This is a genomic window from Mesorhizobium sp. M1066 (assembly GCF_040318635.1).
GTDB lineage: Bacteria > Pseudomonadota > Alphaproteobacteria > Rhizobiales > Rhizobiaceae > Mesorhizobium.
Window position 1 is genome coordinate 279,682 of the sequence record NZ_JAMYMR010000003.1, and the last position, 57,671, is coordinate 337,352.

The following is a 57,671-nucleotide window of genomic DNA, read 5'->3' on the forward strand; positions in this document are numbered from 1 at the left end:
CGGTGGCATCAAAGGTGATAGAGAACGATGGGTAAAAAGCCCAAACAGCACACAGAAGCCACGGCGGATCGTGAAAAGGCGATCGAAGCGCTCTACTTTGCGCGCAAGTGCGGCCTCACCAAGGAAGAGGCACTCAAGATGTTCAGGGAAGCCCAAATCAGGATCGATGATGGACCCAAAAGGCGCTCCGGCAAGCGAACTTAGAAGCGTTCGTCGAGCGCTCGTCTCAGCCAGCGGCGGCGCATGATCTTCTTCACCTCCGACACGCATTTCAACGATCCCCGCATTCTGCGGCTCGACCCCCGCCCCTTCAGTTCATTGGCGGCGCATGACCAGGCACTGACTGAACTTTGGAACGAGACTGTTGCTCCAAGCGACGAGGTTTGGCACCTCGGCGACTTTGCCAAGGGATCGGCGGAGACAGTGTCTTCGCTGCTGTCCTGCCTCCATGGCACCAAGCACCTGATCATCGGCAACAACGACGGCGTGGTAACGCTCCGCGCTTCGGCTTGGGCTAGCGTGCAACACTACAAGGAGCTGACGGTCGAGGGCCGTTTCTTGGTTCTTTGCCACTACCCGTTCCGCACTTGGAACCAGATCGGCAAGAAATCGATAAACCTGCACGGCCATTCTCATGGGCGGCTGAAGCCGATGACGCGCCAGCACGACGTCGGCGTAGACGCCTGGGATTTTCGCCCAGTCACTTTTGCTGCCATACAGGCCAGGCGCCGCCGAGGTTAGCGCAGCAGATGGTCGAACGATCGACGTCTTTACGTGGTGATGCTAGCCGCAAACAGGAATCCAGAAATCCTGCCCCTGGGGTATTGCAGCCTTGCTTGGAACGCACCGCGAGTAAACCGGACCGAGGAGCGCCCCACCCGTCTGCACAGCCGTCACAACCTTTGGGACAGGCGCCGACCCCCGTCGTCACCCCGGCGGCGCGCCACTGGCGCCCAATCGTTCATCCACCTCGCTTGAAACGAGCTTCAATCGCCGTCCTTGGCGATCTCAGTGCCACATTCTCTCTCTAAGCCACTTAAGAAACCTGTTCCCTCCAATCGACCGGCGGACTCTAGCGGCAGCCCACTGCCCTCTGAACGTGGTTCCGACATGGCAACTGCAGACGATGTCATGCAACTCACCGTCAGACAGTTCGAAGAAGCGCTTTGCTTCCCCATAGGTGTCATCCTTCAGGCCTAACGCACGCAAGAGCGGGTCCTCGAAGGCCACTGTAATTGGCGAGCCCTCACCGCGTGCTGCGTCGCGGGCTTCCCGCTTCAGATACTCAGTGCCGGTAAGGGCTCTCAGGCGTCGCTCGGGATATTGTTCCAGCAACTCTGCCCAGCGCTCAATGCGCTGTTGCCGGGTCATGATCGGGTATGTCGACAGGGGTTCTACTTCTGCAATTGTCTGCAGTTGGCTTAGAGTTTGGTGTTCCATCGTCGGCTCCTTTTGACCGAAGTCCCTTCCCCACAAAAACTATCGCGCGCCTACGCACTGACAAGAGCCGGTAAGGCGGCCACTTGCCCGACATGGATTGCGAAATGACAAAACAGCGCATTGCTCCGCCGGCGCGGGAAACGATATCTCATCCCAAATCAGACCGAAGCCGTTCAGAACGAACAGCTCGCCACCCGCCCACAACAACAATTTAAATTAGTAACGCCTTATAGAGCTTTGGGTTGGCGTTTCATTTCATCGGCATGGAGGCCATTGTAATGCGGCGCTTATCGGCCGCAACGCAACCGCCGTTCAAGGCGACGCGAGCAAAATCGGACACCTGGACCGACTGCTCCCCCGGGTCAAGGCAGCAAGCGCCGCCTTGACATTCTCGTGGCGTCCGCGGGCGCCGTCGAGATTGAGATGTTTGGCCCAATACCGAGAGCTATTAACGTACGCGGCCTGCTGAACGCCTGCCACAAGGCGTTGCCGCTAATGATGAATGCCGAATCCATCATTATTGGTCAGCTCTATCCCCGAGTTCATGAGCTTCCCGGGCTACACCACCTACAGCGCGACCAAGGCTGCGGTCCGCTCCTTCGCGCGAACCTGGACGGCCGCGCTGAGGGACCGGGGCACGGATATTGCAGCGAACGTCCGCAATAGGACGGACAGTATCGTCGGCAAAAAGAGCGACCGAATAGGGCTTCGGCGGCTCCATCGTGGGAACGAAAAAGAAGAGAAGCAGAACTTTCGTGCGCCATTCTTGCACACGCTCTCCCGTAACTATCTGATATTACCTATCTATCTGTCCCATCCATCATGGGGCTTAAACCTTCGATAATCTTGCATCTTTTCATAGCTTCAATAAGTTGGACACGCGTCGCGTGAACGCTATCACGTGCCCGCCGCAAATCGGCCGGATAATCTGGCCGGCGCGACGGCGTGCGGCGCCGAATACCTCAATCGCAGGGTAGCTTATAGGTCGACCTGGCCGGAATTGCCAACGCGTCATCTGCTTTCGATGCCTGGGCGGGAGGACGGAACCCTCGAGCTTCGTATGACGGTGTCTGCGCCAAAGATGTGGCTAGGAACTGGGAAGGCCAGCCCTCGACAGCATCTCAAGGAACCGGGAATGGTGATGATCCTTCACATAGCGCGGCACAAGGTCCCGCGCCCTGCAGCGCGGGACCTTGTGGGGACCGTCAGGACAACAGCCTATCGCCGCAACGCGTGTACGCTGGCCTTGCTTTCGCCGGGCACCGGCAACGCCATGTCGTCATCGAGAAGACGCGTGATGCGGGCAAAGCCGGTGAACGCTTTCCTTGCTTCCTCGGCCGACATCTGGCCCGACAAGGCGGCCGAGCAACAATTCAGCGCGCACTGAAAAACAGGACCGCGCCGTCCCGTCGGCCATTTCCGCAAGAACATCATGGCTTCGGCAACACTATCGATTTCTTCGACAGGGTGTCCGTGCCCGCGCGAAATCCGCACGGGCGAAAAGAAATGTAACTGATCCATCGTTTCCTCCCGGTCGACCGCAATGCGCTCGATCGAACCCCACCAAACGCGCCAATAGCCGGTTGGTTCCAGGCAAAAATGGAATTTTTTAGATATCTGTCAGGCGAAGGCGATCACCCGTGCGGTGGTGAGTGTCGCCTACATCGTGGGGAAGTGGCAGGCGACTTTGCGACCGGGCCGGTATTCCCGTAACTGCGGCCGCTCCGAACGGCAGCGCTCCGCCGCGATCGGGCATCGGGGATGGAAACGGCAGCCGGTTGGAGGGTTCAGAGGGCTCGGTACGTCGCCGGTGAGGATGATGCGCTTGCGCGTCCCACCGGGCGTCGTCTCCACGACGGGAACCGCCGAGATCAGCGCCTGGCTATAGGGATGGGCTGGTGCTGCAAACACTTCTTCCGCCGGCCCTTCTTCGACGATCGAGCCGAGATACATGACCGCGATGCGGGTTGAAACCTGACGTACCACGGACAGGTCGTGGGCGATGAAGATGTAAGTGAGGTTGAGCTTCTCCTGCAGATCGGCGAGCAGGTTGACGATTTGCGCCTGCACCGACACGTCGAGCGCGGAGACGGGTTCGTCCAGGACCACGAGGTCCGGATTCAATGCAATAGCCCGCGCGATGCCGACGCGCTGGCGTTGTCCGCCGGAAAATTCGTGCGGAAACCGCATGATGTGATCCGGCAGCAAGCCGACAAGGTCGAACAGTTCCGCCACGCGTTTGGTGATCTCGCTCGACGAGAGCCTGCCATGGATGCGCAGCGGCTCGGCCACCAGGTCGCCGACGCGCCGGCGCGGATTGAGCGATGCCGACGGATCCTGGAAAACCATTTGCAGGCGGCGCCGCAGCGGCCTGAGTTCAGACAGCGACTTCGAGGTGATGTCGTTGCCTTCAAACAGAAGCTCGCCGTCCGATATGTCGTAGAGCCTCACCAGGCAACGCGCCAGCGTGGACTTGCCGCATCCGGATTCGCCGACCAGCCCGACCGTCTCGCCGCGCCACACGGTCAGGGAAACATTGTCGACCGCATGAACGGTTCGCTTGCCTTCGGCGGAAAAACGGCTGCCGATGGAAAAGCGCTTGCCCAGCGAACGCGTCTCGAGGATTGGGCGGTTCTTGTCGATCATCGGTCCGCTCATGCCTGTGCCACCCTGAAGCATGCCGCGGCATGGGTGCCGCTCCCGAGATCGGGTTTGCCGGCCTCGCAGGGCTCGTAGTGAATCGGGCACCGCGGACCGAAAGCACAGCCTTGCGGCAATCGCAGCAATGACGGCGGCGAACCGGGAATGGCCGGCAGGCGCCGTGGTTTGTCGCCGGTCAGCGGCGGGATCGAACCCAGCAGCGCGCGCGTATATGGGTGTCGCGGATCGGAAAACAGCTCCGCGCGACTGCCGCGCTCCACCACGCGGCCGGCATACATGACCATGACCCGGTCGGCGAGTTCGGAGACCACGCCCATGTCATGTGTGATGAAGACGACCGCCGACTTGTGCGTCGCGCGCAGTTTGCGCACCAGATCGAGAATGCCGGCCTGTACGGTGACGTCGAGCGCCGTGGTCGGTTCGTCGGCCACCAGAAGCGCCGGATTGCAGGACAAAGCCATTGCGATCACCGCCCGTTGACGCATGCCTCCGGACAGTTGGTGCGGGTAGCGCGACATCGCCTCGTGCGGGTTCGGAAAATTCACCTCGGCCAGCAGTTCCTCGACGCGCTCCATCGCCTTGGACTTGCTGATGTTGCGATGCGCGCGGATCTGTTCGGCGATCTGCCAGCCGATCGTGTAGACAGGCGTCAGCGCGGTCATCGGATCCTGGAAGATCATCGCGATCTCGTTGCCGCGCAGCCGCCTGAGTTCGCGCGCGGGCAGTCCCACGAGTTCGCGGCCCTTGTAGCGGATCGACCCTTCGATGGTGGCGTTGGGATCGGTGATGAGACCCATGACGGCCAGCAGCGACACGGTCTTGCCGGAACCGGACTCACCGACGACGCCGAGGATTTCGCTCTCCTTAAGGTCGAAGGAAACGCCATCGATGGCCCGCACCAGGCCATCATTTGTGCGGAAGGAAACTCTGAGGTCGCGCACCGACAGTATCATGATGTCCTCAGGCGCGGATCGAGAAGGATGTAGACGAAATCGACGACCGCATTGGCGACAACCACGAACATGGACGCATACATCACCGTCGCCATGATCATCGGCAGATCGAGATTCTGCAGAGCGTCATAAGTGAGCTTGCCGATGCCGTGCAGCCCGAACACCACCTCTGTCAGCAAGGCCGAGCCTCCCACCAGCGCGCCGAAATCCAGGCCGAAAAGAGTGACGAAGGCGATGAGTGACGTGCGCAAGGCATGGCGCAGCAGGATGCGGGTCTCCGACAGCCCCTTGGCCCGGGCCGTGCGGATATAGTCTTCCTGCAGGGATTCGATGATTGCCGCGCGCAGCACGCGCCCGTAAATGCCGATATAGAGAATGGACAGTGTGATCCAGGGAATGACCAGGGTCAGAAACCAGCCCTTCGGATCGTCGGAGAAATTCTTGTAGCCGAGCGGTGGCACCCAGGAGAACGCCCAGCTGTCGTGATAGCGGCTCTGGGTGATCAGGTTCATCACTTCGCCCAGCCAATACACCGGCATCGAAATACCGAGCAGCCCCAGCGCCATCAGCAGCTTGTCCAGCCAGCTGCCGCGCGTGGCGGCGGCGGCGATGCCGATGATGATGGAGACGACCACCCACAGGATCGCCGCTCCGAACACCAGCGAGAGTGTAACCGGGATCGAATCCATGACCGCCGGCACCACCTTCCAGCCACGATTGACGAAGGAGGTCAGATCGCCTGTGACGAAGATCTTCTCCATCATCGTCACATATTGCACGTAGAGCGGCCGGTCGAAGCCGAAGCTGTGGCGTACCGCCTCCAGCACTTCGGGCGATGCATTGCGGCCGGCGATGCGCGCCGCCGGGTCGGCGCCCGGCGTTGCGAAGAAAATCAGGAAGACGATGACCGAGATGCCGAACATCACGAACAGCATCTGGCCGAACCGGCGCAGGATTGCGTAGATCATCAGTCGCGCCCCAGCCGAACCTTGGAGCGCGGGTCGAGCGCGTCGCGCAGGCCGTCGCCGAAGACATTGAGCGCCATGACGGAAACCGCGATCGCCAGGCCCGGCACCAGCGCCACCAATGGCCTGGTGTAAAGCAGCGCCTGTCCGTCCTGGATGATGGTGCCCCAGCTCGCGGCGGGTGGCTGCACACCGATCGAAAGGAAGGAAAGCGCTGATTCCGTAAGCATGTTCAGCGCCATCATCAGCGGCACGAAGACGATGAGCGTGGTGGTGACGTTGGGCAGGATGTCGCGCCACAAGATGCGCCATCCCGGCACGCCCAGATTGATCGCGGCCAGCACGAACTCGCTTTTACGCAGTGCCAGAACCTGCCCGCGGATTGGGCGGGCCACATAGGGCACGTAGACGATGCCGATGATGATGACAGGCAGCCACAGACTGCCGGACTCGATCTGGATCGGACCGATCGTGATGCCATGCGCGATGGTGACGATGGAGAGCGAAATCGCCAGCAGATAGATCGGGAACGCCCACAGTATGTCGAGGAAGCGCGACAGCACCGTGTCGGTGACGCCGCCGAAATAGCCGGCGATCAATCCCGCCGCCGTGCCCAGGATCAGGGTGAAGATAGTGGCTGCTCCGGAGATCAGCAGCGAGCTCAGCCCGCCATAGAGCATCCTGGCCATGACATCGCGCCCCTGGCTGTCGGCACCGAGGAAGTAATTGCCCAGCCGCCAGGTGGGACCGAGCGGTGTGTAGCCAAGCCCCAGCCCTTCCGTCGATTGTTCCATCACCGGAACGTCGGCACCGTCGATCTGGATGACGGCGTCGAGCGTCGAGGCGAAGGGATCCACGCCTGCCCATTTCGCATAAAGAGGCGCACTGAGGCAGGCAAGGACGATGAGGAGGAACACGGCCAGCGACGCCATGGCAGCCCTGTCCCTTGCCAGCTTCGCAAACGCGACGGCCCAGGGCCCTCGCGTCTTGCGCGGCGCGGCGACAGCTACGTTCGACACGGACGTGCCCCTCCGCGGTTCGTTACTGCACCCAGGCCATTACTGTACCCAGGATTGGGTGATCATCCAGTTGAACTGACGGTTGAACTTGAAATTGCCAAGACGTTTGCTGACAAAATCAAGCCGCTTCGGCGTGAAGAGGCCAACGGCGGGTGCCTTGTCGGTGACTTGCCTGTCGATTTCAGCCCACATTTTGTCGGCGGCTTTCTGGTCGGTGACGCCGAGGTCCAATGCTTTTTGCATCTTGGCGTCGATTTCCTTGTCGCAGAAGCCGGCGATGTTGATCGAGGCATCCGAGCCTTCACGGAAGGAGGCGCAGCTGAACAGGATGTTCAGGAAGTCCGAAGCCGCAGGATAGTCCTTATACCACTGGGTGACGGACATCTGCACCTTGTTGTTGGTGTTCTGGATGTAGGTGAACTGGATGTTCGACGAGATCGGCTTGACGTCGGCGACATAGCCGATGCTGGTCAGCACGCTCTGCAGATAGACGCCGATGGACCGCGAAATGGCGGTGTCCTCGACGATGATCGTCACCTTCTGGCCCTTGGTGCCGGACTCCTCGACGAGCTGCTTTGCCTTGTCGAGGTCGGGGGCCGACCATTTGGCGCCCGGATTCTTGGTGAAGGGGCAATAGTCTTCATGGCCGGGGAAGTCCGGAGGCAGGACCTGGCAGACCGGCGAAGCCAGTACCTTGCCGCCGAACAGCTTGACCAGCGTGTTGCGATCGATCGCATAGGCAACGGCCTGGCGGGCTTTTTCATTGTCGAAGGGTGCGAGACGGTTGTTCAGCGGCGCGTACCACCAAGCCGAAAGCGGTGAGATGTGCAGCTGGTCCATGGATTTGCTGCCCAGTTCGCCCAGGCGATCGCTGGGCAGAGCGTCGAACATCCAGTCCGCTTCGCCGTTCTGGATCGCGGTGACGGCTGCCTCTTCGGACAAGCCGAAATCATACTGGACGACATCCGGATAGCCGTCCGGCTGGGCTTCTTCGCTCCACTGCTTGAAATTGGGGTTGCGGGAAACCGTCATGCCCTTGTTGGGGTCGAAGGCGGAGATCATGTACGCGCCGGTGCTGGGAATGGGCTTGGAACCCATGTCTTCGCCGGGCGTGTCCGCCGGCAGGACCACGGCATGCGGCAAGGCCAGCTTGTAGAGCAGCTCGGCATCCGGCTTGGTGATGTTGATGGTGATGGTGCCGGCCGCCTCGTCGCCGACAACGCCGCCCTCCAGCGTGCAGCTCTTGGTGTCGGCCAGGCATTTGTCGGCGCCGACGATGCCGGCATAGAACGTGCCGGAGGTGGGTCCGGAAACCTTGAAGATGCGCTGGAAGGAAGCGACGACGTCCTTCACGCCAAGATCCTGGCCGCTGGAGAACTTGATGCCCTTGCGCAGCTTGAAGGTGAAGGTCTTGCCGTCATTGCTGACCTGCGGCAACGCCTCGGCCAGATCGGGAACGATGGTGAAGCCGTCCATGCCCTCGGCCTTGCGGAAGGCCACCAGGCCGTCATAGATCGGCTGGTACATCTGCCAGCCCTGGTCCGTGTAATTGATGTGCGGATCGAGCGTTCCGGCCGCGGAGCGGGCCAGCAGGCGGATGGTGCCGCCCCGGTGCTCCTTGAGATATTCGGCCTGTGCCGGGGCCAGCCATGTGCCGGCCAGCAATGCCGCGGCTGTTGCCGCCAGAAGCAGTTTCTTCATGTCTTGATTCCCCTTTTTTCAGTTATCGTTGTGGTCCAGGAAGTCTCCCACCACCCGCATGCACGCATCTTGCTCTTCGACATGCGGCATGTGGCTGGAATGCTCGAATATCTCCCAGCGAGACCCCTTGATGCCGTCCTTGTAGGGCTGCACGGTCGCGGGCGTGGCCTCGTCGTGACGTCCGGAGATGATCAATGTGGGAACATCGATGGCCGGCAGGCGCTCAACGATGCTCCAGTTCTTCAGCGTTCCGATGACATGAAACTCGTTCGGCCCATTCATCAGATTATAGACGGTCGGATTGCGCACGACCTGGGCGAAACTTTCCGTGACTTCGGGCGGGAAAGGCACGACCCGGCAGACATGCCGCTCGTAGAACACCATCGTGGCCGCCTGGTAAGCCGCATCGTCCGTCGTGCCGGCCTGCTCGTGCCGGGTCAGAGTCTCCTGCACATCGGCAGGCAGATCCGCACGCAAGCGGTTGGCCTCTTCGACCCACAGCTTCATGGACGCCGGTGAGTTGGCAATGGTCAGCGACTTCAGACCCTGCGGCCGCGTCACGGCATATTCGGCGCCCAGCATGCCGCCCCAGCTCTGGCCGAGCACGTGGAAGCCCGCCCGAATGCCGAGGTGGTCGACCAGGTTTTCAAGCTCGTCGATGAACAGCCCAGGTGTCCAGAAATCGGCGCCTTTCTCAGGCAGCAAGGTGGAATTGCCGCAGCCCAACTGGTCGTAGTGAATGACGGCGCGATCCCTGCGCGCAAGAAGCTTGTAGGCATCGACATAATTGTGGGCGACGCCCGGGCCGCCATGCAGGATCACCACCGGCGCCTTTTCGCCACCGAGTTCGCCACTGACCCGATACCAGGTCTCGTGGGCCCCGAAAGCGGCCCGTCCTTCCATGCCGATGATCTCAGATGACATCCCAGTTCCCAGTGCGGTTGAAGGCATCTTGTATTTGTCCGTGACTGCGGGCGCCTAACTCATGTTTCGGCTGACCTGCACCCACTCTTCCAGCATCTGCACGCCAAATGCCGTGGCGCCTTGCCTGCCCAGAGGCCGATCGGTGTCGGTCAGTTCCTTGCTGGCGATGTCGAGATGCACCCAGGGGCGGCCTTCAGTGAAGTGACGCAGGAAGGCCGCGGCATAGGGAGCGTCGCCGTCCTCCATGTCCTTGGCATGATGCCTGAGGTCCGCGAACGGCGATTGCAGACCCTCATCATAGGCCCGGTCGAGCGGCAGCCGCCAGAACCGTTCGCCGACCGTTTCTCCGGCCGCGATCATCTGTGACGCGATGGCATCGTCGGTGCTGAACAGGCCGGCGAATATCGACCCCAGGCCACGCGTCACCGAATAGGTCAGCGTCGCCAGATCGACGATCACCGAAGGGTTGAAGCGCGTGGCTGCATAGTGGAGGCAGTCGGCCAGAAGCAGGCGTCCTTCCGCATCCGTGTCGAACACTTCCACGGTCTGTCCCGAGGCCGTGGTGATGATGTCGCGCGGTTTGAGCGCGGTGCCCGATGGCATGTTCTCGGCGATGCCGAGAACACCGACAACGTGTACCGGGCTGCCTTGCCGGGCGAGCGCGATCAGCAGGCCGACCACAGCGGCCGCTCCGCCCATGTCGGCCTTCATGTCGAACATCTGCGCTCCGCCTTTGATGCAGAGGCCTCCCGAATCGAAGCAGACGCCCTTGCCGACGAAAGCGAGTGGTTGGGCGGGAGCACCCTTGCCCCGGTAGCGCAGGACAGCGACCCGCGGCGGGCGCGCCGAGCCCGATCCAACAGCAAGGAGCGCGTTCATGCCGAGCTCCTTCAGTTGCGCGGCATCGAGCATTTCGATGTCGATGCCGGCTTCACGCAACGGCTCCAGATGGTCATGGAAATTGTCGGGGTGGAGATGGTTCGGCGGCAGGTTGACCAGGGTGCGTGCATATTCCACGCCGTCGGCGATGGCATTGATCCGCGCCAGCGCCGCGGTCAGATCCGGGCCGCCGGCCCCGACCAGTTTCACCCGCAAGGTTCGATCCGCTCCTGCTCCTTGCCGCCGGTTGCGCATGTCGAAACGATAGCGGCGCAGCCGCATGCCAAGCGCGACACGCGCCAGGATTTCGGCTCCGGGCAGGTCAACGCCGGCGATGGGGTCCAAAACCAGGGTGGCCGTGCATTCCCCCTTGCCCTCAAGATGGGCGGCAAGCAGACCGCCGGCGCGCGCCAATGACAGGGTGGTTACGGCTTCAGCTTTGCCCAAGGCCAGGACGACCACACGCTTAATCGATACGGCCTGAGGAGCAATAAGATCGATGCAGGTGCCGGATTCGGCCAAGGCGGCCGGGTCGGAGCAGGCGCGAGAGAGAATCCCGCTCATCTCGGCATCCAGGGCGACTGCCCGCGGGCCAAAGCTCGTGTGGGCAGTTTGCAAAATCACGACGACAGAGGCTTCGGCGGAAATCTCGTCCGCGGTCTCGAAAACCGGCGCTGGCGATTGAGGCATAGGCTGGCGCTCTCTCCAATTGCGGCAATACCAGCCGGTAGCGAGCAACGCTTCGCTCGCCCCGGTGGAGACTGGTCAAGCCGGTCCCCGCCGTTCGTGGTATAATGCCGGTCCCCAAACAGTCGCTTTCTTGAGACGACTTAATTGCTCTTGTCTTCTGGGTATCCCCTAACGGGGCAGGCGATCAAACGCGAATTCTGCCCATGTCGATTGACAAAAACTCAACTGACAATTCATGATCGGCCAATGGCCCTTCCCTCACTCAATGGCATGCGCGCTTTCGAGGCCGCCGCTCGCCTCGGCAGCGTCAAGGACGCGGCGGAAGAACTGCATCTGACACCCTCGGCTGTCAGCCGCCACATCCGCGCGCTTGAACGAAATCTTGGCCAGGACCTGTTCGAACGCGGTTTTCGCCAGATAACGCCAACCATCAGGGGCTCCTACTATGCACGCAGCCTCTCGGAGGCGTTCGAAGCCATCTGGCGCGCCACCGATGACGTCAGCCTCTCCGAGGGGTCGCGCCACGGCAAGATCCAACGTGTCCGGGTCTTGTGCGCGCCCACCGTTCTGAACCTTTGGCTGGCGGACCGGTTGCCGAACTTTCGCCGGTTGCATCCGTCGGTGGATCTGGAGATCTCCACTTCGGGCAAGCGCGCCAACTTCGATTTGGCCATTGTCGACGAGTTCGTCTACAAGGCCGGCCCGGCTTTGACGCTGCTGATCCCGCTGCTTTTGACCCCGGTCTGTGCGCCTTCGCTTTTGGACGGGCCTGTGCCGCTGCGATCGCCGGCCGATCTGGTCAATCATCATCTGATCCATGAATGCGAAACCATGAGATGGAAGCGTTGGCTGGAGCAGGAAGGCGTTCTGGAAACGACGCCAAAATCCAGCACAACACTGGATGATTGCACCTTGATCATGCGCGAAGCGATCAATGGCGCGGGAATAGCGCTCGCGGACACGATGATGGCGCAAGATTTTCTGCAGCAAGGCAAACTGGTCGCCCCGTTCCGTGCCCGCCACACCTATCCGGCCGGCATTTACCTGCATCAGCGTCGCAGCATCGGCAACAAACCAGGCACCGGCCTGTTTCAGGATTGGCTGCTCGCCGAAGTCGCGGACCACAAGCAGGTGATGGCCATCGCTTAGATGGTCCCCTACCGAAGGTGTCGGCAGCCACCGCTTCAGATTGAAATCCCGGTGTCGAACTTCGAATCATCCGTGCCGGGCTCAGCGATGACCCACCATCGCCTTGCATCGATAATCGCAGTTCTCATTGAATATCTTTAAGGCCAAAGCCGGCAAATAGGTTGCTTGTCGGTTCCCCTGCGGCAGGCTTAACCTGCACGCGGTCAACGCGTGAGGGCGCGTGCTGCAAAAGGGGAACATTGCCATGACAATACAGGGTGCTTCACCTGATCTGTACAACGAGGATCTGGCTCCGGCCAAAGTTCGAAACTGGGGACCATTCTCGATCTTCAACGTCTGGACGTCGGACGTCCACAGCCTTTGGGGCTACTATCTTGCCGCCAGTCTGTTCCTGTTCTGCGGCGGCTTCGTCAATTTCATCATCGCCATAGGCATCGGATCGTTGATCATCTACGCGCTGATGAACATGGTCGGCTATGCCGGCGTGAAGACGGGCGTGCCCTACCCCGTGCTTGCCCGCGCCTCTTTCGGCATCTGGGGCGCCAACATACCGGCACTGGTGCGCGCCATCGTCGCCTGCTTCTGGTACGGCGCGCAGACGGCCGCCGCCTCGGGCGCGATCGTGGCGCTGCTGATCCGCACGCAGTGGTTCGCCGATTTCAACGCCAGCACGCATTTCCTCGGCCATACCGGCCTGGAGGTGATCTGCTTCGTGGTTATCTGGGGGCTGCAACTGCTGATCATCCAGAACGGCATGGAAACGGTGCGCCGCTTCCAGGACTGGGCCGGCCCCGCGGTGTGGGTGATGATGCTGATCCTGGCGATCTATCTCTGCGTCAAATCCGGGAGATTCGCCTTCACCAGCGACATCCCGATGGACGTGTTGCTGGACAAGACGAAGGACGCGGGCGTGCCCGGCACGCCCGGCTCGTGGACTTCGCTGTTTGCGGTGGCAGCAATCTGGGTCACCTATTTCTCGGCGCTCTATCTCAACTTCTGCGATTTCGCCCGTTACGCGCCGGACAAGGCATCGCTGCGCAAGGGCAACATCTGGGGCCTGCCGATCAACCTCATCCTGTTCTCGCTGGTCGCCGGCGTCACCACCATTGCCGCCTTTGACGTCTATGGCGAGGTGCTGCTACATCCCGACCAGATCTCGGCGAAATTCGACAGCTGGTTCCTGGCAGCGCTCGCAGCCTTGACCTTTGCCGTGGCGACCCTCGGCATCAACGTGGTGGCAAACTTCGTCTCGCCGGCCTTCGATTTCTCCAACGTCTTTCCCAGGCAGATCGACTTCAAGAAGGGCGGCTATATCGCGGCCGTCATCGCCCTGCTGCTCTATCCCTTCGCGCCATGGGAAGGCAGTGCCGCTTCGTTCGTCAACATCATCGGCGCGACGATGGGACCGATCTTCGGCGTGATGATGGTCGACTACTATCTGATCCGCAAAGGCGAGGTCGACGTCGAGGCGCTTTACCGCGAAGACGGCGAGTTCCGTTTCCAGGGCGGCTGGCACGTCAATGCCTTTATCGCCGCCGGCATCGGCGCCATCTTCTCATCGATCCTGCCCAACTTCACCAACTGGCTGCCGTTCTGGTGGGGCGTCTATGGCTGGTTCTTCGGCGTGGCGATCGCCGGCATCATCTACTACGTGCTGCGCACCGCCGCTTTAGGCGCCGGCGCCAAGACCGCGAAAGCCTGACGGGCGTCATTCGGGGCGGCGCAAAGCCGCCCCGAACTACCCGAGCATCTCGGCCAATCTGCGCACTGTGTTCCAGTTGCGCGACGTGCCCGTGCCCATGCGCTTGTGATTCATTGCCGCGAGCAGCCGCGAGCTTGTCCTCTCGCGTGAAAATACGACCCAGATGTCGCCGCCGACCGAAGTCACTTTTTCATCCTCGCCGGCATAGGCTTGGAGCCCCTTCACGGCCTCCACGGGCGCAGGCTTGCGCATCACCCGTACGGCCACCTGATCGCCTGCTTTAGCCGAATCGGCCGGGAACGGATTGCTGGCGGCAAGCTTCAGCCAGTCCTCGGCACCGCGCACGAGGATATCGACATGGCGGCCGAAGGTTTTTTCAAAGGCTGCCTCCAACCACCGTTCGAGGTCGGCGATATCAGTTGCCGGTGCCTCGAAGACCAGATTGCCCGTCGCCACCAGCGTGCGCGGGTTGTTCAGCCCGAGCTCTTCGGCCATGGCCTTGAGGTCGGCCATGACGACCCGGCGGCCCTCGCCCAGGATGATGCTGTAAAGCAGCGCGACATAGGTCTGCATTGCCGCCCGACCTGATCGCTACACCAACCGGCTCTGCTCCACCGCCGCCTCGATGAAACTGGCGAACAGCGGATGCGGGTCGAGCGGCCGGCTTTTCAGTTCCGGATGATATTGCACGCCGATGAACCAGGGGTGGTCTGGATACTCGACCGTCTCCGGCAGCACGCCGTCGGGCGACATGCCGGCAAACACCAGGCCGCAATCTTCGAGCCGCTCCTTGTAGTCGACATTGACCTCGTAGCGGTGGCGATGGCGCTCGAAAATCTGTGTGTCGCCGTAAATCTCGGCGATCTTGGAGCCCTTGGCGAGTTCGGCCTGATAGGCGCCGAGCCGCATCGTGCCGCCGAGATCGCCGGTTTCGCGGCGCTTCTCCAGCATGTTGCCTTTCAGCCATTCGGTCATCAGGCCGACGACCGGTTCCTCGGTCGGACCAAACTCGGTCGAAGACGCATGCTCGACGCCGGCCAGCGACCGCGCGGCCTCGATGCAAGCCATCTGCATGCCGAAGCAGATGCCGAAATACGGCACCTTGCGCTCGCGCGCGAACTTCGCCGCCAGGATCTTGCCTTCGGCACCGCGCTCGCCAAAGCCGCCGGGAACCAGGATGCCATGCACCTTTTCCAGCCATGGCGTCGGATCCTCCTTTTCGAAGATCTCCGATTCGATCCAGTCGAGCTTGACCTTGACGTGGTTGGCCAGGCCGCCATGCGAGAGCGCCTCGATCAGCGATTTGTAGGCATCCTTGAGGCCGGTATATTTGCCGACCACGGCGATAGTGACCTCGCCTTCCGGATTGTGGATGCGGTTGGACACCGCCTGCCAGGGCTCCATGCGCGGCTTCGGCGCCGGATCGATGCCGAAGGCGGCCAGCACTTCCGAATCGAGCCCTTCCTTGTGGTATGCCATCGGCACATCGTAAATATGCGGCACGTCGAGCGCCTGGATCACAGCGCTCTCGCGGACGTTGCAGAACAGCGACAATTTTCTGCGCTCTTCTTTGGGAATGGCGCGGTCGGCCCGGACCAGCAGGATGTCGGGCGCGATGCCGATGCCGCGCAGCTCCTTGACCGAATGCTGAGTCGGCTTGGTCTTCAGCTCGCCCGCTGTGGGGATGTAGGGCATCAGCGTCAGATGGACGTAAACGGCGTTGTTGCGCGGCAGGTCGTTGCCGAGCTGGCGTATCGCTTCCAGGAACGGCATCGCCTCGATGTCGCCGACCGTGCCGCCGATCTCGCAAAGCACGAAATCATAGTCGTCATTGCCGTTGAGGACGAAATTCTTGATCTCGTCGGTGACGTGCGGAATGACCTGCACGGTTGCGCCGAGATAATCGCCGCGCCGCTCACGCTCGATGATGTTCTTGTAGATGCGGCCGGTGGTGATGTTGTCCTGCTGATTGGCGGAGCGGCCGGTGAAGCGCTCGTAATGGCCAAGATCGAGATCGGTTTCCGCGCCATCATCAGTGACGAAAACCTCGCCATGCTGGTACGGCGACATCGTGCCCGGATCGACATTGAGGTAGGGGTCGAGTTTTTTGATGCGTGCGCGATAGCCTCGCGCCTGCAGGAGAGCCCCAAGGGCCGCTGCGGCAATGCCTTTTCCAAGTGAGGAAACCACGCCGCCTGTGATGAATACATATCGCGCCATGGGAGTCATCGCTTAACGCGGCCGGATTGATTCCGCCAGAGAAAAAACCACCGCGAAGGTTTTTTCCCAAGAAGGCGCTCGGATCGTGAACAGGGCAAAACAAAAGGGCCGGCTGAGCCGGCCCTTTCGGCAGGATGACGAAAACGTCAGATGATAACGACCTTGGTGCCAACCCTGACGCGGCTGTAGAGGTCCATGACGTGCTCGTTGATCATGCGGAAGCAGCCATTAGAGGCGCTGGTTCCGATCGACTGCGGCGCGATGGTGCCGTGGATGCGCAGATGCGTGTCCTTCTTGCCGTCATAGAGATAGATGGCGCGCGCGCCGAGCGGGTTCTGGCCACCGCCGGGCATGCCGTCCTTGTACTGGCCGTAATGCTTCGGCTCACGCTTCTGCATATCCAGCGTCGGGATCCAGCGCGGCCATTCCTGCTTGTCGCCGACCGCAACCGTACCCTTGTACTGCAGACCCTCGCGGCCGACCGCGATGGCGTAGCGGCGCGCGGTGGAGGACGATTCGACGAGGTAGAGGCGCCGCGCGCTGGTGTCGATGACGATGGTGCCCGCATCGTAACCGCTGAATTCCACGTCCTGCGGCACGAATTCCGGCTTCACCTTGAACTGCTTCTTGGCTTCCCTCTTGGCGAGCACCTGGTCGAGAGCCCGTGTCTCAGGGAGATAGCTTATCGAAGACCCGGACGAGGTGCCGCCGAAGAGACCGGCGAACAGACCACCGCTGCTCGGCTGCTTCTGGCCGATGACCTCGCTGCGCAGCTCGCCATTGTTGCCGGTCAAGGCGACGTTCATCGCCTCTGCCGGAAGCGGCTCCGCCGACTGGATCGGCGCGATCGGTTCGATAGGCTCGATGATCTTGGCAACCTGCTTCTTGGCCGGCTTGGCATCGGCCACCTCGGTTGCCGGCGCGCTCTTGCCCTTCTTGGCAAGGAACGCCTGCCGTTCAGCGTCGGCCTTGGCCTTGGCCGCCTCACGCATCGCCAGTTTCCTGGCTTCGAGCGCCTTGGCTTTGGCGGCCTCCTTGTCGGCAACGATCTTGGCCTCGATCTTCTTGATCTGGGCGAGGTCGTCGGGCGTCGGGTTTTTCTTCTTCTTGAGAAGCTTCAATTGCGACGCGTCACTTTTGACGGCGACGTTGATGGCGGAGGTTGTTTCAACCGAAGGCTGTGCGACCATATTGGCTGGAACGCCAGCGAAAGCGGGGGAACTGATGCCGATTGCGGCACAAAGTCCCAGGAAAATGAAGCTGCGAAGCTGCATGGCGAAGATCCGATCGTTCTATGCTTGTTGCCCACGGCGTCGCCCAGCGCCCCCCAAGGGCGCCGGAAGTGCCGCGCGCAATCTATAGTCGAATAAGCGCGGGGGCCTCAAGCGTGAGGTCGTACCTCACCCAGTCGAATCTTTGTGATCTCGCTGCATTTGCCGCGACTGTGTTCAAACGAGCACAGATCGCGGCTTCAGCCGCCGAAGACTACTGGTTTGGAACCTGCGGGGCCGCCGGCGCGGCGGGAGCCGTGCCGTTGGTCGCCGGCGGCGTCGAGCCGGCGGCAGGCGCAGTGGCCGGGGCAGTCGCCGGAGCCGCGGCATCGTTGCCGGAAGGCGGCGTCGGCGTGGTGGTGCCGGCGGGCGCCGGGGTGGTCGTGCCGGGTAACTGGTTGAGCACGCCTTTGCCTGCTGCACCATCCGATGTCGCCGGCACGCGGTCGAGGATATCGATCGGCTTCTCGCCGTAGCGGGCGACGATCGACAGTGTCAGTGACGTGGCGAAGAAGGCAGCCGCCAGGATCGCCGTCGCACGCGTCAGCGCATTGGCAGCACCACGCGCGGTCATGAAGCCGGATCCGCCGCCGATGCCGAGGCCACCGCCTTCGGAACGCTGCAGCAGCACCACGCCGACAAGGGCGAGCACGACCATGAGATGGATGACGATCAGTACGGTTTCCATAGTTTATCCTGGCAAGGCCTTGCCCGGCCGCGGACACGACCGGTGAATTGGAGGCGGCTCAATACAATGCTTTGACGGCATTTCCAAGCCCGTGGCCGGAATATGGGAAGCAACCCGTCCTTTGCAACGATTTCGTGCACCGGAAGCCCTGTCCGGCGGAGCGAATGTCTTCAGGCAATATTGCGATAGGCCTCGGCGATGCCGAGAAAATCCGCCGCTTTCAGGCTGGCGCCGCCGACCAGCGCGCCGTCGACATTCCTAACGCCGAGCAGTTCGACCGCGTTGGAGGGCTTGACCGAGCCGCCATAGAGAATGCGCACCTTCGCCGCGACGCCGCCGAGCTTTTCCGACAGCCTTTCGCGGATATGTGCGTGTGCTTCGGCAACATCGGCCGCGGTCGGCGTCAGGCCGGTGCCGATCGCCCATACCGGCTCATAGGCGATGATGGTGTTGGACGGGGTGGCGCTTGGCGGGACCGAACCATCGACCTGCCGCGACAGCACGTCCAGTGTGGCGCCCGCTTCACGCTGTTCATGCGTTTCGCCGACGCAAATGATGGCAATAAGCCCGGCACGCCATGCGGCGGATGCCTTGGCCTGGACTGTGGCGTCATCCTCGCCGCGCTGCTCGCGGCATTCGGAATGGCCGACGATGACATGGCTCGCACCGGCATCCCTGAGCATTTCCGCCGAGATGCAGCCGGTGTAGGCGCCGCTCTCCTTGGTATGGCAATCCTCACCGCCGGCATGCACCGGCGTGCGTGACAGGATCTCCGCGGCGTGGGCAAGCAGGGTCGCGGGAACGCAAACCAACGCTTCGGTCTCCGCGTCAAGTCCACTCATGAAGCCGTTGCCGATCATCCTGAGCTCGTTGAGCGAGGCGCTGGTGCCGTTCATTTTCCAGTTGCCGGCGACGAGCGGGCGAATTCCTGGTGTCATGGGTTTGCTTCTCCGGGCGATATCGGGCTCTGGCCCTCACTACCAAAATCAGGCCACAAAGCAATCGACAGTGGGCCGGAAGGGCGCTATTGCGCTTGTTTCAGACTCGGCGCATGCGAAAATGCGCATAAATCGGAAGTAAAAATGCTTGGTATATTGAGAAGCGCGGCAGGCACCTGGGTCGCGAAGGGGCTGCTGGTGCTGCTGGTGCTCAGCTTTTTGGTCTGGGGCGTTTCCGGACGGCTGATGGGCGGTTTGGCCGGCCATGATTCGGTCATAACGGCTGGCGGCACCAAAGTGTCGATCAACGAATACCGTCTCGCCTACGATCGCCAGCTCGCTGTCATGTCGCAGCAGTTCGGCCAGCGTCTCAGCCACGAACAGGCAAAGGCGCTCGGCGTCGACAACCAGGTGTTGGCTCAGCTCGTCTCTGGTGCCGTTCTCGACGAACAGGCCCGCAAGCTGGGCCTCGGACTTTCCAAGGACCGACTGGCCGAGCTGACACGCGAAGACCCGGCCTTCAAAGGCCCAGGTGGCCAGTTCGACCGCAGAACGTTCGAATATATGCTGCAGCAGATTGGCATGCGGCCCGAGGACTATCTGAAGAACCGTGCCCAGGTGGCGGTGCGCCAGCAGATCGTCGAGGCTGTCTCGGATGGCCTCAAGGCTCCGGACACTTTCTTCAAGGCTGTTGCGCTCTATCGCGGCGAAGACCGCACCATCGACTATTTGACGCTGCCCAAGGCACTGGTCGAGCCGATCGCGGCACCGTCCGATAGCGTGCTCTCGGCCTATTTCGAGGCCAACAAGAAGACATACGCGGCGCCCGAATACCGTAAATTCTCCTATGTCCGCCTCGAACCCGTCGACATCATGGATACGACCGCCGTCACCGACAGCCAGGTCAGCGACGACTACAACAAGAACAAGGCGCGTTACACCACGCCGGAACTGCGCACCGTCGAGCAGCTCGTGTTCAAGACGCCGGATGCGGCCAAGGCCGCACTCGATTCGCTCAAGGCCGGCGCTACTTTCGACAAGCTGGTCACGGCGGAAGGCAAGACGCCGGCCGACACGCTGCTCGGAACGCTTGCCAAGGACAAGATCGCCGACAAGGCGGTCGCCGACGCGGCCTTTTCGCTCAATGCCAATGAAGTCAGCCAGGTCGTGCAAGGCGCCTTCGGGCCGGTGCTGCTGCGCGTCACCGAGATCAAGCCCGAGGTGGTGAAGCCACTGGCCGAGGTGTCCGATCAGATCCGCAAGGATCTGGCGTTGGGCGAGGCAAGCCGCATCCTTCTGGACGTGCGTGACAATTACGATGACACCCGCGCCGCCGGCAGTTCGCTGGCTGAGGCCGCGGCCAAGCTGAAGCTGAAGGTCGTCACCATCGACGCCATCGATCGCAGTGGGCTGCGGCCAGATGCAAGCATCGTCAAGGACCTGCCGCAATCGCCGGAGCTGATCAAAGCCGTCTTCGACGCGGAACCCAACACCGAAAACGATGCCTTGACCACCGCGGACAACGGCTTCGTTTTCTATGAGGTGGCCTCCATCACGCCAGCTCGTGACCGGACGCTGGGCGAGGTTCGTCAGAAAGTCGTCGCCGACTGGACGGCGGCGGAGACGACCAAGCGGCTTGCGGCCAGGGCTGACGAGCTCGAAAAGCGGCTCAAGGCCGGCGCCACGCTCGACGTCATCGCCAGCGAGCTGAAGCTGGAAAAGCAGACCAAGCGCGGCGTCAAGCGCGAGGCCGACGATGTCGATTTCGGCAAGGAAGGCGCGGCAGCGATGTTCGGCGTCGGCGAAGGCGGTACCGGCCTGATCCCCTCGCCCACCGGCGACGGACAGATCCTGTACAAGGTCGCCGAAGTGTTCGAGCCCGCCGGAGCCGATGCCAGTTCGGTGCCGGACGATGCGCAGAAATCCTTCACCTCCGGCATGTCTGACGACCTGCTCGACCAACTGGTGGCACAGTTGCAGACACAGTACGACGTTCGCATCGACCAGGCCGCCGTCGCCCAAGCCTCGACAAGATGAGCGCGCTGAAAACCTATATCGCCAAGATCGCGACCGGTAGCGCGCTTTCCTTTGAGGAAGCGCGCGAGGCCTTCGACATCATCATGTCGGGTGACGCGACCCCCGGCCAGATCGGCGGTTTCCTGATGGCGCTGCGCGTGCGCGGCGAGACGGTGAGCGAGATTTCCGGCGCCGTCGCAACCATGCGGGCCAAGATGCTGCACGTCGACGCGCCCACCGATGCCGTCGACATCGTCGGCACCGGCGGCGACAATTCCCACAGCGTCAACATTTCGACGGCATCGGCCTTCGTCGTTGCCGGCAGCGGCGTGCGGGTTGCCAAGCACGGCAATCGCGGCCTGTCGTCGCTGACGGGGGCAGCCGACGTGCTGGTTGCGCTCGGCGTCAAGATCGACATCTCGCCCGAATTCATCGGCCGCTGCATCCACGAGGCAGGCGTTGGCTTCATGTTCGCGCCCGCGCATCATCCGGCGATGAAGCATGTCGGCCCGACCCGCGTCGAACTCGGTACCCGCACCATATTCAACCTGCTCGGGCCGCTCTCCAATCCGGCCGGCGTCAAGCGGCAGCTGGTCGGTGTGTTCCTGCCGGAATGGATCCTGCCGGTTGCCGAGACACTGAAGGCGCTGGGTGCCGAGCATGTCTGGGTCGCCCATGGCGACGGCTATGACGAGATCACCACCACCGGCGAGACGCAGGTCGCCGAACTGATCGGCGGCGAAATCCGCAGCTTCACGCTGACCCCTGAAGCGGTTGGGCTGGCGCGTCACAGCAAGGATGAATTGCGCGGCGGTGATGCGGACTACAACGCCAAGGCCTTGCGCGATATGCTGGGCGGCGGCGCCGGCGCCTATCGCGACACCGTGCTGATGAACGCCGGTGCCGGACTGGTTGTGGCCGGCAAGGCGACGACGCTTGGCGACGGCATCGCGGCGGCGGCGCAAGCCATCGATAGCGGCCGTGCCCTGCAAGTGCTCGACAGGCTGGTCGAGATTTCGAACGGATAACGGATAGAGCGTGTCTGACATTCTTCGCAAGATCGAGGCCTACAAGCGCGACGAGATCGCGGCGGCAAAGGTTCGTGTGCCGCTCGCCGAAATCAAGGCGCGGGCAAAAGATGCCGACGCGCCGCGCGGCTTTCTTGCCGCGCTGGAAGCGAAGCGCAAATCCGGCGCCTTCGCGCTGATCGCCGAGATTAAGAAGGCAAGCCCGTCCAAGGGGTTGATCCGCGCCGATTTCGATCCACCGGCGCTGGCGCAGGCCTATGCCAAGGGTGGTGCTGCCTGTCTTTCGGTGCTGACCGACGCGCCGTCTTTCCAGGGCGCGCCGGAGTTTCTCACCAAGGCGCGGGCAGCCGTCGCCCTGCCCGCGCTGCGCAAGGATTTCCTATTCGATCCGTATCAGGTCTACGAAGCCCGCGCCTGGGGCGCGGATGCCATCCTGATCATCATGGCCAGCGTCGATGACGCGCTGGCGAGCGAACTTGAGGTGACGGCGTTCGAACTCGGCATGGATGCACTGGTCGAAGTGCATGACGAGGCCGAGACGCAGCGCGCGCTGAAATTGTCGTCGCGGCTGATCGGCATCAACAACCGCAATCTGCGCACATTCGAGACCAGCCTCGACACTTCAGTGCGGCTGGCGACGATGGTTCCGGCCGACCGCTTGCTGGTCAGCGAGAGCGGTATTTTCTCGCATGACGACTGCCTCAGGCTGCAAAAGAGCGACATCGGCACTTTTCTTGTCGGCGAGAGCCTGATGCGGCAACAGGACGTCACCGCGGCGACGCGCCTGCTTCTGACAGGCAAGGCTTTGGCCGAGGCCATCTGACGATGGTATCAGGCCTTACCCATCTCGGCGTGCAGGGCGAGGCCAACATGGTCGATGTCGGCGACAAGGCGGAGACGACGCGCACGGCGATTGCCGAAGGCTTTGTCGCGATGCAGCCCGAGACGCTGAAGATGATCCTCGCCGGCAACGCCAAGAAGGGCGATGTGCTCGGCACCGCGCGCATCGCCGGTATCATGGCGGCGAAGAAGACGCATGAACTGATCCCGCTCTGCCACCCGCTGCTTTTGACCAAGGTTTCCGTCGACATCGAGCCCGACCATGCTTTGCCGGGCCTGAAGGTCACCGCGCTGGCGCGCGTCACCGGCAAGACGGGTGTCGAGATGGAAGCGCTGACCGCCGCTTCGGTAGCTTGCCTGACCATCTACGACATGGCGAAAGCAGTCGACCGCGCCATGGTCATCACCGGCATCCGCCTGGTCGAAAAGACGGGTGGCAAGTCGGGTGACTACAAGGCGAGCGCCTGATGGCGCTGGTTCCTATCGCGGAGGCGCTTGAACGCCTGCTCGATGGTGCGGCGCCTCTAGCCGCCGAAAGCGTTCCTCTGTTCGAGGCGGTGGATCGTGTTCTGGCGGAACCGGTCGTTGCTCTTCGCACCCAGCCGCCTTTCAATGCTTCCGCCATGGACGGCTATGCAGCGCGCGCCGCCGACGTCACGTCGGTCCCATCCAGGCTGTCGGTGATCGGCATGGCGCCGGCCGGGCGTGGCTTCGACGGCACGGTCGGCAAGCGCCAAGCGGTGCGCATCTTCACCGGCGCCCCGCTGCCCGAAGGCGCCGACACAATCGTCATCCAGGAGAATGTCCTCGATCTCGGCGGCGGCGATATCGAAGTGATCGAGCCCACCGCGGAGTGGCGCAACATCCGCCGCATCGGGCTCGATTTTTCAACAGGCGACATGCTGCTGGAAAAAGGCCGCTTGCTCGACCCGGCGGCACTGTCGCTGGCAGCATCGGCCAACCATCCCCGGGTCAGCGTGGTGAAACGGCCGCTGGTCGCCATCATCGCCACCGGCGACGAATTGCTGCCGCCGGGCAGTGATCTCGGCCCGGACCAGATCATCTCATCGAATGCCTATGGCGTCGCTGCCACCGCACACTCGGTCGGCGCCCGCGCGCTCGATCTCGGCATTGCCCCCGATCGCAAGGAGGCTATCGCTGCCCTGATCAGACAAGCGGTCGCGGCCGGTGCGGATGTCATCGTGACGCTTGGTGGCGCCTCGGTCGGCGATCACGACCTGATCCACGACGTGCTGACCGGCGAAGGCATGACGCTCGGCTTCTGGAAGATCGCCATGCGCCCCGGCAAGCCGCTGATGTTCGGCCGCCTCGGCGACATCAGGTGCATCGGCCTGCCCGGCAATCCGGTGGCAAGCCTGGTCTGCTCGCAGTTGTTCCTGAAGCCGCTGCTGGCGCGGCTCGGCGGCCGCAATCATCGCCAGGACGTTCGCCAAGCGCGATTGGGCGCCGCAATGCCGGCCAATGATTTGCGCCAGGACTATGTCCGAGCCGTGGTCAGGGAAGATGACGGCGTGCCGGTGGCGACGCCGTTCGGTATCCAGGATTCCTCAATGCTGAGAATGCTGGCCGACGCCAACGGGCTGATCGTGCGGGCGCCGTTTGCCCCTGCAGCGGCTGCTGGCGAGGCTTGCAGCGTTTTGATGCTGCGCTGAGGAATCCCAGACAAGCCATTCATAACAGACGAGAAAGTGATCCCGGCTCTAGTTCGAGATCAAGCTCTGCGTCAGCGGATGCGCCGGGTCGGCAAGGCCGTCGACAATGCTGTAATGATGCCGGTCGGGCTCGACCACGACGCTGGTGGTGGCGCCGAGGCCGGTCCAGATGTTGGCAAGCAGCGCATTCTGGCGCAGGAATTCAGCGCGCTCGCCGCCACCGGCCCAGCAGGTGATGCGGGCACCATCCACGGGTCGCAGCAGCGCCGGGCTTTCAGCCAGCGCCTCCTCTTCGTCGATTGCCAGTTCCTTGTTCATGCCGGTGCGCATGATCGGACGCAGGTCATGCAAGCCTGAAATCGAAACGACTTGGCGTATGCGTCGCGCCACATCGGCAGCCAGCGGCGTGGTTGTCGTCACCATCCGGGTGGCGAGATGGCCGCCGGCCGAATGCCCGGTCAGCATCAGCGGTCCGTCGACCATTGCCGCTGCCTCGCCGATCGCCGCCCCAATCTCCCTGACGATGCCGGCGATGCGTATGTCCGGGCACAGCGTGTAAGAGGGCATCGCCACGGCGAAGCCACTGCCGACCGCGCCATTGGCGAGGTGCGACCACAAGCTCTTGTCGGTCTCCAGCCAGTAACCGCCATGGATAATCACTACCAGCCCTTTGGGCGCGGCCCTGGGAAGGAAAAGATCGAGCCGATTGCGCGGTCCGTCGCCATAGGCGATGTCGAGCCGCGCCCGGCCCTGCGCCGACAGCGCATCGCGGAATGCTTGCGCTGGCTCCGCCCACGCAGACGGCCAGCGATCACTGCCCGCGATGTTGGCGCCGTTTGCATAGGCATCATCCCAATTGACGATGTGACGTTCGAACATCTGCGCCCTTCCCCAAGACGGCATCGCTACTTGCTAGCAATGGCCACCGCCATGCCATGCGTCAATGCCCTGAGCAAAAAACATTTTAGGCTTGAAACAAATTTCGACTGGTGCGATCCTGCCCCAACGAACAGCCGACAATGGGAGGTCTGCTGTGCTGCCCGAACCTGCAGATGTTCACCCTTTCTGGGCGCATCCCAGCAGGTGCGATGGTATTACGAAGCTTCCTCAGAGCAGGACCTTAGGATCCACTACATCCGGCCAAGGCGCATCGCGCACTGGCCAGGCAGCAGACGGGAGAGCGGCGACATGCTTGGGCCTTCAGCGCATATCGACACGTTCACGCGCGATCACCTGCCGCCGCCGGAGCAATGGCCTGAAATCCTGCTCGACGGCTTCGACTATCCCGAACGCCTCAACGCCGGTGTCGAACTGACCGACAGGCTGGTCGAAAAAGGTCTCGGCGACCACACCGCCCTCATCGGCAATGGCCGCCGCCGCACCTACAAGGAACTGTCCGACTGGACGAACAGGCTGGCCCACGCGCTGGTCGAGAATTATGGCGTCAAGCCGGGCAACCGGGTGCTGATCCGCTCGGCCAACAACCCCGCCATGGTCGCCTGCTGGCTGGCTGCCACCAAGGTCGGTGCCGTGGTCGTCAACACCATGCCGATGCTGCGCGCCGGCGAACTCGCCAAGATTGTCGACAAGGCGGAAATCACCGTCGCGCTCTGCGACACCAGGCTGATGGACGAGATGACCGTGTGCGCCAAGGACAGCGCATTCCTCAGGCAGGTCATCGGTTTCGACGGCACCGCCAACCATGATGCTGAACTCGATCGCGCCGCGCTCGACAAGCCGGTGACGTTCAGTGCGGTCAACACCGGCCGCGACGATGTCGCCCTGCTCGGCTTCACCTCGGGCACGACAGGCGTGCCGAAGGCGACGATGCATTTCCACCGCGACCTGCTGATCATCGCCGACGCCTACGCCCGCGAAATCCTGGAGGTGACGCCGGACGACATCTTCGTCGGCTCGCCGCCGCTGGCCTTCACCTTCGGCCTTGGCGGGCTCGCCATCTTCCCGCTGCGCTTCGGCGCTGCCGCGACGCTGCTCGAACAGGCGACGCCGCCCAACATGATCCACATCATCGAAACCTACAAAGCGACGATCTCCTTCACCGCGCCGACTGCCTACCGCGCCATGCTGAAGGCCATGGATGAAGGTGCCGATTTGTCATCGCTGCGCGTTGCAGTTTCGGCCGGTGAGACCTTGCCCGCTCCGGTTTTCGAAGAGTGGACGCAAAAGACCGGCAAGCCGATCCTCGACGGCATCGGCGCCACCGAAATGCTGCACATCTTCATCTCCAACCGCTTCGATGACATGAGGCCTGCGTCGACCGGCAAGCCGGTGGGCGGCTATGAGGCGCGCATCGTCGATGACGAGATGCGCGAGGTGCCGCGCGGCACGACCGGCAGGCTGGCGGTGCGCGGCCCGACCGGCTGCCGCTACATGGCCGATGACAGGCAGAAGGAATATGTGCGCGACGGCTGGAACCTCACCGGCGACACCTTCACGCAGGACGAGGACGGCTTCTTCCATTTCGCCGCACGCTCCGACGACATGATCGTCAGCGCCGGCTACAACATCGCCGGTCCCGAGGTCGAGGCGGCGCTGCTGGCGCATCCGGACGTCGCCGAATGCGCGGTGATCGGTGCAGAGGACGCCGAACGCGGCCAGATCGTCGAGGCGCATGTCGTGCTGGTGCAGGGCGTCGCGCCCGACGCCCTCACCACCAAGCGCCTGCAGGACCATGTCAAGGCAACGATCGCGCCCTATAAATATCCGCGATCGGTAAAATTCATCGCCGCTCTGCCCAAGACCCAGACCGGAAAGATCCAGCGCTTCCGGCTGCGCACGGAGAAAATCAATTGAGCCAACCGTACGATCCGGCGTCCGAAGGCGCCCAGATGTCGTTCAAGGAGCGCATGTCCTACAGCGACTACCTGCACCTGGAGAAAGTGCTGGAGGCCCAGACGCCGCTGTCATCGGCGCATGACGAGATGCTGTTCATCATCCAGCATCAGACCTCCGAGCTCTGGATGAAGCTTGCTCTGCACGAGATTGGCGCCGCGATCCGTTCCATCCGCGCAGACCGGCTCGAGCCGAGCTTCAAGATGCTGTCGCGCGTTGCGCGCATCTTCGAGCAGCTGAACAATGCCTGGGACGTGCTGCGGACGATGACGCCCAGCGAATACACCGAGTTCCGCGACGCGCTCGGCCAGTCCTCGGGTTTCCAGTCCTGGCAGTATCGCGCCATCGAGTTCATGGCCGGCAACCGAAACCTGGCAATGCTCGGGCCGCACAAGCATCGGCCCGACCTGAGCGGGAAGCTGGAAGCGATCCTGGCCGAGCCGTCGCTCTATGACGAGGCACTGCTGCTTTTGGCGCGCAACGGATTCGACATCGGTGCCGATGCCAGGCGCACGGACTGGCGTGAGACGCGAACCGAGAATGAAGAGGTGCTGGTCGCCTGGCAGACCATCTACCGCGATCCGCAGCGCTACTGGATGTTCTACGAACTGGCCGAGAAGCTGGTCGACTTCGAGGACTATTTCCGGCGCTGGCGCTTCAATCACGTCACCACGGTGGAGCGCATCATCGGCCTGAAACGCGGCACCGGCGGCACGTCGGGTGCTTCGTATCTGAAGAAAATGCTCGAGGTCGTGCTGTTCCCGGAGCTGTGGACGGTCCGCACCCGGCTCTGACGTCGAAATGAAAACAGGCACACCGAGGGGACGCGCTGTGGCGGAAAACCCTTCGCGAACAACCGGGGACTGACCGACCATGAGTGGAATTCCTGATCTCGCCGCAGTCGAAGCGATGGATGCCACGGATCCGCTGCGGGCCATGCGCGACCGTTTCATTCTGCCGGAGGGGATGATCTATCTCGACGGCAATTCACTGGGGGCAGCGTCTCATGCCGTTTTCAGCGAGCTGCAGCAGGCGGCGACCCAAGAATGGGCCCAGGATCTCATCCGAGCTTGGAACACGGCCGGATGGTTCGAGATGCCAATCGAACTCGGCGACCAGCTCGGACGCCTGATAGGAGCCGCGGCCGGCCAGACCGTTGTCTGCGACACGACATCGACCAACATCTACAAGGTGCTGCACGCGGCGCTGGAGATGCGGCCCGGCCGGTCGGCCATCGTCGCCGAAGGTGACAGTTTTCCCACCGACCTGTACATCGCCGAAGGCGTGGCCTCGACCCGGGATGGCGTCCTGCTGCGCCTCGCGGGTGTCGACGCGCCGACCATCGAAGAGCTGATCGACGAAAACGTCGCGGTGGTGCTGGTCAATCACGTCAATTACAAATCGGGTGAACTGCGCGACATGGCGGCGCTGACGCGCAAAGCTCATGCGGCCGGAGCGCTGATCGTCTGGGATCTTTGCCACACCGCCGGCGCCCTGCCCGTCGAGCTCGATCACGCAAATGCCGATTTCGCCATCGGCTGCACCTACAAGTACCTCAACGGCGGTCCGGGCGCACCGGCCTTCATCTATGCCGCGCAGCGCCACCACGGCGATATCAGCCAGCCGCTCAGCGGCTGGTGGGGCCATGCGCGGCCCTTTGCCTTCGAACGGGGTTATGTTGCCGGCACCGGCATCCGCCGCTTTCTGTGCGGCACCCAGCCTGTCCTGTCGATGCGGGCGCTCAAAGGCGCGCTTGCCATCTGGAGCGACGTCGACATGGCGGCATTGCGGAAGAAGAGCGTCGCACTGACAGAACTGTTCATCCAGCTCGTCGAAGCCAAGTGCGGCGCCTACGGTCTCACGCTGGAGACCACCCGCGACGCGACCAGGCGTGGCAGCCAGGTGTCGTTCCTTCACGACCATGGCTATCAAATCATGCGGGCGCTGATCGAGCGCGGGGTGATCGGTGACTTCCGTGCGCCATCGACCATCCGTTTCGGCTTCACGCCGCTGTATGTCGGCTACAAGGATGTGTGGCTGGCGGTTGAGGTGCTGGAGGATATTCTGCGCACGGGCGCATGGAAGGACCAGCGTTTCGCGGTCAAAGAAGCCGTTACCTGACGCAACGATCCCCGCGATCCGCCGCCGCCGCCCTCACTGCCTGGCAGATGACGGAGGGCTGAATTTCCAGCCACAAATGCCAACAGACGTTGGCGTTTTGGCTCCGTTTCGTTCACGGCAAACGAACGTCCCGAAGATTTATATCGTCCTTTGTGGAGGTCGATAGATTGATAATGCCAATCCTTGGGTCGAGGATGAGCCACAGGTCATTAACCATAATAATTTCAATGTGAGCAGGCGCATCGCCGTGCCTGGCGCTTGTTGATCGCGACCCGCTGGCAAGCGCCAAATAATTTCAGCAGCCTTAACAAATTCATTAAACTTTAAACGGTTGCAGAACACAACTGGAACAGATAGGGTTTGTTCTGGGTTTGTTTTTCGATTCTGGTTTCAGGTAACCTGGGGGCCGCCATGCTGACGCGCAAGCAACATGAACTGCTGATGTTCATCCATGAACGCCTGAAGGAGAGCGGCATTCCGCCATCCTTCGACGAGATGAAGGAGGCGCTTGACCTTGCCTCCAAATCCGGGATTCATCGGCTGATCACCGCACTTGAGGAGCGCGGCTTTATTCGCCGGTTGCCCAACCGGGCACGCGCGCTGGAAGTGCTGCGATTGCCGGACTCGATCGCGCCCGGCCTCAACGCGGCAAAGAAGTTTTCGCCAAGCGTCATCCAGGGCAGTCTCGGTCAGGGTGGTGCCCTTGGCCGGCAGATCAAGCCGGCGCCTTCGCGGATGCCCTCGCCCGGCAATGATGACGATGCGGTCTCCGCCGTGTCGATCCCGGTCATGGGCCGTATCGCCGCCGGTGTGCCGATCGATGCCATCCAGCATCAGACGCATTCGATCTCGGTGCCGCCGGACATGATCATGGGCGGCGCCCACTATGCGCTGGAGGTCAAGGGCGACTCGATGATCGAGGCCGGTATCTTCGACGGCGACACCGTCATCATCCGCAATGCCGACACGGCGAGCCCCGGCGAGATCATCGTGGCGCTGGTCGATGAAGAGGAAGCGACGCTGAAGCGGTTCCGCCGCAAGGGCGCTTCGATTGCTCTCGAAGCCGCCAATCCGGCCTATGAAACCCGTATTTTCGGCCCGGACAGGGTCAAGGTGCAAGGCAAGCTCGTCGGCCTGATCCGCCGCTACTGAGCCGGCTGCGGGTTGGCCGCTGGCTTCTCCGGTTTCTTGAAGGGTGCCAGCCCCCTCGCCTCACGAGAGTATTTGCGTTGCGTGTGCCAGGGCCGATATGGGCTGTCCACCGCGAAGCTGATCGTCGCTGGCGTGGTCGCCGATTGGCGATCGAAGAAGACCGCGGCACTGCCTTTGCGAGCCAGTTGCCGCTTGGTGATGACGAGAACCAGCGGATTGTGACAGGCGTCATACGCGGTGGCGTCATTGATGACGATCAACTCGGCGAAGCCGCAGGCTTTCCAGGCGTCCTTGCGGTCCTCGACATAGGCAATGATCGCACCGGACATGTGCCTGGCCACGCAAACGCCTGAGGAGCAATAGAACGGCGATCCCAGCGGCAGATCAACGGCATCCGCGACATCGAATTGCCCATCGCTGTTGTCGAACACCTCTGGCACGACGATGGTTTCTGATGTCAGGGCGCGTTTCCAGTTATCGACGGTGAATTCGTTCGGCCGTTCCCGGCTGACGGCAAGCTCGCCGCCACCGATCGGCAACGCCACCAGCCGGGCGTCTTCCGAGATCAGCACATCCGGCGTGCGCGTATCCGAGACCGTCAGCAGGCCGGCAAGCGCGAAGGGCAGAGCAGCGAGCCGCAGCCAAGTTGTCGCCATCGTCGCGATGACCAAAGCAATCGCCACCAGCAGGACCGACTGTTGCGAAATCAGCCCGACCCCATCGACAGGCGAACGCTCGGAGATCCAGCCGGATATGGCGATCATCATCGTCAGGCCCTTACCCATCAGGTAGAGAGCCGGCCAATCCAATCCGAAAGGCATCAGCAGCGCGCTGGCGACGGCCAGGAACATGACGACGGTGACGATCGGCATAACCGCGAGATTGGCAAACAGGCTAAGCGGCGAGACACGCTGAAAATGCCAGATGGCAAACAGCGTCGTCGCGCTTCCGGCGATGATCGAGGTCATGGCAAGGCCGGTTGCCGCCAGCAGGAATTTTCGCGTCAGGAAACCTGGCATGGATCGCTTTGGCGGCGGCGGTCTTGCTTTTCCCGCGCGGTGATCGGCCCAGCCGGCATAGGCGCCGACCAGAGCCGCGGTCGCGGCGAACGACATCTGAAAACTCGGGCCGACCACCTCATGCGGCGACACCACGATGACGGCGATCGCCGAGATCGCCAGATTGCGCATGGTGAGTGCTGCTCGATCGAACAGCACGGCAATCAGCATCACCGCCAGCATGATGAAGCTGCGCTCGGCGGCAACGACGACTCCCGAGATGATGAGATAGGCCGCGATCGAGAACAGTGCGGCGGCGGCGGCATACTTCTTGACCGGGCGACGCGCGGAAAAGTCGGGAAACAAGGCGAAGGCGCCGCGCAGCAAACCCATGATGGTGCCGGCGACCAGAGCCATGTGCAGTCCCGAAATGGAGATGATGTGATAGATGCCGGTACGTCGCATCGCCTCATTGATGTCATCGGGAATGCCGGCGCGCACGCCGACGATCAGCGCCGCGGCGATCTCGCCTTCGGCGCCGCCGACGCTCGCCCTGATATGGTCGGCGATGCCTTCACGGGCATTTTCCACGCTAGAGGAAATTCGGGCCGGCAGCGGCATGTCGCCGTCATCGTTGACGACAAGCTTTGGATTGCCGAGAAAGAACCCGCTGCCACCGATGCCGGCAAAATAGCTGTCGAAGGAGAAGTCATAGCTGTCCGGCCGCACCGGTCCGGTCGGCGGCAAGAGCTTGGCATATCCGGTGATGAGGGAGCCGGCGGTCACGTCAGCCGGGATCTTGCGTGCCGAAAGCCGCACCCGTTCCGGCGCATAGCGCAGTTTCGGTCTTGCGGTCGATGTCACGTCGATGGTCAGCCGGATGCGGCCGGTTTCCATCCGGTCGAGCGAGACGACGCGGCCGGTCACCTGCGTCGAGATTTCCGAGCCCAACATTTGTGTGCCCGCACGCCACGTCTCGACCTTGGCAGCAAGCAGTCCTAGGGCGCACAAAAGTGCCGCCATGAAACACAGATGGGTCTTTGGCCATGAGCGCGAGACCAGCGCACAGACCCCCGTCAGAATGACAACCGCGACAGGTCTCGCAAAGTCGGGCTCGGCCGTCAGCGAAAAATAGCCGATCGCTCCGATCGCCAGACAGACCGGCACCAGCAGGAAGGCTACGCCCCGATCGAGTTCCAGGCTCGCCGCCATGTTCACGCTGTGGCGCAGGCGAGGCAGTGATGTCAGGCCGATCTGCCGGCGCACGCGCACGATCCTGCCGGTTTCGGCAACAGGAACAGAGGCGGCGACATCCGCTTGCAAGGGCGCCTTGCCGGGATCCGGCACGAGGGGTGACGGCGGCGGCAACGAGGCTGGCAGAGGCGCAAACAGGGACCGTTCGCTGACGCCAATGGCAGCGTCCTCGCCCTGATCCGAGCCCCAGCCTCGTCCAGCCATCAGGTCTGCCCCTTGCGCCCTCGACACCCTATGCTACATGAACGCCGGGCGCGCGAAAGTCCGCGCAACCGCACCCCGCTTCAGATGGTTTCCGAGAGTTCCATGTCCGACAAGGTCGTCACCCGTTTTGCCCCCTCGCCCACCGGCTATCTGCACATAGGCGGCGCGCGCACGGCGCTGTTCAACTGGCTGTATGCAAAGCACACTGGCGGCACGATGCTGCTGCGCATCGAAGACACCGACCGTGAACGCTCCAATGAAGCCGCGACGGCTGCCATCCTCGACGGGCTTTCCTGGCTTGGCCTGAGCTGGGACGGCGAGCCGGTGTCACAGTTCGAGCGTGCGCCGCGCCACCGCGAGGTGGCCGAGGAACTCGTACGCATGGGCAAGGCCTATTATTGCTACGCCACGCCAGCCGAATTGGAGGCAATGCGCGAGGCCGCCAGAGCCAAGGGGCTGCCACCCCGCTATGACGGCCGCTGGCGCGACCGCGACCCCTCAGAGGCGCCCGCAGGCGCCAAGGGCGCCATCCGCATCAAGGCGCCGACCGAAGGCGAGACCATCGTCCATGACCGTGTCCAGGGCGACGTGCGCTTTCCCAACAAGGATCTCGACGACTTCATCATCCTGCGTTCGGACGGCAATCCCACTTACATGCATGCCGTCGTCGTCGACGATCATGACATGGCCGTCACCCACATCATTCGTGGCGATGATCATCTGACCAATGCCGCCCGCCAGACCGTCATCTACAACGCCATGGGCTGGGACGTGCCGTCCATGTCGCATATCCCGCTGATCCACGGCGCCGATGGCGCCAAGCTGTCGAAGCGGCATGGCGCGCTTGGCGTCGAGGCCTATCGCGCCATGGGCTACCTGCCGGAGGCGCTGCTCAACTACCTGGCGCGCCTCGGCTGGAGCCATGGCGACGACGAGATCATGTCGATCAAGGATATGATCTCATGGTTCGATATCGGCGACGTCAACAAGGGCGCGGCGCGCTTCGACTTCGCCAAGCTGGAGGCGATCAACGGCGCGCATATGCGCCGCATGAGCGATGCCGAACTGTTCGACATCTTCATCGCCACCCTGCCCTATCTCGAAGGTGGCCCGGCGATCGCCGCGCGCCTGAACGAGAGCACCAAGGCGCAGTTGCTGGCAGCGCTTCCGGGCCTGAAGGAGCGCGCCAAGACGCTGGTCGAGCTCGTCGACGGCGCAGCCTTCCTGTTTGCCACGCGACCGCTGCCGATCGACGACAAGGCGGCCCTTCTGCTCACCGACGATGCTCGCAAGATCCTGCGCAGTGCTCACGAAGCTTTGAACGGGCTTGCGAGTGACTGGACAGCCGCCTCGGCGGAGGCGGCGATCCGCGAGGTGGCAGCGGCCGGCAGTCACAAGCTCGGCGCGGTGGCCCAGCCTTTGCGCGCTGCGTTGACCGGCAAAAGCACCTCGCCGGGCGTGTTCGATGTGCTCGCCGTGCTCGGCCGCGAGGAAAGCCTGGCGCGCATCTCAGATCAAATCGATTAGGAGCAAACTGGCCCAAGAAGATTGGCATTGAAAGGCGGGTTTCGCAGTGCAACATTAGGCCTTGGCCCAATCTGGCACGCACCTCCTGAAATGCGGTGGCGAATACGCGCATTGCGGTGATTTTCGACGTGTCGCTCTGCAGAATTTTGCCTTTGCCGGCATGAGGAAACAAGAAGGAGTTTGCAATGACCGAAGCTGCGAAAAAAATGGATTTGGGCGGCAAGACCCAGGAGGCCACGGCAACGCTTGCATTCGCCGGCAAGACCCATGAATTCAAGGTGCGAAGTGGTTCGGTCGGGCCTGATGTCATCGACATCGCCTCGCTCTACTCAACCACCGGCGCTTTCACCTACGATCCCGGCTTCACCTCGACGGCAAGCTGCGAGTCCGAAATCACCTTCATCGACGGCGACGCCGGCATCCTCCTCCACCGCGGCTATCCGATCGACCAGTTGGCCGAACATGGCGACTTCCTCGAGGTCTGCTATCTCCTGCTCTACGGTGAATTGCCGACCAAGGCGCAGAAGGACGACTTCGACTACCGCGTGACGCGCCACACCATGGTGCATGAGCAGATGTCGCGCTTTTTCACCGGCTTCCGCCGCGACGCGCATCCGATGGCGGTGATGTGCGGCGTGGTCGGCGCGCTGTCGGCCTTCTACCACGACTCCACCGACATCTCCGACCCCTACCAGCGCATGGTTGCCTCCATGCGGCTGATCGCCAAGATGCCGACGATCGCGGCGATGGCCTACAAATACCACATCGGCCAGCCGTTCATTTACCCGAAGAACGAGCTCAACTTCGCCGCCAACTTCCTGCACATGTGCTTTGCCGTGCCGTGCGAGGAATACAAGATCAACCCGGTGCTGGCGCGCGCCATGGAGCGCATCTTCATTTTGCACGCCGACCACGAGCAGAACGCCTCGACCTCGACCGTTCGTCTCGCCGGCTCGTCGGGCGCCAACCCGTTCGCGTGCATCGCCGCCGGCATTGCTTGCCTGTGGGGACCGGCGCATGGCGGCGCCAATGAAGCGGCGCTCAACATGCTTGGCGAGATCGGCCATGTCGATCACATCCCCGAATTCATCGCCCGCGCCAAGGACAAGGACGACCCGTTCCGCTTGATGGGCTTTGGCCACCGCGTCTATAAGAACTACGATCCGCGCGCCAAGATCATGCAGAAGACGGCACATGAGGTTCTGGGCGAGCTCGGCATCAAGGACGATCCGCTGCTCGACATCGCCATGGAGCTGGAAAAGATCGCGCTGACCGATTCCTATTTCATCGAGAAGAAGCTCTACCCGAATGTCGACTTCTATTCCGGCATCACGCTGAAGGCGCTGGGCTTCCCCACCACCATGTTCACCGTGCTGTTCGCGGTCGCCCGCACCGTCGGCTGGATCGCGCAGTGGAAAGAGATGATCGAGGATCCGCGCCAGAAGATCGGCCGCCCGCGTCAGCTCTATACCGGCGCACCCGAGCGCGACTACGTGCCGATCGCCAAGCGGTGAATTGGGAGTAGGGATTGGGCAGTAGGCAGTAGGCACGGTCAACTTCCCTACTCCCTACTGACTATTCCCTCTCTTGATATACCGCATCACCACCTGCGCGGCGATCTCGCCGGACGGTCTATCCGTCGCCATGCGCCGCGTGATCTCTGCAAATCCATTCTTCTGCCAGGCGCGCATGCCGCTGTCGGCGAACAGGGCTTCCAATTGCCGGGCCAGATTGTTCGGCTTGATGTAGCCGTCGTAGAATTCCGGAATAAGCGCTCGATCCGATATCAGATTGGGCAGCAGCGCCGACCAGACGGAAACGAGGTACGGCGCCAAGACGCGCGCGACCGGGTCGAGCCTGTAGCAGGAAATCATCGGCACGCCGGCCAGCGCCAGTTCCAGCGATACCGTCCCGGACGCGATCAGCGCCGCATCGGCTTTGCCGAAAGCCTGCCATTTGCGCTGGGGATCGACGATGATCTCAGGCTTTTCATCCCAGCGGTTGACGGAGGATTTGACGAGGTCGGCGACATGCGGAACGGTCGGCAGCAGCAGCCGCAGGCGGTGGCCACGCGCACGCAGAATCGACACCGTCTCGCCGAACGGGTCGAGCAGCCGCCGTACCTCGCCACGCCGCGAACCGGGCAGGACGAGCAGGGTCTTGACGCGATCAGGAGAAAGGTCGCGCGGCAGCTCCTGCGCGTTGGCTGCGGCCAGCAAGCCCGCATCGTGGGTCAGGCGATGCCCGACATAAGTGCCCGGTGGCCCGCCGAGCCGCTCGAGCTCCTTGACCTCGAAAGGCAGGATGCAGAGGATGTGGTCGACATAGGGCTTCATCGCCGACGCCCTGCCCGGCCGCCACGCCCACACGCTCGGGCAGACATAGTGGATGATCGGAATCGACGGGTTGGCCGCACGCACCTTTTTGGCGACGCGCAACGAAAAGTCCGGACTGTCGATGGTGACAAGGCAGTCGGGCTTTTCGTCGGCAACGGTCTTGGCCAGTTGGCTGATCCGCCGTATCAGGCGCGGCAGGTCGCGCAGGGCGGCACTGAACCCCATGAGGGCGATCTCACCGGCATCGAATGGCGAGACCAGTCCCAGCGCCTGCAAATGACGGCCGCCGAGGCCGACGAGTTGCACCTCGCGCCCGGCCGCCTGCCTGAGCGAGCGTACTATGTCGGCGCCGAGCAGGTCGCCGGACTCCTCTCCGGCAACGATCGCGATCTTCAATGCCCTGTCAGCCATTGCGCGGCTCCGTGGCGACAGGCAGGCCAAGGACGAACAGGCCGAGTGCATTGGCGCGTGCGATGGTTCCAGGACCTTCGAGGATCAGCGAGCGTCCCGCCTCGACGGCAATGCCGGCGAGCCCGGCCGCGTGCGCTGCCTCGACCGTCTGCGGACCGATGGATGGAAGATCGGCGCGCAGTTCCTGACCAGGCTTGGCGCACTTGACGAGGACGCCGCGGGTCTTGCCCGCAATACGGCCGTGGCCGCGCAGCAGCTTCGCACGATCAAGCAGGCCGGCTGTTCCTTCGATGCCTTCCAGCGCGATTGCCCGGCCGCCAACGGCGATCGCCGCCTGGCCGACATCCAGCGCCCCGATGGCCTTTGCTGCCGCAAGGCCCGCCTCAATATCGCGCCAGTCCAATTTTCGCGGTTCGGCCTTGGTCAGCACGCCTTCGGCGGCGACAAGATTCGGGACTACTTCGTGGGCGCCAACGACCTTTATTCCGCGCGCTTCGAGGCCCCGTGCCAAGATCTTTAGAAGACCATCATCGCCACGCGCGAGCGCCATGACGACCAAAGGAATCACCGCGAGCAGGCTGAGACTGGGGCGCAGCGCAAGCAATCGCGGCCGGCGCTTGATCTCGCCTGCAAGCACCAGATGGGTGATCCGGTGCCGCCGCAGCAATGGGACGAGCGAGCCTATACCTTCCAGAGCGAGGTTTTCGTGATCGTATCGGGAGAGTTCCGCGATGCGGTCGACTTCGCCTTCCATCAGGATGACGAAGGGCGGATAACCTTGTTCAGCCGAACCGGCCGCGACTTCGACCGGCAGACTGCCGCCGCCGGCAATGATGCCGACCCTGGAGCCCGGCGGAAGATCAAGACGCGCTGCCGCTGTCTCAGTCTTCGTCATCGACATCGTCGCCATCGCCGCCCTTGAGCGACGGCACAGCGTAGTGCCGCTTGCCGCGACTGGTGATGAAATCGATGATCTTCATGGCGGTCGGCGACGACGCGAACTCCGCCTTGGCGAACTCGATGTTCTCGCCAACAGTGCGGGAACGATCGAAGATCATCCTGTAAGCCTTGCGAAGCACAAGGATTTCGGACCTCGGCAGGCCGGAGCGCTTGAGGCCGATGATGTTGAGACCGCGCAGGCTGGCGCGGTTGCCGACCGCGATGGCAAAGGGGATGACATCGCCGACGATCGCGGAGCAACCGCCCAGAAAGGCGTTGTCGCCGATGCGGACAAACTGATGCACTGCGGTCAGGCCGCCGATATAGACATTGTTGCCGACCTCGCAGTGGCCGCCCAGCGTTGCGCCATTGGCGAACGTCGCATTGTTGCCGACGACGCAATCATGGGCGATATGGGCGTAGGCAAGGAAATTGCCATTGTCGCCGACCGTCGTCTCGCCGCGGCTGGAATCGGTACCGAGATGCATGGTCACGCCTTCGCGGATCGTGCAGTTCCTGCCGATGACCAAGATGGTTCGGCCGCCCTTGTGCTTGGTGTTCTGCGGCGGCGCGCCCAATGTCGCCATCGGGTAGACCTTGGTCGAGGCGCCGATTGACGTCGCGCCCATCACCGAGACATGACTGACCAGTTCGACGTCGTCGCCGATCACCACATCGGCGCCGACATGGCAGAACGGCCCGATGCGCGCGCCTTGGCCGATTTGGGCGCCTTCCTCGACAATGGAGGAAGCATGAATGGATGTCTTGATTTTCATAAGCACTCGATCGTCAGTCGCTGGTGACCATCATGGCTGAAATCTCGGCCTCGGCCGCCTTGGCGCCGTCGACCATGGCTTCACAAGCGAATTTGAGCAGGTTGCCGCGTTTCTTGATTTTCTTGACATAGATCTTCAACTGGTCGCCGGGAACGACCGGTTTGCGGAATTTGGCGTTGTCGATAGTCAGGAAATAGACCAGCGACGGCTTTTCGGTACCCAGGCTGCGGATACAGATGGCGCCGGCCGTCTGCGCCATCGCCTCAACGATGAGCACACCCGGCATGACCGGCTGCTCAGGGAAATGGCCCTGAAAATGCGGCTCGTTTATGGTCACGTTCTTGATGCCGATGGCGGATTCGTCGCCATCGATGTCGACGATACGATCGATCATCAGGAACGGATAGCGGTGCGGCAGGAGCTTCATCAGCCCCATGATGTCGACCGCTTCCAGCGTCGTCGACGCGATCATGTCAGCCATTGCCTCCCTCGCCCTGTTTGCGGGTCCTGGCGAGCTTGCGCAGCATGGCTATCTCCCGCATGGCTTCCGCCATCGGCTGTGCCGGATAGCCGCCCCAGATCTCGCCTGCAGGGACATTGCTCATAAATCCACTTCTGGCGGCAAGCTTGGCCCCTGTCCCTATGGTCAGGTGATCCGCAAGCCCGACGCCGCCGCCCATGGTGACATTGTCACCCACCACCACGGAACCCGAAATACCCGAAAGCCCGGCTATTATGCAATTGCGGCCGATGCGGACGTTATGGGCGATCTGCACAAGATTGTCGATCTTTGTGCCTTGGCCGATGATCGTATCGGACATGGCGCCGCGATCGACGGTGGTGTTGGAGCCGATCTCGACATCGTCCTGAATAACGACACGGCCGATCTGCGGCACGCGTTCGGGCCCCTTGGCCCCGCCGACGAAGCCAAAACCATCCTGGCCTATCCTGGCGCCGCCATGAATGATGACGCGATTGCCGATCAAGGCATACTGGATGCTGGCGCCCGGACCGACATAGCCGTCGCGGCCGATCTGGCAGGATGGTCCGATGACCGCATTCGGGGCGATGACGGTACCGCTGCCGATCGAAGCCCCTGGCCCGATGACCGCGCCGGCTTCGATGACGGCACCGGCTTCGACATGCGCGGTCGCGTCGACATGAGCATGCGGCGAGACGCCGGTTTCACTGGTCATCGGCCCTGGTGTCGCCGCCCTCGGAAACAGCAGACGCCCGACCAGCGCGAAGGCCTGTTGCGGACGCGGATGAATCAGAACGGCAACGCTTGCCGGCGCCTTGCCGGCAAATTCCGCCGGGCACAGGACCGCGGCTGCCCGCAGCGACGGCATCAGCGCGGAATTACGCTTGCCGTCGACAAAGACGAGCGCATTCTCGCCGCCCTCGCTGGCCGGCGCGAGGGCTTCGATCGAAATATCGGAGTGGCCGGAATCGACGAGCACCGAGCCGGTCAGATTCGCGACTTCGCCCGCCGTATACCGGCGTGATGGCGCGAAGAACACCGGATCGGTCATTCCAGAAGCTATATCCAGCTAGGTCGGAACATTTCTCCCGGACCCTGAAGACCCGGGAGCATCGTTGGCCGCCGATCAGAAGCGGGTCGATATGCCGAAGTTGAATTCCTGCACGTCGTCGCGCGCTTCCTTCTTGACCGGGATCGCATAGTCGATACGGATCGGACCGAACGGCGACGCCCACATCAGGCCGATACCAACAGAGGCACGCAACTGCATGTCCGTTGACTCCTGAGCGACGCTTGTAACCTTGCTGCCATAGAGAGTGGCCGCGTCAGCAAACACAGCACCGCGAAGGCCGAAGCTTTCCGGAACGACTGGCAGCGGGAACTGGGCTTCAGCAGAGGCATTGAAGTAGGTCGTGCCGCCGAGATGGTCACCCGTGAGAGGATCCACAGGCCCGATACCGCCATACGCGAAACCACGGATCATGCGGTCCGTGCTCTGGAACTGATCGAAGATACGCAGGCCGTCACTGCCATAACCCTCGACATGGCCGGCGCCGCCCGAAATAAGGCCGACAAGATCAAGCGACTCGGACAACGTCTGATAGACGCTGCCGCGTCCCGTGATCTTCACGAACTTGGCATCACCGCCGAGACCGGCCACTTCGACGGTCGTGTTGGCATAGATACCCTCATGCGGGTTCTTCATGTCGTCGATGGTGTTGTAGACAAGTCCCAGGCTAACCGAGGACTTGATCCAAGGGCTCTGATCGATGCCATCAAGGATCGCGGTTGAGATATTGCAAGGGCTGCCAGGAACATAAACCCCGTCGGTCAAGCAACCATCGTCAACTTCGTATTTTTCCTGCGAGATGTTGTACGCCAACTGGGTCGTGATGCTGTCGGTAATCGGCAGGCCGAAACGGATCGTCGCACCCGTGGTGTCGCTGTCGTAGTTGTTGTCGTATTGCCGCGTCGACTTATAGATGTCGAAGCCGGCGGCGATGCGCCGCCCGAGGAAATAAGGCTCTGTGAAGGACAGGCTGTAGTCGCGTGAATTCTTGCCGCCGCCCGCCGACAGCTTTATGAACTGGCCACGACCGAGGAAGTTGCGCTCGGTCACCGATCCTTCGACCGACGGACCGGCCGTGTCGCCACCGGTCGAATAACCAGCGCCCACCGAGAACTCGCCGGTCGATTTCTCGACCACATCGACCACCAGAACGACCTGGTCGGGCTGCGAGCCCGGCACGGTCGAGATGTCGACTTTCTCAAAGTAATTCAAGTTTTCCAAACGCTTCTTCGCGCGCTGGATGAGCACCTGGTTGAAGGCGTCGCCTTCGCTGACGTCGAACTCACGGCGAATGACATAGTCACGCGTGCGATCGTTGCCGCGGATTTCGATGCGCTCGATATAGGCCTTGGTGCCCTGGTCGATCGTATAGACAACCGAAATGGTGTGGTTCTCGAAATTGCGGTCGCCGCGCGGCGTGACCTGCGCGAAGGCATAGCCGGAACCGGCCACCTTCTCGGTCAGCGCGATGATGGAATCCTCGACGTTCTTGGCGTTGTAGACGTCACCCTTGTGGGTCTCGATCACCGATTCCAGCGACTTGCCGTCGACTTCAGGGATCGAGCTCTCGACGCTGACATCACCGAACGTGTAGCGGTCGCCTTCCTGGACGGTGATGGTCACCGTGTACTTGTTCGTCGCGCTGTCGAGTTCACCGACTGCGGACACGACCTGGAAGTCGGCATAGCCGTGATTGTAGTAGAAGCGACGCAGCAACTCCTGGTCGGCGCGCAGCTTGTCGTCGTCATAGACGTCGTCGCGCAGAATGAAGGAAACCCAGGACGAACGCTTGGTGTTGATGATATCCGACAGGCGGCGGCTGGAATAGGCGCTATTGCCGACGAAATTGATCGCCGCGATCTGCGTGCGGTCGCCTTCAGTAATGTTGAAGACCACGTTCACGCGGTTGTCGCCAAGCTGCATGACCTGCGTCGTGACGGTCACATCGTCGCGACCAATGCGTTTGTAGGCTGCCTTGACCGATTCCACGTCGGCATCGAGCGTCGCCTGCGAGAACGTTCCGCGCGGCTTCAGCTGCACGGCCGCCGCAAGCGCATTGTCCTTGAGCTTCTTGTTGTTCTGGAACAAAACCTGGTTGACAACCTGGTATTCGGCAACCTTGACCACCAGCGTCGAGCCGACCTGGTTGATCTGCACGTCCGAAAACAGACCTGTGCCGAACAGTGCCTTGACCGCACCGTCGATATCGGAACTGGAGAAAGCCTTGCCCGGCTTGATGGTGATGTAATTGCGGATGGTCTCAGCGTCGATACGCTGGTTGCCGCTCACTTCGACTCTGCTGACGACAGCGGCTTCAGCCGCCGATGTGGCAACGAACTGCACTGCGAGCGCGCCTGGCACGACCAAGGCCGCGGACAGGGTCACCGCGGACGCGGCGCTTAGAAACTTGGATGCTGCCTTCATCGGGCTTAATAACCTTTTCTCGTAGTCCCCACGGCGAGAAAACCGGACGTGCGGTAATTTCCCCTACCGTATTAACCGGATTTTCCCTACACGCAAGGCTTCTGGTTAATTTGTATTTACTTAACCCTGCGGCGTGGCTTTCGCGTCACTCATATCCCCTTGCATGGTAAACGGCGTCTCAACATCGTCCATGCAGAAGCCAAATTTCTTCATGATTTCAGCACCCAAACAGATCGTTCCAAAAAACGAACCCCATGAAGCACAGCACCAGAAGCAACCCGGCCCGATAGGCCATTTCCATCATCCGTTCCGACACCGGACGGCGAATGACAGCCTCCACCCCGTAGAACAAGAGGTGACCGCCGTCGAGGGGGGGAATCGGCAAAAGGTTCAGAATTCCGATGCCAACGGATAGCAGTGCAACCAACTGCACGAGCCATTCGAATCCCAGTTTCGCAGCCCTGCCCGCCATGTCGGCTATCTTCACCGGACCGCCCAGCTGACATTTGTCTTCGCGCCCGACAACAAAGCGCTGCAGGAACTGGCCGGTGCGCTGGATGACGTGACCGGTTTCCTCGACCGCCGCCGCGACCGCTCCGACCGGCGTGTAGGTGATGAGCCTCGGCTGGCCGAGTTCCTTGTTGTTGACGACACCGATCACGGCGACCTTGACCTTGTTGCCGAGCGCGTCTTCCTGTTCCATCAGCCGCGGCGCCGCGGTCACAGTGACCTCCTGGCCCTCGCGCAGCATGACGAAGGTGATTGCGTCGTCGGCTCGGCCCGAGACCAGGCGTTGGACGTCGCCAAAGGTTTCGACCTTGTTGCCGTCGACACTGACGAATCGGTCGCCGGGAAGAATGCCGGCCTTCGCCGCCGGGCTGTCGGCGGTCACCTCTGCCACCATGGGCTCGGCGACATAGCGGCCATAGGCGGTGAACAGTACGGAAAAGACGACGATCGTCAGCAGGAAATTGAACAACGGTCCGGCCACCACCGTTGCCGCGCGCTTCCAGATCGGCTGCGTGTGGAAGGCGACCTTGCGCTCTTCCTCGGTCAGCGTTTCAATTTCTTCCGACGTGGGCTGGCTCGATGTAGCGTTCATGTCGCCGACGAATTTTACATAGCCGCCAAGCGGTATCGCACACAGTTTCCAGCGCGTGCCGTGGCTGTCGTTGAAGCCGAAGAGTTCCGGGCCGAAGCCGATCGAGAAGGCCCTGACGCCGATGCCGCACCAGCGCCCGACAAGGTAATGGCCCATTTCATGGACGAACACGACCACGGTCAGCACGAAGAGGAACGGCACCAGCGTGCCCAGGACAAAGCCTTCTGTGCTGAAAAACGCGTGAAGAATCTCGTTCAAGACAAACCCTCAAATTCTTCCACGGCGCAGGCTGCGCCGTGACTGTGACACCAATCCGGGCGAATCCAAGGCGCATCGCGCAACGGACCTGAAATGATACCACTCAAACGGGAAACAGACCCTGCGCCGGATGATCGGCGTTCGCCGAAATCCAGCCGATGACGTATAGGGCGAATGCCGCTGCGACAAGCCCGTCGACACGATCCATGACGCCGCCATGGCCCGGGATGAGCGCCCCCGAATCCTTGCGGCCATGGCGGCGCTTGATCCAGGATTCGAACAGGTCGCCTGCCTGCGAGACAATCGACAGCACGAGCGCGACCAAGCCGAGCAATACCAGATTGCCGACACCGGCAGCTGCGGCGAGGACCAGCCCGGCGACGACGCCGCCGACAGCGCCGCCGAGTGCGCCGCTGCGCGTCTTGCCGGGCGAGATAGAGGGCGCCAGTTTCGGCCCCCCAACGGCGCGCCCCACGAAATAGGCAAGGATATCGGTGGCCCAGACGACCGCGAACAGGAACAGGATGGCAATGAGGCCTGAACGATCGCCATCGCGCAGCAAGGCGAGCGACAGGCCTGAAACCGCGGCATAGGCAAGGCCGCTCGCATCCCATTGTCCGGTCTTGCGAACCGAGGCGGCTATCGCCGTTGCGGCAACAATGGCCGCCACAAGCGGCAGCAGCCAGGAGGCGGCCAAGCCGCCAATCAAGGCGCCAATGAAGACAACCAGCAGTGCTTCCGGCAGGAAACCCAGGTCCGTTGCCCCGGTTGGCCGCGACATGCGGGTCCATTCATAGAAGATCGCCGCTACGATCACGGCACACAGCAGCCGGAACGGCAAACCGCCGATCCAGGTCAGGCCGAGAGTGATGATGGCGAGCACGATCGCCGAAACGATACGCAGTTGAAGATTGCTCATCCCGCGGCCGGTCGCGAAGCGACGTCCTGGCCGCCAAGTCCGCCGAAACGGCGTTCGCGGCCAGCAAACTCACGCAAGGCCTCGGCAAGGTGCTCGCGGCTGAAGTCGGGCCAGTAGCAAGGCAGGAAGACGAGTTCGCTATAGGCGGCTTGCCACAGAAGGAAGTTCGACAGCCGAAGCTCGCCGCTGGTGCGAATGACCAATTCCGGGTCGGGAATGCCTTGCGTATCAAGCGCGCCGGCAAAGCTTTCGGCTGATATCGCCTCGGCGTCGAGTTCGCCACGCGCCACGGCCGCCGCAAGCTTTTGCGCCGTGCGAACGATTTCGTCTCGTCCGCCATAGTTGAAGGCGATCACCAGCGTCAGCGATTCGTTTGCGGCCGTCAGCGTTTCGGCCTCATCGAGCAGTCCCCTGATATCAGACTGCAGCCCTGCCCGGTCGCCGATGATTCTAACCCGCACACCGCTCTGGTGCAGTTCGGCAAGGTCACGGCGGATGAACATTTTCAGGAGGCCCATCAGGTCGCTGACCTCGGACTTCGGCCGCGACCAATTCTCCGACGAGAAAGCATAGACGGTCAGGTAGGAAATGCCGAGCCCAGGTGCCGCGCGCACCGTCTTGCGCAGCGCCTCGACACCGGCACGGTGCCCCGCAAGACGGGGCATGCCGCGCGCCTTGGCCCAGCGTCCGTTTCCGTCCATGATGATCGCGACATGCGCGGGCGTTGCCATGTTCTCGCTTTCGGGTCAGCCGGCGGCCATGACCCTAAACCTGCATGATTTCAGCTTCCTTATCGGAAAGCAGGTGGTCGATGGTGCTGATCGTCTCGTCGGTAAGTTTCTGGACCTGGTCCGAGCGCTTGCGCTGATCGTCTTCGCTGATGTCGCCGTCCTTCTCCGCCTTCTTCAGGAAGTCCATGCCGTCGCGGCGCACATGGCGCGCGGCGACACGGGCGTTCTCGGCGTAGGTGTGCGAGATCTTGACCAGTTCCTTGCGGCGCTGTTCGTTAAGTTCGGGAAGTGGAATCCTGAGATTGGTGCCGTCCACGATCGGGTTGAACCCCAAATTGGATTCGCGGATCGCGCGGTCGACCGCGCCAACCATCGACTTGTCCCATACCGATACCGAGATCATGCGCGGCTCCGGCACCGAGACGTTGGCGACCTGATTGATCGGCATGCTGGTGCCGTAGGCCTGCACCTGGATCGCATCGAGCAGATTGCTGGAGGCGCGACCGGTCCGCAGCGAGGCCAGATCATGCTTGAACGCGGCAATAGCCCCATCCATGCGCCGCTTGAGATCGTCGTACTCACCACTCATCTTTATCTCCTCGACCCGTCTAATGCGGGCTCACTGCTTCGGGGCCGTCTTCGAATCGAACTTTCGAAAACCGGCTTCCCTTTTCGGGGTCAGGCCGCCGATCAATCGTCCGCGACGACCGTGCAGCGGCCGCCGCCCCTCAGAATATCGCCGAAACCACCTTTTTCGTGGATCGAATAGACGATTATCGGAATGTTGTTTTCGCGCGCAAGTGCAATCGCAGCAGTATCCATGATGGAAAGGCCGCGATTTATGACTTCGCCATGGCTGATGCGCTCGAAACGCGTCGCATTCGGGTCCTTCTTCGGGTCCGCCGAGTAGACGCCGTCGACCTGAGTGCCCTTGAACAGAGCGTCGGCGCCGATTTCAGCCGCGCGGAGGGCGGCGGCCGAATCAGTGGTGAAGAACGGATTGCCGGTGCCGCCGGCAAAGATCACCACCTTGCCCTGGTTCATGTAGGCGGTCGCCTGGCGCTGCGAAAAGCTCTCGCAAAGTTCGGGCATGGCGATCGCCGAAAGCACCACGGCGTCGACGCCGATCTTGTTCAATGACGTGCGCAGCGCCAACGAATTGATTACCGTGGCAAGCATGCCCATGTGGTCGCCGGTGACACGATCGCCGCCCTTGGAGGCAACGGCCACGCCGCGAAAGATGTTGCCGCCGCCGATGACGACGCCAACCTCGATGCCCAATGCGCGCGCCTCGGCGATGTCGCCGGCGATGCGATCCACCACTGACACGTCGATGCCGAAATGCTGCTCGCCCATCAACGCTTCGCCCGACGCTTTCAGCAAGACACGTCGGTAGAGGGGCTTCACCGTCATCTGGGCCTCGTCATTTTGCGTGTGGCGCGTTCCAGGTGGCTACCTCGCGCTGGTGCCGCCTCGAAACAATGGCGTTCCGATACACGAAGGGCGCCGCGATGTCCCGCGGCGCCCAAACGGCAAATTGCCGGTTTCCCGTCCCATCAATCAATTGGTGGACACGCTGGCCGACTCTCCTTCGATAAGCACCGGTGACGCGTAGTTGGAGGGCTTGTCGCCGGTTGTCGCGCCGCCGGTAACGCGCGCCTGTATCTGCGAACCGAAATAGGAATAGGGAAACGGCGCTGGAGTTCTGCTGGCTCTCTCCAGCCGGTCGCGATGCGCTTTCGGAATCTCGAAATCCAGCGCGCCAAGATTGTCATGCATTTGGCTGAGCGTCGTCGCACCGAGGATGACGGTTGCGATCCCCGGCTGCGTCGCCACCCAGTTGAGCGCGACCTGAGGCATGCTGCGGCCGATCTCGGATGCGACCTTCTCGAGTTCCGCCACGATAGCCCAGTTGCGTTGCGTGAACTTTTGGAAACCCGGATGCGTCGAGTTGCGAAATCCGTCGAGGCGGCCATTTCCGGTCTGGGCCGGTCGATACTTGCCGCTCAGCAAACCGCTGGCCAGCGGGCTCCACACCATGATGCCGGCGCCATGGCGCGTGCCGAATGGCACGAACTCGTTCTCGATCGCGCGTTCGGCCAACGAATATTCGAGCTGTAGCGCCGAAACCGGCTCATATCCGCGCAATTCGGCGATCGCCTGCGCGCGACCCGCGTACCAGGCGGGCACATCGGAAAGTCCCACATGGCGAATCTTGCCCATCCGAACCAGGTCGTCCAGCGTGCGCATGACCTCTTCAGCCGGGGTCAGCCTGTCCCAGACATGCATGAGATAGAGATCGATATAGTCGGTCCCCAACCGTTTCAGCGAAGCATCGACGGCCCGCATTATGTTCTTGCGGCCGTTGCCGCCAGCATTCGGATTGCCGGGCTGCATGTTCATGGTGAACTTGCTGGCGATCACCGCCGTGTCGCGCAGCCCGCGCTCGGCGATGAATTCACCAAGCCAGACTTCGGCCGTGCCATCTGTGTAGAGATCCGCCGTGTCGAAGACATTGCCGCCCGCCTCGACATAGGCGTCGAAAATCGCCCGCGCCGTATCCCTGTCGGCTCCCCAGCCCCATTCCTTGCCGAAAGTCATCGTGCCCAGTGCCAGCCGGCTGACCCTGAGGCCGCTGTTGCCAAGAGTGTAGTAGGTCATGGTCATGATCGTCTTCCAATGCTTGGTGATAGATACCCCCGCGCGTCACTGGCCCGGAGTGTTCTTGACCCAGGGATTGCCGCGCTCGTGTGTCATGTGGAACGCGAAGCCATCGACCTTCCAGCCATCCGCAAAACGCGTCAGGTGATGCTCATAGGTGCCCCAGACCTCCCAAAGCGGGTCGCCATTGCCTTCCATCCGGTTCCAAGCATAGCCGTTCGACAGGACAGTCGCCGTGTCCGCCTTGAGAGCGACCTGGTGATTGCTGCGCAGATGCAGGCTTGTCTTGCTGCCCTTGAGGTTGGCCGCCCAAGCGCCAATCAGATCGTCGGAGGCGATGTTGGCCGCTGGCTGTCCGGAGAGACTGCTGAAGTCGGCGGTGATCCGATCCGCAAAATAGCCGCGTGCAAGTTTCCAGTCCTGGGCGTCGACGGCCCGGTCGATGGCATCGGCAATGCGAATGACCGCGCGTTTGTCTGCGAGGGCCCGCCAGTCTGATGGCTCCGCCCCACCGGCATCCATCGGCGCCAACGCCATGCCTGCCGTGAAAGTTGCGTGCTTTAACGTGTTCATGTCTCGTCTCCTCAGTGTCATCAGCCGATCGCCGGTGAGTTGGCGACAATGTGGACCACCGCCTTGGCATCGATAAGGTTGCATTGTTGGCAAAGACCATGCGATATCATTCATGAATGGATCGCGATCTGCTCAGCCATCTTCCTGTCGTGGTCGCCGTTGCCCGGCGTGGCGGTTTCGCGCTTGCCGCCGCCGAACTCGGCATGAGCCCTTCGGCGGTCAGCCATGCGGTGCGCATTGTCGAAGAGCGGATCGGCCAGCCCTTGTTCGCCCCGCACGACGCGCAGCGTTTCGCTCACCGAGGCCGGCAAGGCGCTGGTGGAAACGGCGGCTCCGGCCCTGCAGGATATTGCCGAGCGGATGGACCGCATCCGCAGCGTCAAAGGCAGGCCGTCTGGCCTGCTCAGGATCAACGCCTCCAACATAGCGATACCATTCGCGGTGACGCCGGTGGTCGCGGCGATGGCCGAGCGCTATCCGGAGGTTACGATCGAGGTCTTCGCTGACCAGGGTCTGGTTGATATCGTCGGCGAAGGCTTCGATGCCGGCGTCCGGCTTGGCGAGATGATCGCTCAGGACATGGTTGCGGTCCGGCTGACGCCGCCATTCTCCGTCGTCATCGTCGCCTCGCCCGCCTATATCGGAAGGCACGGCCGTCCGGGCGGCGTTGCCGACTTGGCGAACCACAATTGTATCGGCTACCGGCTCGTCCGCTCCGGTGCGCTCTATCGCTGGGATTTGATCGAGGATGGCAAGGACATCGCCATGGAGACGCGGGGCAGCGTTGTCGTGACGGATTCGCTCGCAGCAATCGATCTTGCGCTTGCAGGCGTCGGGCTTGCCTATGTGTTCGAGCCGCTGGCGCGCGCCGATCTTGCCGCGGGCCGCCTCGTCCAGGTGCTGCCGCAGACGGCGATCGAGGAACCGGGGCTATTCCTCTATTTCCCTCGCCGGGCGGCGATGGCGCCGAAGCTCAGGGCCTTTATCGACACCGCACAAGAAATCGGCCGGGCCTCCTTGCGGACACCCGGCCGAGTTGCCTGAGTTCGTGAGCCCAGGAAAGGGCTATTTCTTGACCGCTGCAGCGACTTCCGCGGCGAAATCGGTCTCTTCCTTCTCGATGCCCTCGCCCAGGGCAAAGCGCAGGTAGGCGGTGATCTTGGCCGGCGCACCGATCTCCTTCTCGGCATCCTTCAGCGCCTTCTCGACGGTGATGTCGGGATTGAGCACGAAGGCCTGCTTCAGGAGCACGACTTCCTCGTAGAACTTGCGCAGACGGCCCTCGACCATCTTCTCGATGATCGCTTCCGGCTTGCCGGACTGGCGTGCCTGGTCGGAGAAGATAGCCTTCTCGCGTTCGACCGCGGCCGGATCGATCTGCTCTGCGGTCAGCGCCAGAGGGTTGGTGGCGGCAACATGCATGGCCACCTGGCGGCCAAAGGCGTTGGCGGCATGCTCATTGCCCGTGGTCTCGATCGCGACCAGCACGCCGAGCTTGCCAAGGCCGTCGGCAACCGCGTTGTGAACGTAGGTAGCGACAGCGCCGTGCGGAACGGTGAGCTTGGCCGAGCGGCGGAAGCCCATGTTTTCGCCAATGGTGCCGACAGCGTCCTTGATGGTGTCGGCAACAGACTTGTCCGAACCCGGATACTTTGCGGCAGCCACAGCCTCTGTCGTGCCATAGGCCAGAGCAACCTTGGCTACATTGGCGACGATTTCCTGGAACGCGGCATTGCGGGCAACGAAGTCGGTCTCGGAATTGACTTCCACGACGGCCGCTTCGCGAACGCCGGAATCAACGCCGATCAGGCCTTCAGCCGCGGTGCGCCCGGCCTTCTTGTCGGCTTTGGAAATGCCCTTCTTGCGCAGCCAGTCGACGGCCTCTTCCATGTTGCCGTTGGTCTCGGTCAACGCCGCCTTGCAATCCATCATGCCCGCGCCGGTCAAGTCGCGGAGTTCTTTGACCTGTGCAGCCGAAATGCTCATTGTCGCCTCTTTGGTTTAAATGCACCGACGCACCATCGGTATTCGATGGTGCGTCTGTTTAGCGTGCCAGAATATGAGAAAGATGAAGGCCGCAACCGGCCTTCGATTATCAAGCTTCGGGAGCTTCCGACGCCGGGGCCGGAGCCGGGTCGAGCGCGGGTTCGACCGGAGCTTCGACCGAAGCGCCGATGTCGACGCCGAGCGCGCCCTGCTGGCGGGCGATGCCGTCGATCGCAGCCTTGGCGATCAGGTCGCAATAGAGCTGGATGGCGCGGGCCGCGTCGTCATTGCCGGGGATCGGGAAGTCGATCTTGTCCGGATCGCAGTTCGAATCGATGATGGCGACGACCGGGATGCCGAGGCGCTTGGCCTCGAGGATGGCGATCGCTTCCTTGTTGGTGTCGATCACGAACATCAGGTCGGGCGTCGAGCCCATGTCCTTGATGCCGCCCAGCGCCTTGTCGAGCTTCTCGCGCTCGCGGTCGAGGTTGAGGCGTTCCTTCTTGGTCAACCCTTGCGCTTCGCCGGCCAGCATCTCGTCGAGCTTGCGCAGGCGCTGGATCGAGTTCGAGATCGTCTTCCAGTTGGTCAGCATGCCGCCGAGCCAACGCGAGTTGACATAATACTGAGCCGAACGCTGTGCCGCATCGGCGACGATGTCGGACGCCTGGCGCTTGGTGCCGACGAACAGCACGCGGCCGCCCTTGGCGACGGTGTCGGAAACCTGCTTCAGCGCCTGGTGCAGCAAAGGCACCGTCTGCGAGAGGTCGATGATGTGGATGTTGTTGCGGGCGCCGTAGATGTAAGGCGCCATCTTCGGGTTCCAGCGGTGGGTCTGGTGGCCGAAGTGAATGCCAGCTTCCAAAAGCTGGCGCATGCTGAAATCAGGCAGTGCCATTCAAAGTTCCTTTCCGGTTAGCCTCCACGGACACAGGCATTTTCGGACTTTGTCCTCGAACGCCACCGGAGGTTTCAGCCGGATTTCTCCCGGGCAGACACCAAAGTCCGTGTGTGGAATGAGCGCGCATATAGAGGGGATGCGCGACAAACGCAAGCGCCGCAGGATCCGTGGTGTTGCGTGCGACGATCCGCGCCCTGCCGTCAGCGCTTGACCTTGCCGTTCGGCACCCGCACCCGCCGGAAGACCGCAACGATCTCCTCGCGGCTGCATTCGATAGCGCCGAGCCGCACCGCTCGGTCGCGCTCGAAGCCCGTTATGTCATAATGCGGCGCCGAAGTCTTGGGCGGTCCCTGGTACGATGAACGCTTGATGGCCAGCTCCGCGGCGAAGCGATGCAGTTCGTCGGTGTCGTCGGCCAACAGATGGCACCAGCGATGGCCGGCCCAGTTCCAGATCGCTGCGTCGACATAGACTGCCATGAGGCTTGCCGTATTCCTTCATCTTGCGCCGACAGGCACTCGTCTAGCGATGATAGAAGGGATTCGGATAGAAAATGAAGCCGCCGCCGGCCTCGACTTCAGCCACGGTGCTGGTGATTGTGTCCTGCATGCGACGGTGCAGCTCGGCAACCGCATCGTCGATCGAGCCCGGATATTCATGCAAGCCAAGTGGATCGGGCACCCGGATATGGGCGCAACGCGGTCCGGCCGGCTGCGGAATGAACCGGTTGATCGTGTCACGCAGTCCGCCCCGGCAATAGTCGTTGCGGACCCGCTTCAGATGTTCGGCGATCTCTTCCAGGCTGATGCGCGGGTTGGCCGCGGCCCAGGGCCCGACGCGTTGCAGCCTCTGAATCGTGTCGGCGAGCGCGCGGACCTGCTTTCGGCCTTCCGCATCGCCACTGTTTTCGCGCTGCCAACGACGCGCCCGCCGCAGAAGTTCGGTTGCGTCGGTGACATCAGTGTCGGGCGAGATGCTTTCGCCGAGTCGGCGGCCGAGTTCAGCAACCAACGCCTGCTGGCGCTCGGCATAGGTTGCGCCTTCGTCGGATGGCACGCCCGATGCTGCTTCATCGCGGGCCAGCAGCGTCGAATAGACATGGTGGATGCGCTGCGGCAGCGTATCGGTCGCCTGGCGTTCTATTTTGAGGTTTTTCTCGACATAACCGCATTCCTTCGCCAGCGCCGCTTCGACATTCCTGGTGAAGGCCAGCTTCCAGACGACTGGCGCGATCCAGACCTTGAAATCGGGATCCGTGGCCCGGCCGCGCTTGAGGGCCTCCAGCCCCATCTCGACGGCACCCGGCAGCAAGGGCGCAACGACATTGGCATGCCAGCCAACGCCGCCTTCGGGATGCAGCAGCACGCCATGGCCTTTCAAGGCCCAGGCGACGGAGTGTTCCTTCGCTGCCCCGCTGTTGCCGGGAATCTGGGCGATCAAGTTGTTGGCCAGCCAGAACTTCTGCATCATTCGGCCGAGACCGTTGACGACACCGTTGGTCGCCCATGAGGCCGCGAGCGGACTGACCTGCGACACGATCTCCTTGTCGATCATCCAGTCGGTGAAGAATTCGGGATGATTGGGCGTGAGGAAGGTTGCCTTCCCCGCCCCGCAACCGGCCTTCAGCCGCTCAAGGTCGGTGTCGGGAAAGTCGATATGGCGGACATTGGCGACGCCGCGCAGACCGGCCAGGCGATTGAACGGCAACAGATCCCGAAATCCGGGAATGCCGCGCAGCATGACGATCCGGTTGACGGATGTCATGGCCCTGATCAGTGCCGGGTTGGGCCGCGGCGCCACGAATGTATCGATCCTGCTCAAGCTGATCCCCCTCGCGCCTGGACGCTGGGAGAGGTTGAGAGACGATTGCGGCACGTTCAAGTCGATCGTTACGACCACGGCGTGTCGTGGTAAATCAACTGCCTAGACCGGCACTATTTGGCGGGACAGGGTTTCGTCTGGTCGAACAGCGACAGATTGACCAGCTTGCCGGTCATCGAGAAGTCGCCATAGTCCATGACGAGATCGCGGGTGATGCCGTTCTCATGCAGCTTAAAGCTGATACGGTATTCCGGCACCTCTTCGCCCGTCTTGTTGGTGTCGTCGAAATAGGCGATGTCGACCGGCCAGTATTTGTCGGTGGCGAGCTTTGCCAGCGCCGAAGCTTCCGGGTCGGCCTTGTCGGCATCGGTTTTCTTGCCGACCACGACGGTGGTGGTCATCACCTTGTTGGCATCTTCGGAACCGTCGAACAGGTTCGTTTCGTAAAAATTCTCGCCCTTTTCGGCCTTGCCGATCAGCTCGACCAGATGCTGGGTCGGGAATTGGGTTGTCGCCAGCTCGACGCTGTTCTTTTCAGGCTTGTCGATGTCGACCTTCAGGCCCTTGGTCTCTTTCGTGGCGATGCCCCTGACCTCCTTGTCGAGATTCTGGTCGACGAAGGATTTTGTCACGAACGAAAAAGTCTTGCCTTCGGCGTCCTCGAAAGTGGTCGTCTGCTGGTCGGTCAACCTGGTGTTGTCGGCGGTGACGATCTGGGTGACGAAGCGGAATTTCACCGTATAGCCTTCGCAGGCCGAGCCATTGAACTCATAGACCATGCGGCCGGATATGCCCGTGATGCCGGACTGATCGGACGCTTTTTTCAGGGTAAGATCGTAAACGGCGCGGTGGGCTTGCAACGCAGGCGCTGCGAAGGCAGGGCCTATCGAGAAGACCCCCGACAACAGGACGGCATGGAATGCGAGGCGCGTTGCGCGCATGAGGTACTCCGATCGTCGCGACTGATGGCAGGCCGCAGGGAAAGATGGTCCAGCTTAAAAAAAGTCGTGGCGGAAGCGAGGCAAAAATAGCAATTTCGGCCCGGCCGGCGCGGCGTCACCAAGCAATAGGGAAATACCATGAGTGAAACAATCGAAAAGCGGCTAAGCGATCTGGGTGTGACGCTTCCCGTCGCCGCCGCGCCCGCCGCCAACTACGTGCCCTATTGCCGGACCGGAAATCTGCTGTTCACCGCCGGGCAATTGCCGCTCAAGGACGGCAAGCTGCAGGCGAGCGGGCTGTTAGGTCGCGATCTGGATACGGCAGGCGGCAAGGACGCGGCAAAATACTGCGCGATCAACATCCTGGCGCAGGCCAAGGCAGCACTCGGCGACCTCGAGAAAATTAGCCGTCTGGTGAAGATCACCGTTTTCGTCGCCTCGGCACCTGAGTTCGTCGAGCAGCATCTGGTTGCCAACGGCGCCTCCGATTTCCTGGTGGCGGCCCTTGGCGAACGTGGCAAGCATGCGCGCTCCGCCGTCGGCACCGCCTGCCTGCCGCTTAATGCCGCAGTGGAAATCGAAGCCGTCTTCGAAATCGAATGAGCCAGGGGACTGATATGACCGACCTATCCTGGCTGACCGCCCGGCCCGTCGCCCATCGCGGCTTCCACGACATGAACAAGACGCGCTGGGAAAACACGCTGTCGGCCTTCGCCGCGGCCGCCGAACGCGGCTATGCCATCGAATGCGACGTCCACCTGTCGTCCGACCGCGTTCCAGTCGTCATCCATGACGGTGATCTCAAGCGCCTGACCGGCCAGGATGGTTTCGTCTGGCAGCGCACCGCAGCTGAACTCGTGGCGCTCAGGGTCGGTGGCACGCCGGACCATGTGCCGACGCTGCAGGAAGCGCTCGACCTGGTGAACGGCCGTGTGCCATTGGTGGTCGAGTTGAAAGGCACGCCCGGCTATGACGAAGGCCTGGTGGCAAGCGTCGGCAAGATGCTCAAGCGCTACAAGGGCAAAGCGGCGATCATGTCGTTCGACCACTGGCTGGTCCGCGATTTTCCGAAGGACGCGCCGGGTATCCCAGGGGGGCTCACCGCCTACGGCAAGGACGTCGGGCTGATCGAGGCGCATTTCGCCATGCTGGCGCATAAGATCGCCTTCACCTCCTATGCCGCAGGCGACCTGCCGAACCCATTCGTCAGCTTCGTGCGCGAAAAGCTGAAAATGCCTGTTATCACCTGGACGGTGCACGACCAGCCGGCGGTCGACCTGACCTTCAGATATGCCGACCAGATGACGTTCGAGGGGTTCGAGCCCGATCTGGTCAAAGTCGCATGAGTGTCTGAAACGTGACTTGTACCAGGCCGGACGGAGCTTAAATAAGCCTCATGGATCAGGGCGACGAGGGCGACCGACAAACGGCCAATGCGGACTATTCGATCCGCGTCGCCGCCGGCATCGGCGCCTTCACCGGTGATGAATGGAACGGCTTTGCCGGAACCGCGCGCGGAGATTCAGAAACCAGTTACAATCCTTTGGTTTCCTTCGCTTTTCTAAGCGCACTTGAGGATTCTGGATGCGCCGTGCGGCGTACCGGTTGGCAGGGCCACCACCTCAGGCTGGAGGACGGGCAAGGCAGATTGCTGGGCGCGGTGCCCTGTTATCTCAAATCGCACAGCCAGGGCGAATATGTGTTCGATCATGGCTGGTCGGATGCCTTCGAGCGCGCCGGCGGCCGTTACTATCCCAAACTGCAAAGTGCCGTGCCGTTCTCCCCGGTCACCGGCCCTCGCCTGCTGGTCAGCAAAGGTGAGGACAGCGCCAAAGTGAAGGCCGGTCTCGCGGCGGGCCTGAAGGCGGTGACGCAAAAACTCGGCGTCTCTTCCGCGCATGTCACCTTCGCGCAAGAGAGCGATGTGGACGTGCTGGAAGCGGCAGGCTTCCTGCACCGCACCGACCAGCAATTCCATTTCTTCAACGAAGGCTTTTCGACCTATGACGACTTCCTCGCCACCCTTGCCTCGCGCAAGCGAAAGGCGATGAAGAAGGAAAGGCGTGAAGCGCTTGCCCCAGGCATTTCGATCGACCGGCTGACCGGCAAGGACCTCACGGAGAAGGCCTGGGACGATTTCTTCGCCTTCTACATGGACACCGGCAGCCGCAAATGGGGTCGGCCCTATCTCAACCGTCAATTCTTCTCGCTGATCGGCGAACGCATGGCCGACGACATCCTGCTGGTGATGGCCAGGCGCAATGGGCGCTATATCGCCGGCGCCATCAATTTCATCGGCTCCGACGCACTCTATGGCCGCAACTGGGGCTGCATCGAGGACCACCCTTTCCTGCATTTCGAGGTCTGCTATCACCAGGCGATCGACTTCGCCATCGAGCGCAAGCTGAAAGTGGTCGAGGCAGGCGCGCAAGGCGAGCACAAGCTGGCGCGCGGCTATCGGCCGGTGACCATGCAT

The 57,671-nt window shown here is 62.2% G+C and carries 51 protein-coding genes and 1 pseudogene (1 of these 52 running past the window's edge); 18 read left to right on the plus strand and 34 right to left on the minus strand.

Annotated features, from left to right (window positions below; genetic code table 11):
- Positions 1-243: 243 nt before the first annotated feature.
- Positions 244-741, plus strand: coding sequence for a metallophosphoesterase family protein (locus NKH52_RS07125; protein WP_352728417.1), 498 nt, complete (start codon positions 244-246; stop codon positions 739-741).
- Between the two features lie 267 nt (positions 742-1,008).
- Here NKH52_RS07125 and NKH52_RS07130 read toward each other — a convergent pair whose 3' ends face one another.
- The 9 genes from NKH52_RS07130 to NKH52_RS07170 all read right to left on the minus strand — a co-directional run bounded on the left by NKH52_RS07130 (position 1,009) and on the right by NKH52_RS07170 (position 11,232).
- Entirely contained in the window at positions 1,009-1,440 is a 432-nt protein-coding gene (locus NKH52_RS07130) for a hypothetical protein (RefSeq protein WP_352728415.1), read from the minus strand.
- Positions 1,441-2,658: 1,218 nt separating this feature from the next.
- Positions 2,659-2,961 carry a DUF982 domain-containing protein gene (locus NKH52_RS07135; RefSeq protein ID WP_352728413.1) on the minus strand — a complete coding sequence of 101 codons (303 nt, stop codon included), beginning with the start codon at positions 2,959-2,961 and terminating at the stop codon, positions 2,659-2,661.
- 138 nt (positions 2,962-3,099) lie between these two features.
- Positions 3,100-4,086 (minus strand): ABC transporter ATP-binding protein, encoded by a 987-nt coding sequence (locus NKH52_RS07140; RefSeq protein ID WP_502908014.1) that lies wholly within the window; start codon positions 4,084-4,086, stop codon positions 3,100-3,102.
- Between the two features lie 8 nt (positions 4,087-4,094).
- Entirely contained in the window at positions 4,095-5,054 is a 960-nt protein-coding gene (locus NKH52_RS07145) for an ABC transporter ATP-binding protein (RefSeq protein ID WP_352728409.1), read from the minus strand.
- A complete protein-coding gene (locus NKH52_RS07150; RefSeq protein WP_127397495.1) occupies positions 5,051-6,022 on the minus strand; it encodes an ABC transporter permease in 972 nt (323 codons plus the stop codon). Before NKH52_RS07150 ends, NKH52_RS07145 begins: the two co-directional genes overlap by 4 nt.
- Positions 6,022-7,038, minus strand: coding sequence for an ABC transporter permease (locus tag NKH52_RS07155; RefSeq protein ID WP_063167981.1), 1,017 nt, complete (start codon positions 7,036-7,038; stop codon positions 6,022-6,024). Before NKH52_RS07155 ends, NKH52_RS07150 begins: the two co-directional genes overlap by 1 nt.
- A gap of 39 nt (positions 7,039-7,077) precedes the next feature.
- Positions 7,078-8,739 (minus strand): ABC transporter substrate-binding protein, encoded by a 1,662-nt coding sequence (locus NKH52_RS07160; RefSeq protein WP_352728406.1) that lies wholly within the window; start codon positions 8,737-8,739, stop codon positions 7,078-7,080.
- A gap of 18 nt (positions 8,740-8,757) precedes the next feature.
- Positions 8,758-9,663 carry a proline iminopeptidase-family hydrolase gene (locus NKH52_RS07165; RefSeq protein WP_352728404.1) on the minus strand — a complete coding sequence of 302 codons (906 nt, stop codon included), beginning with the start codon at positions 9,661-9,663 and terminating at the stop codon, positions 8,758-8,760.
- 54 nt (positions 9,664-9,717) lie between these two features.
- Positions 9,718-11,232: a leucyl aminopeptidase gene (locus tag NKH52_RS07170; RefSeq protein WP_352728402.1), complete on the minus strand. Its 1,515-nt coding sequence runs from the start codon at positions 11,230-11,232 to the stop codon at positions 9,718-9,720.
- Positions 11,233-11,478: 246 nt separating this feature from the next.
- On the opposite strand from NKH52_RS07170, the gene NKH52_RS07175 reads away from it, so the two are divergent.
- Together NKH52_RS07175 and NKH52_RS07180 are read left to right on the plus strand one after the other, a co-directional pair.
- Entirely contained in the window at positions 11,479-12,381 is a 903-nt protein-coding gene (locus NKH52_RS07175; RefSeq protein ID WP_352728400.1) for a LysR substrate-binding domain-containing protein, read from the plus strand.
- A 244-nt stretch (positions 12,382-12,625) separates the two neighbouring features.
- Positions 12,626-14,083 (plus strand): NCS1 family nucleobase:cation symporter-1, encoded by a 1,458-nt coding sequence (locus NKH52_RS07180; protein ID WP_352728398.1) that lies wholly within the window; start codon positions 12,626-12,628, stop codon positions 14,081-14,083.
- Between the two features lie 36 nt (positions 14,084-14,119).
- Here NKH52_RS07180 and NKH52_RS07185 read toward each other — a convergent pair whose 3' ends face one another.
- The 5 genes from NKH52_RS07185 to tpiA form a co-directional block, all read right to left on the minus strand.
- On the minus strand, positions 14,120-14,656 hold the full coding sequence (locus NKH52_RS07185) for a DUF1697 domain-containing protein (protein ID WP_352728396.1): 537 nt from the start codon (positions 14,654-14,656) through the stop codon (positions 14,120-14,122).
- An 18-nt stretch (positions 14,657-14,674) separates the two neighbouring features.
- Positions 14,675-16,312: a CTP synthase gene (pyrG, locus tag NKH52_RS07190; protein ID WP_352442407.1), complete on the minus strand. Its 1,638-nt coding sequence runs from the start codon at positions 16,310-16,312 to the stop codon at positions 14,675-14,677.
- Between the two features lie 137 nt (positions 16,313-16,449).
- Complete coding sequence (locus NKH52_RS07195) at positions 16,450-17,577, minus strand: L,D-transpeptidase (RefSeq protein ID WP_352728394.1); 1,128 nt, start codon at positions 17,575-17,577, stop codon at positions 16,450-16,452.
- A gap of 211 nt (positions 17,578-17,788) precedes the next feature.
- On the minus strand, positions 17,789-18,262 hold the full coding sequence (gene secG, locus NKH52_RS07200) for a preprotein translocase subunit SecG (protein ID WP_352728392.1): 474 nt from the start codon (positions 18,260-18,262) through the stop codon (positions 17,789-17,791).
- A gap of 170 nt (positions 18,263-18,432) precedes the next feature.
- Positions 18,433-19,200 carry a triose-phosphate isomerase gene (gene tpiA / locus NKH52_RS07205; protein ID WP_352728390.1) on the minus strand — a complete coding sequence of 256 codons (768 nt, stop codon included), beginning with the start codon at positions 19,198-19,200 and terminating at the stop codon, positions 18,433-18,435.
- Between the two features lie 144 nt (positions 19,201-19,344).
- Here tpiA and NKH52_RS07210 point away from each other — a divergent pair, with 144 nt between their 5' ends.
- The 5 genes from NKH52_RS07210 to NKH52_RS07230 are packed head-to-tail and all read left to right on the plus strand — an operon-like array spanning position 19,345 to position 24,757.
- A complete protein-coding gene (locus NKH52_RS07210; protein WP_352728388.1) occupies positions 19,345-21,237 on the plus strand; it encodes a SurA N-terminal domain-containing protein in 1,893 nt (630 codons plus the stop codon).
- Entirely contained in the window at positions 21,234-22,244 is a 1,011-nt protein-coding gene (gene trpD / locus NKH52_RS07215; RefSeq protein ID WP_352728386.1) for an anthranilate phosphoribosyltransferase, read from the plus strand. The genes NKH52_RS07210 and trpD overlap by 4 nt, the downstream gene beginning before the upstream one ends.
- Positions 22,245-22,254: 10 nt before the next feature.
- Complete coding sequence (gene trpC / locus NKH52_RS07220; RefSeq protein WP_352728384.1) at positions 22,255-23,067, plus strand: indole-3-glycerol phosphate synthase TrpC; 813 nt, start codon at positions 22,255-22,257, stop codon at positions 23,065-23,067.
- A 2-nt stretch (positions 23,068-23,069) separates the two neighbouring features.
- A complete protein-coding gene (gene moaC / locus NKH52_RS07225; protein WP_127295518.1) occupies positions 23,070-23,552 on the plus strand; it encodes a cyclic pyranopterin monophosphate synthase MoaC in 483 nt (160 codons plus the stop codon).
- Positions 23,552-24,757 carry a molybdopterin molybdotransferase MoeA gene (locus NKH52_RS07230; protein WP_352728383.1) on the plus strand — a complete coding sequence of 402 codons (1,206 nt, stop codon included), beginning with the start codon at positions 23,552-23,554 and terminating at the stop codon, positions 24,755-24,757. The genes moaC and NKH52_RS07230 overlap by 1 nt, the downstream gene beginning before the upstream one ends.
- A gap of 48 nt (positions 24,758-24,805) precedes the next feature.
- On the opposite strand, the gene NKH52_RS07235 is transcribed toward NKH52_RS07230, so the two are convergent.
- Entirely contained in the window at positions 24,806-25,636 is an 831-nt protein-coding gene (locus NKH52_RS07235; protein ID WP_352728382.1) for a hormone-sensitive lipase, read from the minus strand.
- 309 nt (positions 25,637-25,945) lie between these two features.
- Here NKH52_RS07235 and NKH52_RS07240 point away from each other — a divergent pair, with 309 nt between their 5' ends.
- The 4 genes from NKH52_RS07240 to lexA all read left to right on the plus strand — a co-directional run bounded on the left by NKH52_RS07240 (position 25,946) and on the right by lexA (position 30,883).
- Entirely contained in the window at positions 25,946-27,571 is a 1,626-nt protein-coding gene (locus tag NKH52_RS07240) for an AMP-binding protein (protein ID WP_352728380.1), read from the plus strand.
- A complete protein-coding gene (gene kynA / locus NKH52_RS07245) occupies positions 27,568-28,404 on the plus strand; it encodes a tryptophan 2,3-dioxygenase (RefSeq protein ID WP_031213580.1) in 837 nt (278 codons plus the stop codon). The genes NKH52_RS07240 and kynA overlap by 4 nt, the downstream gene beginning before the upstream one ends.
- Before the next feature lie 79 nt (positions 28,405-28,483).
- Complete coding sequence (gene kynU, locus NKH52_RS07250) at positions 28,484-29,731, plus strand: kynureninase (RefSeq protein ID WP_352728378.1); 1,248 nt, start codon at positions 28,484-28,486, stop codon at positions 29,729-29,731.
- A 411-nt stretch (positions 29,732-30,142) separates the two neighbouring features.
- A complete protein-coding gene (gene lexA / locus NKH52_RS07255) occupies positions 30,143-30,883 on the plus strand; it encodes a transcriptional repressor LexA (RefSeq protein ID WP_013531746.1) in 741 nt (246 codons plus the stop codon).
- Here lexA and NKH52_RS07260 read toward each other — a convergent pair.
- The gene (locus NKH52_RS07260) at positions 30,877-33,339 is read right to left on the minus strand and encodes a ComEC/Rec2 family competence protein (protein ID WP_352728376.1); all 2,463 of its coding nucleotides are present in this window, start codon (positions 33,337-33,339) and stop codon (positions 30,877-30,879) included. The two genes, lexA and NKH52_RS07260, sit on opposite strands and share 7 nt — an antisense overlap.
- 102 nt (positions 33,340-33,441) lie before the next feature.
- Between NKH52_RS07260 and gltX the strand changes: the two genes are divergently transcribed.
- On the plus strand, positions 33,442-34,866 hold the full coding sequence (gene gltX, locus NKH52_RS07265) for a glutamate--tRNA ligase (protein WP_352728374.1): 1,425 nt from the start codon (positions 33,442-33,444) through the stop codon (positions 34,864-34,866).
- Between the two features lie 185 nt (positions 34,867-35,051).
- On the plus strand, positions 35,052-36,380 hold the full coding sequence (gene gltA / locus NKH52_RS07270; RefSeq protein WP_027036654.1) for a citrate synthase: 1,329 nt from the start codon (positions 35,052-35,054) through the stop codon (positions 36,378-36,380).
- A gap of 54 nt (positions 36,381-36,434) precedes the next feature.
- Here gltA and lpxB read toward each other — a convergent pair whose 3' ends face one another.
- The 13 genes from lpxB to NKH52_RS07335 form a co-directional block, all read right to left on the minus strand.
- Positions 36,435-37,613 carry a lipid-A-disaccharide synthase gene (gene lpxB / locus NKH52_RS07275; RefSeq protein WP_352728372.1) on the minus strand — a complete coding sequence of 393 codons (1,179 nt, stop codon included), beginning with the start codon at positions 37,611-37,613 and terminating at the stop codon, positions 36,435-36,437.
- On the minus strand, positions 37,606-38,523 hold the full coding sequence (locus NKH52_RS07280; RefSeq protein WP_352442398.1) for an LpxI family protein: 918 nt from the start codon (positions 38,521-38,523) through the stop codon (positions 37,606-37,608). The genes lpxB and NKH52_RS07280 overlap by 8 nt, the downstream gene beginning before the upstream one ends.
- Entirely contained in the window at positions 38,495-39,328 is an 834-nt protein-coding gene (gene lpxA / locus NKH52_RS07285) for an acyl-ACP--UDP-N-acetylglucosamine O-acyltransferase (RefSeq protein WP_352728370.1), read from the minus strand. The genes NKH52_RS07280 and lpxA overlap by 29 nt, the downstream gene beginning before the upstream one ends.
- 13 nt (positions 39,329-39,341) lie before the next feature.
- Positions 39,342-39,809, minus strand: a complete 468-nt coding sequence (gene fabZ / locus NKH52_RS07290; protein WP_013531753.1) for a 3-hydroxyacyl-ACP dehydratase FabZ — start codon at positions 39,807-39,809, stop codon at positions 39,342-39,344.
- Positions 39,802-40,860, minus strand: a complete 1,059-nt coding sequence (gene lpxD / locus NKH52_RS07295) for a UDP-3-O-(3-hydroxymyristoyl)glucosamine N-acyltransferase (RefSeq protein WP_352728368.1) — start codon at positions 40,858-40,860, stop codon at positions 39,802-39,804. Before lpxD ends, fabZ begins: the two co-directional genes overlap by 8 nt.
- A 75-nt stretch (positions 40,861-40,935) precedes the next feature.
- A complete protein-coding gene (bamA, locus tag NKH52_RS07300) occupies positions 40,936-43,302 on the minus strand; it encodes an outer membrane protein assembly factor BamA (protein WP_352728367.1) in 2,367 nt (788 codons plus the stop codon).
- A 217-nt stretch (positions 43,303-43,519) separates the two neighbouring features.
- A complete protein-coding gene (gene rseP, locus NKH52_RS07305) occupies positions 43,520-44,662 on the minus strand; it encodes an RIP metalloprotease RseP (RefSeq protein WP_352728365.1) in 1,143 nt (380 codons plus the stop codon).
- A 103-nt stretch (positions 44,663-44,765) separates the two neighbouring features.
- Positions 44,766-45,581 (minus strand): phosphatidate cytidylyltransferase, encoded by an 816-nt coding sequence (locus NKH52_RS07310; RefSeq protein ID WP_352728363.1) that lies wholly within the window; start codon positions 45,579-45,581, stop codon positions 44,766-44,768.
- On the minus strand, positions 45,578-46,312 hold the full coding sequence (locus tag NKH52_RS07315) for an isoprenyl transferase (RefSeq protein WP_023812930.1): 735 nt from the start codon (positions 46,310-46,312) through the stop codon (positions 45,578-45,580). Before NKH52_RS07315 ends, NKH52_RS07310 begins: the two co-directional genes overlap by 4 nt.
- A gap of 34 nt (positions 46,313-46,346) precedes the next feature.
- Positions 46,347-46,901: a ribosome recycling factor gene (frr, locus tag NKH52_RS07320; RefSeq protein ID WP_027044549.1), complete on the minus strand. Its 555-nt coding sequence runs from the start codon at positions 46,899-46,901 to the stop codon at positions 46,347-46,349.
- A gap of 101 nt (positions 46,902-47,002) precedes the next feature.
- Entirely contained in the window at positions 47,003-47,725 is a 723-nt protein-coding gene (gene pyrH / locus NKH52_RS07325; protein ID WP_013531760.1) for a UMP kinase, read from the minus strand.
- Between the two features lie 147 nt (positions 47,726-47,872).
- Complete coding sequence (locus tag NKH52_RS07330) at positions 47,873-48,979, minus strand: aldo/keto reductase (RefSeq protein ID WP_352735454.1); 1,107 nt, start codon at positions 48,977-48,979, stop codon at positions 47,873-47,875.
- A 39-nt stretch (positions 48,980-49,018) separates the two neighbouring features.
- Entirely contained in the window at positions 49,019-49,546 is a 528-nt protein-coding gene (locus tag NKH52_RS07335; RefSeq protein WP_352735453.1) for a nuclear transport factor 2 family protein, read from the minus strand.
- Positions 49,547-49,662: 116 nt separating this feature from the next.
- Here NKH52_RS07335 and NKH52_RS07340 point away from each other — a divergent pair.
- Positions 49,663-50,590: pseudogene (locus NKH52_RS07340) on the plus strand (LysR family transcriptional regulator).
- Between the two features lie 21 nt (positions 50,591-50,611).
- Here the strand turns inward: NKH52_RS07340 and tsf are convergent.
- From tsf to NKH52_RS07365, 5 genes are all read right to left on the minus strand, one after another.
- Positions 50,612-51,532: a translation elongation factor Ts gene (tsf, locus tag NKH52_RS07345; protein ID WP_352735452.1), complete on the minus strand. Its 921-nt coding sequence runs from the start codon at positions 51,530-51,532 to the stop codon at positions 50,612-50,614.
- A 109-nt stretch (positions 51,533-51,641) separates the two neighbouring features.
- Positions 51,642-52,430 carry a 30S ribosomal protein S2 gene (gene rpsB / locus NKH52_RS07350; RefSeq protein WP_023812937.1) on the minus strand — a complete coding sequence of 263 codons (789 nt, stop codon included), beginning with the start codon at positions 52,428-52,430 and terminating at the stop codon, positions 51,642-51,644.
- A gap of 203 nt (positions 52,431-52,633) precedes the next feature.
- A complete protein-coding gene (locus NKH52_RS07355) occupies positions 52,634-52,912 on the minus strand; it encodes a DUF4031 domain-containing protein (RefSeq protein WP_128303613.1) in 279 nt (92 codons plus the stop codon).
- 43 nt (positions 52,913-52,955) lie between these two features.
- Positions 52,956-54,254: a lysophospholipid acyltransferase family protein gene (locus NKH52_RS07360; RefSeq protein WP_352735451.1), complete on the minus strand. Its 1,299-nt coding sequence runs from the start codon at positions 54,252-54,254 to the stop codon at positions 52,956-52,958.
- Between the two features lie 113 nt (positions 54,255-54,367).
- On the minus strand, positions 54,368-55,195 hold the full coding sequence (locus NKH52_RS07365; protein WP_352735450.1) for a cell envelope integrity EipB family protein: 828 nt from the start codon (positions 55,193-55,195) through the stop codon (positions 54,368-54,370).
- Between the two features lie 138 nt (positions 55,196-55,333).
- Here NKH52_RS07365 and NKH52_RS07370 point away from each other — a divergent pair, with 138 nt between their 5' ends.
- The 3 genes in view from NKH52_RS07370 to NKH52_RS07380 are tightly spaced (at most 50 nt apart) and all read left to right on the plus strand, a layout consistent with a single transcriptional unit that may run on beyond the window.
- Positions 55,334-55,798 carry a RidA family protein gene (locus NKH52_RS07370; RefSeq protein ID WP_023812941.1) on the plus strand — a complete coding sequence of 155 codons (465 nt, stop codon included), beginning with the start codon at positions 55,334-55,336 and terminating at the stop codon, positions 55,796-55,798.
- A gap of 14 nt (positions 55,799-55,812) precedes the next feature.
- Positions 55,813-56,541: a glycerophosphodiester phosphodiesterase gene (locus NKH52_RS07375; protein ID WP_352735449.1), complete on the plus strand. Its 729-nt coding sequence runs from the start codon at positions 55,813-55,815 to the stop codon at positions 56,539-56,541.
- Positions 56,542-56,591: 50 nt separating this feature from the next.
- Positions 56,592-57,671: the 5' portion of a GNAT family N-acetyltransferase gene (locus NKH52_RS07380; protein ID WP_352735448.1), read on the plus strand. Its footprint extends 135 nt past the window's final position; only the first 1,080 of its 1,215 coding nucleotides appear in the window; the start codon lies at positions 56,592-56,594; the stop codon falls past the right edge of the window.

Excerpts from the sequence above, each read along its gene's own strand:
- NKH52_RS07125 (WP_352728417.1), top strand. The coding sequence starts at position 244 with ATGATCTTCTTCACCTCCGACACGCATTTCAACGATCCCCGCATTCTG.
- NKH52_RS07130 (WP_352728415.1), bottom strand. The coding sequence starts at position 1,440 with ATGGAACACCAAACTCTAAGCCAACTGCAGACAATTGCAGAAGTAGAA.
- NKH52_RS07135 (WP_352728413.1), bottom strand. The coding sequence starts at position 2,961 with ATGGATCAGTTACATTTCTTTTCGCCCGTGCGGATTTCGCGCGGGCAC.
- NKH52_RS07140 (WP_502908014.1), bottom strand. The coding sequence starts at position 4,086 with ATGATCGACAAGAACCGCCCAATCCTCGAGACGCGTTCGCTGGGCAAG.
- NKH52_RS07145 (WP_352728409.1), bottom strand. The coding sequence starts at position 5,054 with ATGATACTGTCGGTGCGCGACCTCAGAGTTTCCTTCCGCACAAATGAT.
- NKH52_RS07150 (WP_127397495.1), bottom strand. The coding sequence starts at position 6,022 with ATGATCTACGCAATCCTGCGCCGGTTCGGCCAGATGCTGTTCGTGATG.
- NKH52_RS07160 (WP_352728406.1), bottom strand. The coding sequence starts at position 8,739 with ATGAAGAAACTGCTTCTGGCGGCAACAGCCGCGGCATTGCTGGCCGGC.
- NKH52_RS07165 (WP_352728404.1), bottom strand. The coding sequence starts at position 9,663 with ATGTCATCTGAGATCATCGGCATGGAAGGACGGGCCGCTTTCGGGGCC.
- NKH52_RS07170 (WP_352728402.1), bottom strand. The coding sequence starts at position 11,232 with ATGCCTCAATCGCCAGCGCCGGTTTTCGAGACCGCGGACGAGATTTCC.
- NKH52_RS07175 (WP_352728400.1), top strand. The coding sequence starts at position 11,479 with ATGGCCCTTCCCTCACTCAATGGCATGCGCGCTTTCGAGGCCGCCGCT.
- NKH52_RS07180 (WP_352728398.1), top strand. The coding sequence starts at position 12,626 with ATGACAATACAGGGTGCTTCACCTGATCTGTACAACGAGGATCTGGCT.
- NKH52_RS07185 (WP_352728396.1), bottom strand. The coding sequence starts at position 14,656 with ATGCAGACCTATGTCGCGCTGCTTTACAGCATCATCCTGGGCGAGGGC.
- pyrG (WP_352442407.1), bottom strand. The coding sequence starts at position 16,312 with ATGACTCCCATGGCGCGATATGTATTCATCACAGGCGGCGTGGTTTCC.
- NKH52_RS07195 (WP_352728394.1), bottom strand. The coding sequence starts at position 17,577 with ATGCAGCTTCGCAGCTTCATTTTCCTGGGACTTTGTGCCGCAATCGGC.
- secG (WP_352728392.1), bottom strand. The coding sequence starts at position 18,262 with ATGGAAACCGTACTGATCGTCATCCATCTCATGGTCGTGCTCGCCCTT.
- tpiA (WP_352728390.1), bottom strand. The coding sequence starts at position 19,200 with ATGACACCAGGAATTCGCCCGCTCGTCGCCGGCAACTGGAAAATGAAC.
- NKH52_RS07210 (WP_352728388.1), top strand. The coding sequence starts at position 19,345 with ATGCTTGGTATATTGAGAAGCGCGGCAGGCACCTGGGTCGCGAAGGGG.
- trpD (WP_352728386.1), top strand. The coding sequence starts at position 21,234 with ATGAGCGCGCTGAAAACCTATATCGCCAAGATCGCGACCGGTAGCGCG.
- moaC (WP_127295518.1), top strand. The coding sequence starts at position 23,070 with ATGGTATCAGGCCTTACCCATCTCGGCGTGCAGGGCGAGGCCAACATG.
- NKH52_RS07230 (WP_352728383.1), top strand. The coding sequence starts at position 23,552 with ATGGCGCTGGTTCCTATCGCGGAGGCGCTTGAACGCCTGCTCGATGGT.
- NKH52_RS07235 (WP_352728382.1), bottom strand. The coding sequence starts at position 25,636 with ATGTTCGAACGTCACATCGTCAATTGGGATGATGCCTATGCAAACGGC.
- NKH52_RS07240 (WP_352728380.1), top strand. The coding sequence starts at position 25,946 with ATGCTTGGGCCTTCAGCGCATATCGACACGTTCACGCGCGATCACCTG.
- kynU (WP_352728378.1), top strand. The coding sequence starts at position 28,484 with ATGAGTGGAATTCCTGATCTCGCCGCAGTCGAAGCGATGGATGCCACG.
- lexA (WP_013531746.1), top strand. The coding sequence starts at position 30,143 with ATGCTGACGCGCAAGCAACATGAACTGCTGATGTTCATCCATGAACGC.
- NKH52_RS07260 (WP_352728376.1), bottom strand. The coding sequence starts at position 33,339 with ATGGCTGGACGAGGCTGGGGCTCGGATCAGGGCGAGGACGCTGCCATT.
- gltX (WP_352728374.1), top strand. The coding sequence starts at position 33,442 with ATGTCCGACAAGGTCGTCACCCGTTTTGCCCCCTCGCCCACCGGCTAT.
- gltA (WP_027036654.1), top strand. The coding sequence starts at position 35,052 with ATGACCGAAGCTGCGAAAAAAATGGATTTGGGCGGCAAGACCCAGGAG.
- lpxB (WP_352728372.1), bottom strand. The coding sequence starts at position 37,613 with ATGGCTGACAGGGCATTGAAGATCGCGATCGTTGCCGGAGAGGAGTCC.
- NKH52_RS07280 (WP_352442398.1), bottom strand. The coding sequence starts at position 38,523 with ATGGCGACGATGTCGATGACGAAGACTGAGACAGCGGCAGCGCGTCTT.
- lpxA (WP_352728370.1), bottom strand. The coding sequence starts at position 39,328 with ATGAAAATCAAGACATCCATTCATGCTTCCTCCATTGTCGAGGAAGGC.
- fabZ (WP_013531753.1), bottom strand. The coding sequence starts at position 39,809 with ATGGCTGACATGATCGCGTCGACGACGCTGGAAGCGGTCGACATCATG.
- lpxD (WP_352728368.1), bottom strand. The coding sequence starts at position 40,860 with ATGACCGATCCGGTGTTCTTCGCGCCATCACGCCGGTATACGGCGGGC.
- bamA (WP_352728367.1), bottom strand. The coding sequence starts at position 43,302 with ATGAAGGCAGCATCCAAGTTTCTAAGCGCCGCGTCCGCGGTGACCCTG.
- NKH52_RS07310 (WP_352728363.1), bottom strand. The coding sequence starts at position 45,581 with ATGAGCAATCTTCAACTGCGTATCGTTTCGGCGATCGTGCTCGCCATC.
- NKH52_RS07315 (WP_023812930.1), bottom strand. The coding sequence starts at position 46,312 with ATGGCAACGCCCGCGCATGTCGCGATCATCATGGACGGAAACGGACGC.
- frr (WP_027044549.1), bottom strand. The coding sequence starts at position 46,901 with ATGAGTGGTGAGTACGACGATCTCAAGCGGCGCATGGATGGGGCTATT.
- pyrH (WP_013531760.1), bottom strand. The coding sequence starts at position 47,725 with ATGACGGTGAAGCCCCTCTACCGACGTGTCTTGCTGAAAGCGTCGGGC.
- NKH52_RS07330 (WP_352735454.1), bottom strand. The coding sequence starts at position 48,979 with ATGACCATGACCTACTACACTCTTGGCAACAGCGGCCTCAGGGTCAGC.
- NKH52_RS07335 (WP_352735453.1), bottom strand. The coding sequence starts at position 49,546 with ATGAACACGTTAAAGCACGCAACTTTCACGGCAGGCATGGCGTTGGCG.
- tsf (WP_352735452.1), bottom strand. The coding sequence starts at position 51,532 with ATGAGCATTTCGGCTGCACAGGTCAAAGAACTCCGCGACTTGACCGGC.
- rpsB (WP_023812937.1), bottom strand. The coding sequence starts at position 52,430 with ATGGCACTGCCTGATTTCAGCATGCGCCAGCTTTTGGAAGCTGGCATT.
- NKH52_RS07355 (WP_128303613.1), bottom strand. The coding sequence starts at position 52,912 with ATGGCAGTCTATGTCGACGCAGCGATCTGGAACTGGGCCGGCCATCGC.
- NKH52_RS07365 (WP_352735450.1), bottom strand. The coding sequence starts at position 55,195 with ATGCGCGCAACGCGCCTCGCATTCCATGCCGTCCTGTTGTCGGGGGTC.
- NKH52_RS07370 (WP_023812941.1), top strand. The coding sequence starts at position 55,334 with ATGAGTGAAACAATCGAAAAGCGGCTAAGCGATCTGGGTGTGACGCTT.
- NKH52_RS07375 (WP_352735449.1), top strand. The coding sequence starts at position 55,813 with ATGACCGACCTATCCTGGCTGACCGCCCGGCCCGTCGCCCATCGCGGC.